This window comes from Ensifer sp. Root954, from assembly GCF_001429005.1.
Classification (GTDB): domain Bacteria; phylum Pseudomonadota; class Alphaproteobacteria; order Rhizobiales; family Rhizobiaceae; genus Ensifer; species Ensifer adhaerens.
The window spans coordinates 1-57,671 of sequence record NZ_LMJM01000022.1 but is presented as its reverse complement, the minus strand read 5'-3'; the positions used below and the strand labels follow the sequence as shown (position 1 = coordinate 57,671).

Here is a 57,671-nt window from a genome sequence, read left to right as displayed (position 1 = left end):
CGGCGTCATCAAGCGCACAGCCGGTGAAATCTTCTGGTGCGGAAAACCCGTTCAGCTTGGCACGCCGCAGGAGGCTATTGAGCGCGGTATCAATGCCGTGCACCAGGAGGTCGTACTTTGCGCGCACCTGTCGGTCGCGGCCAATATGTTTCTCGGCGACGAGATCAATCGCAAGGGGCTGATGCGCAAGCGCGCCATGACCGATGCGGCACAAAGCGTGCTGGATGATCTCGGCTTTAACCTGCCGGCCGGTGCCGTGCTTGGTAGCCTGACGATCGGCCAGCAGCAGCTTGTCGCCACGGCACGCGCGGCCATGCGCGGCACGCAGTTTCTGATCTTCGATGAGCCGACCGCCTATCTCACCCGCCAGGAATCGGCACAGCTCTTCCGGCTGATCCGAAGGCTGCAGGCCGAAGGCGTGACGATCGTCTATATCAGCCATCGCATGGAGGAAGTGTTCGAGCTTGCCGACCGTGTCTCGGTGCTGCGTGACGGCACCCATGTCGGCACCCGCAAGATCGGCGAGACCGATGAGGCGGAACTGATCGCGCTGATGATCAACCGCACGATCGAGCAGATCTATCACAAGGAGCATTTTCCGCCCGGCGAGATGATCGTCGAGACGCGCAACTTGAGCGGCCCCGGCTTTCAGGATGTGTCGCTGACCGTGCGCGCCGGCGAGATCGTCGGCCTCTATGGGCTGATCGGCGCGGGACGCAGCGAGTTCGCGCTCGGCCTTTATGGCCGCCATCGTCCGACCGCCGGTGAGGTCTATTGGCAGGGCCGCAAGGTTGAGATCGCCAGCGAGCGTAAGGCCATGGACCTCGGCATTGCGCTTGCGCCGGAAAGCCGGCGCGACCAGGGCCTCTGCCTCAACCTGCCGATCGGCCTCAACATCAATCTGCCGGTTTTCAACCGGCTGACACGCGGTCTGACGATCAATGGCCAGCAGGAACGGGAAAACGCCGACCGCCAGATTCGCGACCTGAAGATCAAGACGCCGTCACGCCGGGTGCTGGCCTCCGCCATGTCCGGCGGCAACCAGCAGAAGATCGTCATCGGCAAGTGGCTGAGCCACGGCGCCAAGCTTTTCATCTTCGACGAGCCGACGGTCGGCGTCGATGTCGGAACCAAGGCGGAAATCTATCGGCTGTTCGCGCGGCTTCTGGAGAACGGGGCGGGCATCATCCTGATCTCGTCCTATCTGCCCGAGGTCTACGAACTGGCGGACCGGCTGCACGTGTTCCGGCGCGGGCGGCTGGTCGCCAGCCACGACTATCGCGCCGCGAGCCATGAGGAAGTGCTGACGCAGGCAATTGGCGTTTGAACCGATAAAAACAAACTTGAGGATGCAGGGAGGAAGACGATGAGTGCGGAAACGGTGGAGAGCGGCGCCAGCGCGGCACCACGCAAGGGCGTGAGCATTCTGTTCGGCCTTACCCTCCTGGGGTTGCTTCTGTTCCTCTGGCTGCTGTTGGGCTTCGCGACCAACAGTTTCTGGACGCCCAACAACATCAGCAACCTGCTGCGCCAGGGGGCGATGACGGCGATCCTTGCGGTTGGCCAGACCTTCGTTATCATCACCGCCGGCATCGACCTTTCGGTCGGTGCCGTGGTCGGCTTCACCAGCGTTATCGTCGCCTGGCTGCTGGCCGCCGGCGTGCCGCTCTGGATCGCCATCATCCTCACGCTCGCCTTCGGTGTGCTGATCGGCGCGTTCCACGCCTTCGGCATCGTGCGCATGGGCCTGCCGCCCTTCATCATCACGCTGGCGACCCTGACCTCGCTCCGCGGTATCGGCCTCTTGATCACCAATGGCTCGACCATTTCGATCACGAATGAGGCCTTCACCAATTTTTCGCGGGCGGATTTCCTGGGCGTTCCCAGCCTGTTCTGGATGGTGATCGTGGTGGCGATCCCGGCCTATGTCTTCCTGCATTTGAGCCGTTTCGGCCGCTATCTCTTCGCCGTCGGCTCCAACAGTGAGGCCGCCCGTCTCTCCGGCGTCAACGTCCACCGCACGATCTATCTCGCCTACATCCTGTCGTCGACCTGCGCCGCCTTCGTTGGCCTGCTGCTTGCCTCGCGCATCGGCATCGGCAACGCCACCCAGGCCGAGGGTTGGGAACTGCAGGCGATCGCCTCGTCGGTCATCGGCGGCACCAGCCTCTTTGGGGCCGTCGGCTCGGTGCACGGGCCGCTGCTCGGCGCCTTTATCCTCGCAACGATCAACAACGGCGCCAACCTGTTGAACGTCAACTCGTTCTGGCAGCGCATCATCACCGGCGCGCTGATCATCGTCATCGTCTATTTCGACCAATTGCGTCGCCGCAGCGCCCGCTAGGCGCCGCCGTACTCGAGAGAATTGCCATGAAAGCCGTGCTCTGCCCACAACCCGGTCGGCTGGAGGTCGTCGATCGCACGCCAATCGAAACCGTGCCGGACGGTTGGGTCCGCCTTGCCGTCAGCCATGTCGGCATCTGCGGCACGGACTACCATATCTTCGCCGGCAAACATCCGTTCCTCGAATATCCGCGGGTCATGGGCCACGAGATCTCGGCGACGGTGATTTCTGGCGGGCGAGGGACGACGATAGCGCCCGGCACGCCGGTCGTGGTCAACCCCTATCTCTCCTGTGGCGCTTGTATTGCCTGCCGAAAGGGCAAACCGAACTGCTGCACGGCCATCAAGGTTCTCGGCGTCCATACCGACGGTGCGTTCTGCGAGGAGATCGTCGTGCCGGAGGGTAATCTTTATCCGGCGGAGGGTCTGTCGCCGGAGGCGGCCGCCACCGTTGAGTTCCTGGCGATCGGTGCCCATGCGGTCCGCCGGGCATCGACGGATGCCGGGTCACGGGCGCTGGTTATCGGTGCCGGGCCAATCGGACTTGGCACGGCGATCTTCTCTCGCATCGCCGGCCATGACGTGGTGCTCGCCGACACCAGTACCGAGCGGCTGGACTTTGCCGCTCGCAAGCTCGGCTTTGCCAAGGGCATCGTCGTGGATGTTGATGCGGCGGCGCGCATTGCCGCTGCGACGGATGGCGACGGTTTCGATGTCGTCTTCGACGCCACCGGGCACGGTGGTTCGATGCAGGCGGCCTTCGCCCACGTCGCCCATGGCGGTACCCTGGTCTTCGTCAGTGTCGTCAAGGACGAGATCCGCTTCTCCGATCCGGAGTTCCACAAGCGCGAGATGACCTTGATCGGCAGCCGCAACGCGACCCGGCAGGATTTCGACCACGTCGTCGCGTCGATCGCGTCCGGCCTTGTGCCTATCGACGCGCTGATCACCCACCGCACCACGCTCGATGGCGCGGTTGCCGATCTGCCGCGATGGGCGGAGGAAAAGACGGGTCTGGTGAAGGCAGTCATCCAAGTGGCGGCCACCTGAGTGATGGCGGCTTTGCTGCATCGCCACAGGGGAGCGTATCCATATTTTGCTGCGGCGAGGCGCCAGATTTTCCTGAAAACGTCAGGCAGCGTGCCTCAATGCACGAAAACAGCGGAAAACGGCCAGTTTCGAGCAAGCTCGTTTGCAAATCGTCAGGAATCCAGATTCATTCTGGCTTCAGGCCTTGTATCGAGGCGAGACGGGTATATTTGTTGCACTGCACAAGAAAAATGGTAGTCTGGCAGCGATTGCGGACACCAAGACAAACAATCGCAAGCTTGCGTCCGACCGGGAGCGGCGTTGTCGTTGATTGAACCAAGGGGTACGCTTCCCATGTTCTACCAGCTCTATGAACTGAACCACGCAATGATGGCGCCGTGGCGCACGGCAGCCGACGCCATGCGTCTCGCGTTCAGCAATCCGATGAACCCCGTCTCGCACACTTATTTCGGTCGCGCCGCCGCCGCCGGTCTCGAAGTGTTCGAGCGCTCCACCCGCCGTTATGGCAAGCCGGAGTTCGGTCTTCCCGAGACTGTGGTCGATGGTCAATCGGTTTCGATCTACGAACGCATCGTCTGGCGGGCGCCATTCTGCAACCTCATTCATTTCGAGCGTGCGCTTCCCAAGGGCCGCGCACCCGATCCGAAGGTGCTCATCGTCGCGCCGATGTCCGGCCACTATGCGACGCTGTTGCGCGGCACGGTGGAAGCCCTGCTTCCGCATTCCGAGATCTACATCACCGACTGGATCGATGCCCGCATGGTGCCGCTCAGCGAAGGCACCTTCGATCTGGATGACTACATCGACTACGTCATCCAGATGCTGCATTTCCTCGGGCCCGACACGCATGTGATCGGCGTTTGTCAGCCCGCGGTGCCGGTGCTTGCCGCCGTCGCGCTGATGGAAGCTGCCGACGATCCGCTGTCGCCGGCGACGATGACGCTTATGGGCGGTCCGATCGACACCCGCATCAACCCGACCGGCGTCAACCAGCTGGCGGAAGAACGTTCGATCGAATGGTTCCGTGACAATGTCATCATGCCGGTGCCGTGGCCGCAGCCAGGCTTCATGCGCATGGTCTATCCGGGCTTCCTGCAGCTTTCCGGCTTCATGTCGATGAATCTCGACCGGCACCTGATCGCCCACAAGGAGTTCTTCGCCCATCTGGTGAAAAACGACGGCGATGCCGCCGAGAAGCACCGTGACTTCTATGATGAATATCTCGCGGTCATGGACCTGACGGCCGAATTCTACCTGCAGACCGTGCAGGTGGTGTTCATGCAGCACGCGCTGCCGAAGGGCGAGATGATGCATCGCGGCAAGCGCGTCGACACGACCGCGATCAAGAAGGTCGCGCTCTTGACGGTCGAAGGCGAGAACGACGATATCTCGGGCGTTGGCCAGACGAAGGCGGCGCAGACCATCTGCACCAACATCCCGGATCATATGCGTATGCACTACATGCAGCCGGATGTCGGTCACTACGGCGTCTTCAACGGCTCTCGCTTCCGCCGCGAAATCGCGCCGCGCATCGTCGCGTTCCACCGCGAGCATGCGCGCCACGCAAAACCGGTAAAGCAGCTGATCAAGGGCGGAAAGTCGGCCTGATCCCGGCTCTTGGGTCGTTTTGACCGCGTAGAGTCAAGGGTTTGTCGGATTCCGGAGGGAGGCGTCTTGCAGAGCCAAGGGCGCCTTCCCACATCGTTTTCATCGGGTCGCATGGGCGGCCCGGATGATTGCGAGGAATCCTGAAGATGAACCAATCTGCAATGATCCGTCCGGATTGGACGCCCGCGACCATCGCCCTGATGGTGCTTGGCTTTGTGGTCTTCTGGCCGCTCGGCCTGGCCATGCTCGCGTACATTCTCTTTGGCGAAAAGCTCAAGACGTTCAAGAAAGACGCAAACGATACGGTGGATGGCATGTGCTCGGCTTTCAAGCGCGGCGGCCGCCGTTCCAACTGGACGCATCGTACCGGCAACGTCGCTTTCGACGACTGGCGCGAAGCTGAACTGGCTCGCCTCGAAGAGGAGCGCCGCAAGCTCGACGAGATGCGCGAAGAATTCGACACCTATGTGCGCGAGCTTCGCCGCGCCAAGGACCAGGAAGAGTTCGACCGGTTCATGCGCGATCGCAAGAATGGTGGCTCGGGTCCGATTGTCGAAGCCCATTAACCTGACGAAACCGCTTCCGGCGTTTCACATGAAACGCCGGATCACTCTCGGCACGCATCCAACCAGCGAACAGTAGGCGAAAGCCCCGCGAATCGGTTAGAAAGCCTGCATGTTCCCTTCCTTCAAGCGGCGCATTCAACCTGCACCACCCGCAACAACGCGACAGATCGAGGTCGCCGGCAAGTCCCTGCCGCTGACGATCAAGCAAAACGCGCGCGCGACGCGCATGACGCTGCGCATCGAGCCAGGCGGGCGAGCCCTGAAGATGACGGTGCCGCAGGGCCTCCCCGAGCGCGAGGTGAATGCCTTCCTGACACGACACCAGGGCTGGCTGATGACCAAGCTCGCCCGCTTCTCCGGCGAAAGCCAGATCGAGGAGGGCGGTTCCATCCTCATCCGCGGCGTTGCCCACCGCATCGAGCGCACCGGCAAGATCCGTGGGCTCACGGAAGCGATCGTGATCGATGACGAACCGGTGCTGCGCGTCAGCGGTGGCGAGGAACATCTCACCCGGCGCATCGTCGATTTCCTGAAGAAGGAAGCGCGCCAGGATCTCGACCGGTTGGTGGCGATCTATACCGGCCGTATCGGCCGGAGGGCAAAGTCGCTTTCGCTCAAGGACACGCGCAGCCGCTGGGGATCATGCTCAGCCGACGGGGCGCTGAGTTTTTCCTGGCGCATCGTCATGGCGCCGCCAAAGGTCATCGCCTATCTCGCTGCGCATGAAGTGGCACATCTGCAGGAAATGAACCACGGGCCCGACTTCTGGGCGCTGTGTGGGAGGCTGTGTCCGGATACGGACGATGCCAAGCGATGGCTCCGCCGCAACGGCACGATGCTTCACGCGATCGACTTCGATTGAATCTTGGATGGCGATGAGCGGCGCGTTATGCGCGATGGCGCAGCGCTTCACGGATCTTCTCGTCGGTCTTGTATTGGCTGAGCGCATAGACCGACCAGATCGCCGCCGGAACCCAGCCGATCAGGGTCAACTGCAGGATCAGGCAAATGAGGCCAGCAAAGGGGCGGCCGATGGTAAAAAACTGTAGCCAAGGCAGGATAAGCGCGAGCAACAGGCGCATCAGTCTCTCCGTTGTGGTAAAATGCATATGGTGAAAGCGCGCCTGCCGCGCAAGGGGCGCGCACCCGCCAAAGGACGGGTGCAGGGGCGCTGAGTGACCGCTTTTGCGTCGGTTTTTGGCTCGACTCGCGCGGCATTTCATGCAAGGTCGCTTCTCATGAAAACCCAAGTGAAGATATGCGGGCTGAAGACCGCGGAAGCGGCCGAGCGTGCTGTCGCGCTCGGCGCATCCCATGTCGGCTTCATCTTTTTCCCGAAGAGCCCCAGGAACATCGAGCCCGACGATGCCGGTCGCATCGCCGACAGGATTCGCGGCCAGGCGAAGATCGTCGCCGTCACGGTGAATGCCGACAATGACGAGCTTGACGAGATCGTCTCGGCCCTCAATCCGGATATCCTGCAGCTTCACGGCAGCGAGGACGCGGAGCGACTGCTGACGGTCAAGGCGATGTATGGCCTTCCTGTCATGAAGGCCCTTTCGGTGCGCGAAGCATCTGACCTTGAAAAGATCGATGCCTATATCGGCATTGCCGATCGCTTCCTCTTCGATGCCAAGCCGCCAAAAGGGTCCGATTTGCCCGGTGGCAACGGCGTTTCCTTTGACTGGAAGCTGCTCGATGCGCTTGACGGAAGCGTCGATTACATGCTTTCCGGTGGTCTTAACGCCGACAACATTGGCGAGGCCATGGCGCAGACCAGCGCGCGTGCCATCGATATCTCCTCCGGCGTCGAGAGCGCGCCGGGCGTCAAGGATCTGAAGCTCATGGAATCGTTTTTCAATGCCGTTCGCCAGGCGGAGGCGGGCATGCCACGGTCAGGGAGCAGGACGTGAACCAGGCGCCAAAGTTGAATTCCTTCCGGGGTGGCCCGGACGAGGACGGCCGTTTCGGTATCTTCGGTGGCCGCTTCGTGGCCGAAACCCTCATGCCGCTGATCCTCGATCTCCAGAACGAGTGGGACAACGCGAAGAACGATCCGGCCTTCAAGGCGGAGCTGGAGCATCTCGGCGCGCATTATATCGGCCGCCCGAGCCCGCTCTATTTTGCTGAACGGCTGACGGCGGAGCTTGGCGGCGCCAAGATCTACTTCAAGCGCGAAGAGCTGAACCACACCGGCTCGCACAAGATCAACAACTGCATTGGCCAGATCCTGCTTGCCAAGCGCATGGGCAAGACGCGCATCATCGCTGAGACCGGTGCCGGCCAGCATGGCGTGGCTTCGGCAACCGTCGCTGCCCGCTTCGGCCTGCCCTGCGTCGTCTACATGGGCGCGACCGACGTCGAGCGCCAGGCGCCGAACGTCTTCCGCATGAAGCTCTTGGGTGCCGAGGTAAAGCCGGTGACGGCCGGCAGCGGCACGCTCAAGGACGCCATGAACGAGGCGCTGCGTGACTGGGTCACCAATGTCGACAACACCTACTACCTGATCGGCACGGCTGCCGGCCCGCATCCCTATCCGGAGATGGTCCGCGATTTCCAAGCGGTGATCGGCCAGGAAGCCAAGGAGCAGATGCTCGCCGCCGAAGGCCGGCTGCCGGATCTCGTGATTGCCGCCGTTGGCGGTGGCTCCAACGCAATCGGCATCTTCCATCCGTTCCTCGATGACGAGAGCGTCAAGATCGTCGGCGTTGAAGCTGGCGGTAAGGGCATCGAAGGCGACGAGCATTGCGCCTCGATCACAGCCGGTTCGCCCGGCGTGCTGCATGGCAACCGCACCTATCTGCTGCAGGATGGCGACGGCCAGATCAAGGAAGGCCATTCGATTTCGGCCGGTCTCGACTATCCCGGCATCGGCCCGGAGCACGCCTGGCTGAACGATGTCGGCCGCGTCGAATACGTGCCGATCATGGACCACGAAGCGCTTGAGGCGTTCCAGACGTTGACCCGTCTCGAAGGCATCATTCCGGCGCTCGAGCCGTCGCATGCGCTTGCCGAAGTCATCAAGCGCGCGCCAAAAATGGGCAAGGACGAGATCATCCTGATGAACCTCTCCGGCCGCGGCGACAAGGACATCTTCACCGTCGGCAAGTTACTGGGAATGGGGCAGTAAGATCATGACCGCACGCATGGACAAGCGATTTGCCGATGTCGCGGCCGAAGGACGTCCGGTCCTCGTCACCTATTTCATGGGCGGCGATCCGGATTTCGAGACGTCGGTCTCGATCATGAAGGCGCTGCCGAAGGCCGGCGCCGACGTCATCGAACTCGGCATGCCTTTCTCGGACCCGATGGCCGATGGCCCGGCGATCCAGCTGGCCGGTCAACGCTCGCTGAAAAGCGGACAGACGCTCGCAAAGACGCTTGAGATCGCCCGCCGTTTCCGTGAGGACGACCAGCGCACGCCGATCGTGCTGATGGGCTATTACAACCCGATCTATATCTACGGCGTCGACCGCTTCCTGACGGATGCGCTGGCCGCCGGCATTGACGGCCTGATCGTCGTCGACCTGCCGCCGGAGATGGACGACGAACTCTGCATCCCGGCGCTGGAGAAGGGCATCAACTTCATTCGCCTGGCGACGCCGACCACGGACGACCGTCGCCTGCCGAAGGTCCTCGAAAACACCTCCGGTTTCGTCTATTACGTGTCGATGAACGGCATCACCGGTTCGGCTCTGCCCGATCCGTCGTTGATCGCCGGCGCCGTCGGGCGTATCAAGGCACACACCAATCTGCCCGTTTGCGTCGGTTTCGGCGTCAAGACGGCGGAACATGCAAGGGCCATCGGAGCATCTGCCGATGGCGTGGTCGTCGGTACGGCGATCGTCAACCAGATCGCGTCGAGCCTGACCGAAGAGGGCAAGGCGACCGATGCGACGGTTCCGGGTGTCGAAGCGCTGGTGAGAGGGCTCTCGGCAGGCGTGCGGTCCGCACGTCTCGCAGCAGCCGAATAATTGCCTATATTAGCGCGCACAACCCGAAGGAAATCTTCAGGAGTTACTAAGTGAACTGGATCACAAACTACGTTCGGCCGAAGATCAACTCGATGCTGGGCCGCCGGGAAGTTCCGGAAAATCTCTGGATCAAGTGCCCGGAAACCGGCGAGATGGTGTTCCACCGCGATCTCGAGGAGAACAAGTGGGTCATCCCGCAATCCGGCTTCCACATGAAGATGCCGGCCAAGGCGCGGTTGAAGGACCTGTTCGACGGCGGCATCTTTGAAGCGTTTCCGCAGCCGAAGGTCGCTCAGGACCCGCTGAAGTTCCGCGATTCCAAGAAATACGTCGATCGTCTGCGCGACAGCCGCGCCAAGACTGAACTCGAAGACACGATCGTCGCCGGTCTCGGCCGCGTCCAGGGCGTCAAGCTCGTCGCCGTCGTGCACGAGTTCAACTTCATTGGCGGCTCGCTCGGCATGGCTGCCGGCGAGGCGATCATCAAGGCCTTCGAACGGGCGATCGCCGAGAAGTGCCCGCTGGTCATCTTCCCGGCTTCAGGTGGCGCACGCATGCAGGAAGGCATCCTGTCGCTGATGCAGCTGCCGCGCACCACGGTTGCCGTCAACATGCTGAAGGAAGCCGGCCTCCCCTATATCGTCGTACTCACCAACCCGACCACCGGTGGCGTCACCGCATCCTACGCGATGCTCGGCGACATTCACATGGCCGAGCCCGGCGCGGAAATCGGCTTTGCCGGGAAGCGCGTGATCGAGCAGACGCTGCGCGAGAAACTGCCGGAAGGTTTCCAGACGTCGGAATACCTGCTGGAACACGGCATGGTCGACATGGTCGTCAAGCGCCATGATCTGCCGTCGACGCTCGCTCGGGTCCTGAAAATCCTGATGAAGAAGCCGGCGGAAGCCTCGAAGCTCAACGGCGGCACGCAGCCGGCCGCCTTGCCGGTCGCTGCCAGCGCTTGAATAAGCGCTGGGCTGGTCGAACTGCGTAGAACAAAATAATGCATCTCCGCGATTTCTTGTGTGTGGGGATGCTGCAACTCAAGGCGCGTTACAGCGATCGGCAGACGGCCTATAAGGCGCGCGCTGTAGCAGCCGAGCGTGTCGGGGCGGGGGTTAAGAGATGGCAGCGGTGGAAGCCAGCGAAGCGGGCTACGAGATCGAAAAACTTCTCGCCCTTCACCCCAAGGGCTTCGACCTGTCGCTGGACAGGATCACCCGGCTTCTCGCCGCTCTCGGCAATCCCCAGGATCGTCTTCCGCCGGTGATCCATGTCGCCGGTACCAACGGCAAGGGCTCGGCGACCGCGTTTTCGCGGGCGATCCTCGAAGCAGCCGGCCTCAGCGTTCACGTCCACACGTCGCCGCATCTCGTCAACTGGCACGAGCGCTATCGCCTGGGCGTCAAGGGTGGCAAGGGCAGGCTCGTCAGCGATCCCGTTCTCGCCGATGCCATGCGCCGCGTCGCCGAAGCCAATGGCGGCGAGAAGATCACCGTCTTCGAGATCCTGACCGCCGTCACCTTCCTGCTCTTTGCCGAGCACCCGGCCGACGTGGCGATCATCGAGGTTGGTCTCGGCGGCCGCTTCGACGCGACCAACGTTATTGCGCGGCCGGCCGTCTCGGTTGTCATGCCGATCTCGCTCGACCATCAGGCCTATCTCGGTGATCGGGTGGAGCTGATAGCCGCCGAAAAGGCCGGCATCATGAAGCGTGGCTGCCCCGTGGTAATCGGCCAGCAGGAGGAAGAGGCCGCCCGTGACGTGCTCGTCTCGACGGCGGAACGCCTCGGTTGCCCGATGTTTGTCTATGGCCAGGATTTCATGGCGCATGAGGAGTTCGGTCGCCTCGTCTATCAGGACGAAGGCGGGCTCGCCGATCTGCCGCTGCCGAAGCTGCCGGGGCGCCACCAGTATGCCAATGCCGCAGCCGCCATCCGCGCGGTGCGGGCCGCCGGTTTCGATGTTTCCGAAGCGGCGATCGAGAGGGGCCTCGCGGGCGTCGAATGGCCCGGACGCCTGCAGCGCCTGACCAGCGGTAAGCTCACGCATTACGGGCCCAATGGCGCGGAGATCTGGGTCGACGGCGGCCACAATCCCGGCGCCGGTCAGGTCATCGCCGAGGCAATGGCGACCTTCGAGGAGCGCGAATCGCGCCCCCTGTTCCTGATCATCGGCATGATCAACACGAAGGAGCCGATCGGCTACTTCCGCGCCTTCCTCGATCTCGCCGAGCAGGTCTTCACCGTTCCGATCCGCGGTTCCGATGCTGGGCTTGATCCTGTGGCGCTGGCCAGTGATGCCGCATCGGTCGGCTTCGAGGCTTCGGCGGTCTCGTCCGTTGCCGAGGCGCTGACGGTCATCGCCAATCTGGTCGACGAAGATCCGGCGCCGCCGCGCATCCTGATCGGTGGCTCGCTCTATCTGGTGGGCGATGTGCTTGCCGACAACGGCACGCCGCCGAAGTGATCGGCAGCTGGGACCGTCATCCCGCTTCCAGATTTAAGACAAGAAAAAAGCCCGGCATGCCGGGCTTTCAACGTTTTCAGCAGTGAACTTGCTTTAAGCGACCGCCGTGGAGATCCACGAGGACAGGGCCGTCTTCGGGGCGGCGCCAACCTTGATGTCAGCCACTTCGCCGGCCTTGAACATGGCGAGCGTCGGGATCGAGCGAACGCCGTACTGGGCGGCCAGTTCCGGGTTTTCGTCGATGTTGAGCTTGGCAACCTTGACCTTGCCGGCCAGTTCGTTCGAGATTTCCTCGAGGCTCGGGGCGATCATCTTGCACGGGCCGCACCATTCAGCCCAGAAATCGACAACCACCGGCTCGGCGGAGTTCAGCACTTCCTGCTGAAAATTGGACGTATCGACCTTTACAGTAGCCATAGGCTGCTCCTTGCGTTCGGAATGGCAGTATCCAGATGTTGTGTCTCATGTGAGAAGGCACCGCTGGATTTTCAATATCGGGTATCTCACTTTGTCGCGAGGTCTTCAAGGCTCCTGTCGAGCGCTTGATCGGGAACGACGTGGATTGCCGGCCCCTCGGTGAAGATCAGTACACATCGAAACGCATGTGCCGGATAAAGCGGCTGCAGGAGCGCGCGGTAGATGGCAAGCTGCGCCGTGTAGGCGAAGGGAATGTCGTTAGGCGATGCCGGCACCTGCCTGTTGGTCTTGAAGTCCGCAATCGTCACGACGCCATCGCGGACGGCCAGCCGGTCGATCCGGCCTGAAACCGCGTGCTCGCGCTTGCCGAGCGTCAGCGTACCCATGACCGAAACCTCGGCCCGGCTGCTCACCGAGAAAACTGCGCCGAGGTCCGGATGGTCGAGCACGGTTTCGATGCTGGCGATCAGTGCAGCGCGTTGTTCTGAAGGCCAACTGGGAACGGATCGCTCGAGATAGCGTTCGGCCGCGGCCCGGCGATCGTCTCCCGCCATTGAGGGGAGAACCTGCAGCAGGCGGTGCAAGATGGCGCCGCGCAGCATCGAGAGGTTTGCCGGGGCCCTTTCCGAGAAAAGAGCCGAGCCGACGAGCGCATCGCCATCGTCCTCGTCAACCGCGATGCCGACGCCGGAAGGACTGAGCGGCCGCGGCAGCCGCTTTTGCGGCGGCAGCGGCGTCGAAAGCGCCTTTGGCAGGGCGGTGGCGGGACGGCCCGAATCGGCCGAGCGCGCGTCGCCGGAGGGCAGATCGCGTTCGAGCTGCTTCTCGCGCCAGGCATGGCCGGACCATTCCTCGCCGCCGGCGTGAAAACTGGTCGGGTGGCCGCGGCCGCTCTCGTCTCCGGCAAGGCTCGCCTGAACCATAGCGTGCCATGTATCGGCCGCGGCCCGCTGGCCGCGATAACCGCAGACGATCAGGCGGTCGGCGGCGCGGGTCATGCCGACATAGAGCAGGCGACGATATTCTTCCTCAGCCAGCGTCTTCAGCCTCTCGCCGTCGGCGGTGATGAGCGAGTTCGATTCCGCGCCCGGCGCGCGCCACACCGGAAGCGGCAGGACGGTGCCGTCTCTCTGGGCAAGCTCCAGGAAGCGAAGAGAGGGCACATGCTGGTTGCTGAACGCCGCCCCGCCGCCATCGGCGAGGAAGACGACTGGCGCTTCCAGGCCCTTGGCCGCGTGCACGGTCATGATCCGAACTTCATCGCGTTCCTTGTCCTGCTCGCGCTTGACCGTCGGCGCTTCCATTTCCAGCGTCGAGACGAAGGCCTGCAGGCCGGGCAGGCCGCTTCTTTCCTGGTCGAGCGCGAAGGTCAGGAACTCGTCGAGTATGTCGCTGACCTCGGTGCCGAGGCGCGCGAGAAAGGCGGCGCGGCCGCCATGCACGCCGAGGACGCGGGCATAGAAGTCATGCGGAGCCAGCTGGCTTGCGAGCGCCATGTAGGATTTCAGCGTTCGCGCCGTCTGGTGAAACAGGATGCCGTCATCGGCTTCATGCTGCAGCCTCTCCCAGAGGCTTTCGCCTTCGCCGCGCCGCGCCGCGAGTTCGAACAGCGCGTCCTCGCCGAGGTTGAACAGCGGGCTTTTCATCAGCGCGGCCAGCGACAGGTCGTCCTGCGGCAACAGCACGAACCGCCCGAGGGCGAGCAGGTCCTGGACGGCAATATGCTTGGTGAGCACCAACCGGTCGGCGCCGGCGACCGGAATGTTGTTGCGGCGCTTGAGTGCTCTCGTCAGAGCATTGACGAAGGCGTCGCGTTTGCGGACCAGTACGATCACGTCGCCCGGGCGCATCGGCCGGCGAACGCCCTTCTCGACGATCGTCTCCTTGCCGATCCAGCTTTCCAGCGTGGCTGCGATCCGGCGGGCGAGGATATTGACCGGCGCACTCTCCGGCGTTGCGTCGAAGGCGGCAGTCCATTCCTCGTCTGTATCCACCGGTTCGGCGGCAATCACGTCCCAGATGTCGACGGCGCCGGGATGGCCGATGCGGTTCGAAGCATGCACCACGGGCTCGTTGCGGGCGCTGAGGCCTCGCGCATGCGCCGGATTGGCAAAGACGGCGTCAACGGCCGAAAGCACGTCGACGGTCGAGCGGAAGGAGAGCTGCAGGCGGATGGGCTCGAAAGCCTTGCCGCCGTCGCGCACCCGCCGTTCGGTCTCCTGGCTCTCGCGCGAAAACCGCTCCGGACGGGCGCCCTGGAAGGAGTAGATCGACTGTTTCTCGTCACCGACGGCAAACATCGTGCGGGCAGTACCGCGTGCGCTCTCGCCCGAGAAGAAGTCGGAAGCGAGCGCCTGGATGATCGTCCATTGGGCCGGGCTGGTGTCCTGCGCCTCGTCGACGAGGATATGATCGATGCCCTGGTCGAGCTTGTAGTGTACCCAGGCGCTGACGTCGCCGCGGGCAAAGAGCGCCGCCGTGCGGTTGATCAGATCCTCGAAATCGAGCTGGCTGCGGCGTCGCTTCAGTTCCTCGTAGTCGGCATTCAGCCGCTCGGCGAGCGTCAGCGCCGCCAGCGTCGCCTCGAACATCCTGAGGATGCTGATGTGATCGATGCAGGCGACGACATGGCGATAGGCCTCGTCCACGAGGTCAATGAGATCGGGGGCAGCCTGCTGCATCGCCTTGTTGAGGAAGGCGGATTGCGCCCGCGGCTTGCCCGTGCCGGTGAAGAACAGATGCCTGAGCCCGTCATAGCGCGCGCTGAGATCCGTCATCTTCGAAACGGTCCTCAGCCCCTCCGCAAAGTCGAGCACCTTCGTGCCGCCAACGCTGGTGGCGAGCGAGAAGTACCGTTCGAGCGCCGCGCCGTTCAAGCCCGCCAAGGGCCAGATCGTCGCCATGGCGCCGTCGACGCTTTCCTCCGGCGAAAGCTTCAGCGCCCGGCGCAGCTCGGCCTCGGTGCCGCCGAGCCCGTCGGCATGTTCGAGGAAGACCTGGATCGCGGTTCGGTTTTCGACGATTGCGGCCAGCAGCTTTTCCAGGCCGGTATCGTCGGCGATGTCGAGCACGGTGGCAAAGGCGTGGGCAAGAGCCGGATCGTCCTTGGCCGCGGTCGCGGTCAGCAGCAGTCGGCGCGCATCGGCAAGCAGAACCGCAGCCGCGCGATCATCGAGAACCGAGAAATGGCCGGCGACATTGGCCTCCAGCGGAAACTGGTGCAGCAGCGCCTCGCAAAAGGCATGGATCGTCTGGATCTTCAGGCCGCCCGGGGTCTCCAGCGCGCGGGCGAACAGGCGCCGCGCTTCCTGCAGCTTCAAGCGCCCGGGCCGCTCGCCCTCAATCGCCTCGATCCGCTTTTCGAGCGTCGCGTCGTCGAGCGTTACCCATTCGGCCAGCCGTTCGAAGACGCGATTCGACATTTCGGAGGCCGCCGCCTTGGTATAGGTTAGGCAGAGGATCGCCGAGGGGCGGCAGCCGGCAAGCAGCAGCCGGATCACCCGCTGGGTCAGCACGTGGGTCTTGCCGGAGCCGGCATTGGCCGACACCCAGGCGGAGCGGTCCGGGTCCGAAGCCAGCGACTGCCGGCGCGAGGTCCAGTCGAGCCAGCTTTGAGGCGTCGCCTGTTCGGGGCCGAGGTCGTCATCCCTCATCGCCATCCTCCTCTTCGCTGTCGGCCGTCGACCATTCGGCTACGCGTGCCAGATGGTCGTATTCGCCGCCATAATCGCGCTCTTTCTGAACAATCACGCGCGAGGCAAAGCCATGCTTGCCCGAGAGAAGCGCGCTTAGCAGCTTCCTGAGTTCGGCGAGCGACTCGTCCGCAAGCTGATCGGCCGACTTCGTCTCCTTCGACTTGCTGCCTTCGTTGTTGACCGCTTCCGGTTTGAAGCGCGCGCCCGGTTTGAGCCGGACATAGAGCAGCGACTGTGGGTGGCTGGGCGGCACGTCCTTAAAGGCGCCGGCCTTGAGGGCCGCGGCTTCCAGCGCGAGCTGCGGGTCGAGCAGGACGCGCGCTTCCTTGGTCGATGGGCTGGAGCCGGTCTTGTAGTCGACGATCTCGACGCTGCCGTCGGTCAGCGTATCGAGCCGGTCGGCAATGCCGGTCAGCCGCATGTCGGCGACGCCGAGCTCCATCGATGCCGCCACTTCGGTGCGCGACCGGCGGATGAAGCGGGCGCGGTCCCGTTCCCATTTGATGAAGGCCAAGCCGACGGCGGCAAAGCGCGGCCGCCAGATCGTGTCGATATGGGTGGGCAGTCGCGCCTCGTCGAAAGCCTCGTTCAGCAGCCGGTGCATGACCTCTTCCGCCGCAGGCAACATCAGATCGACGCCGGCGCGTACGAAACGCTCGACGATCTGGTGGTAGAGCGTGCCGCGCTCGGCCGGGCCGGGGTCGCTGTTGAACGGCAGCAGCGGATCCAGCCGAAGGATGCGTCGCGCATAGATCGCGTAGGGGTCGCGCCGTAGCCGCGACACTTCGCTGAAAGAGTACTTGCGCGGCTGCAGGTCCGCCGGTGGCTTGGGGGCGGGGCGCTCGGCCAGCGGCTGGCGGCCGCCGTCGTCAAGCATGCGGGCCCAGGCGAGATAGTCGGCGCCATTGGCGTGCAGCGCTCGCGTCAGCCGTTCGCCGCCGAGCGCCAGCAGCCGCTGCAGCCAGCGCGAGGCGACGGTGGGTGCTGCGCCCTGGCGCATCGAGCGGGTGAAGATCAGCCGCCTTGTGCCGCAGGCCATCTGGAAGTCGTGCGCAAGCTGGCCGATGCGTCGTTCAGGCGGCTCAAGACCGATCCCCGTCTTCATGGTGCGCGACAGGAACGGATCGTTGGCCGTCTGGCCCGGCCAATTGCCTTCGTTCAGGCCGCCGAGAATCACCAGGTCCATGCTCTGCAGGCGCGATTCCAGCGCGCCGAAGATGAACACCCGCGGATGGCGCATGGAGCGAGGCTTGACCGCGGCGCTGGCCGACAGGGCTTCGACGACATCGCACCATTGCGGCCCGTCCGCGGTCATCTGGCCGTCGGTTTCGATGATGCCGCGAAGGAGAGTTGCGAGCGTATCGGCGGCCTCTCCGGACCAAAGCCCACCGAGGTCGCCACGCTCGTCGGCTGAGGCTGCTTCCAGGGCCTCGCCGGTGCGCATCGCCCAGTCGGCAAAGGTAAATTCGTCCGAGAACACGCGGCTGCCGTCCCGGCTGCGCGTCAGCGCGGAGGCGAGCGGCGCCACCGCGAGACCGATCTTCGCCGCCACGTCGCGGGCCGCCTCAAGCGCGTCATCCCCGATGCCGATGCGCCATTCCGGTGGATGGCGATCGGTCTTGTGCCGGACGATCGCCGCGTCGAGCACGGATCCGAGGGCCAGCAGATCGACCGTCGCGGTGCTGCCACGCAGTGCCATGCGTTCCAGCGCGTCGGCCCCTTCGCGCATCCTGTCGCGGGAAAGCCCGAAGCGCGCCAGCGGATGCTTGAGCAGCGCGACGAACGGCACGGGATCGCCGGGGCGCAGACATGCTTCTAGCAGCAGCCGCAGCAGGCTGCCCTGCGGCGTCGCGATGAGAGGCGTACCGGCGGAATCGTCGGCCTCGATGCCGAAGCGGGCAAGCTCGGCGCCGACCCGCCGTGCGAGATTGCGGTCCGGCGTGATCAGCGCTGCCTGGCTCTCGTCGCTGCCTTCGAGCGCGAGCCGCAAGGCGACCGCGATCGCGGCCGCTTCCTCGCGTTCGTTGGCGGTTTCGATGAGGGCTGCATCCTGGAAGGCTTGCTGCAGCAACGCCGGATCCAGCTCGCTGCGCATCGCGGTCCATGCATTGGTCGCCTTGGCCGGCAGAAGAGCGTGCGACAGGATCTCGGCACGGACGTCGAGGTCGACCTCGGCGACAGCCAGGGCGGTCACGTCGGGCCGCAGTACGCCCATGCGTTTCAGCAGCCTGTAAAAGCCGTATTGCGGGTGGCTGCGGCTTGCCGGGTCCGGCCTGCCGTCAAGGGCGGCGTCGGCGACGATCATGTCCCATTCGGCCTCGCTCATCGTCTGGTCGAGGCCAGGCAGCACGATCGTACCGTTGGGCAGCTTCTGCACGGCGGCAATCAGCGTGGCCGTTGCGGGAATGGAGCCGGTCGAACCGGCAATGATGATCGGGCCCTCGATCTTGCCGGCGGCGATGCGCTGCGTCTCGGCCTGCAGGATCGCGTTGCGGTGGCGCGCGGGCGAGGATTGTTTCAGTTCCTCCAGCCGTTCCGGCCAGTAGCTGCGGGCAATCTTCAGGAATTCGAGCGTCAGCTGCCACCAGAGGGCGTGCTCGCCGGCATCGAGCTTGTCGAGCTTGTCCCAGTCGAGCTCTTCCGTCTCCATCGCGTCGATGAGGTCGGCAAGATTGCGCGCGAGCCAGATCGCATCGGCAGGGCTTGCCGGCGCAATCAGCGGGCTCTCCGCATGGATGTCGAGCACCACCTTCGGCAGCCGGTTGCGCCAGGCGAGGATAAGCCGGCCAAGCTCGATCAGGCGTGCGGTCCCGGGCAGGGGCGGGGCGAGATCGAGGATCGCCGGCACCCCGGCATCGAAGAAGCCGCTGTCGTCATCGGTCTCGCCGAGCGCCTTGATCGTGGGCAGGATGGTGGAGCGGCCGCCGAGCAGGTCGACGAACTCGGACCGGAGCACACGGGCCGAGCGCCGCGTCGGCAGGAAGATCGTCACGCCGGCAAGCGGCAGGGGATCGGCCGGGTCGTAGCGGAAGTCCGGCGTCAGGCTACCGTCGCAAAGCTTTTCGGCGAGCGTCTTCAGGAAGGGGAGGCCGGGCGGGATCGTGAAGACGTTGGACCGGCGGCCACGCACGCTCATCCCTCCGGCTGGTGGCGGCGGATCGCCGCCTCCGCTTCGCCGATCGCCTCGGGCGTTCCGACCGTCATCCAGTGACCGTCGAGCAGCAGGCCGTAAAGACGGCCTTCTTCGGCGGCGCGATCGAAGTAGATGTTGAGATTGAAGGCGTCGTCGGGCGCGTCGGCAAAAAGCCGGGAGTGAAGCGCGATCGCGCCGGCATAGACCACCGGGTTCGGCAGGCCTTCGGCGTAGCGCGTGAGCTTGCCGTCGTCACCCAGCGAGAAATCCCGCTTGCCGTTGTGGCCGGTCGTATCCTCGTCGCGCACGCAAAGGAGCAGCATGTCCATGCGCTCCGCGTCGAAGGCGGCGGCCAGGCGCGTCAGGTTGCTGGGCTTGCCCTTGGGCTCGCCGACCCAGAAGAGATCGGCATTCATCACCAGAACCGGCCCCTCCGGCAGCAGTTTCAGCCCCTTGGCGAGACCGCCGCCGGAATTCATCAGCGCCTCGCGCTCGTCCGAAATCACGATCTCCGGGGCGCTGCGTTGGCTGAGATGGCCTTCCATCAGGTCGGCGAAATGATGCACGTTGACCGCGGCCGTGCTGACGCCGGCCTCCACCAGGAGGTCCAGCACGTAGTCGATCATCGGCTTGCCGGCGATCTCGACGAGCGGCTTTGGCATGGTGTTGGTGATCGGACGAAGACGGGTGCCGAGGCCCGCGGCGAGCACCATCGCATTGCTGATCGACATTGATTCTCTGTCAGTTCGCTGATTCGGAAACGAGGATTCCGGTCTTCATACACCAGTCGTGCAAGGGTTTCAGCGATTCATGTGAAAGCGCCGCCTGAAGATAGGCGAAAGTGCGCGGCATGTGCTTCATGTAGCCGGGCTTGCCGTCGCGCTGCATCAGTCGCACCCAGATGCCGACGAGCTTGCAGTTGCGCTGCGCCGACATCAGGTGCCAGTCGCGAAGGAACATTGCCTCGTCGAAGCTACCACCCCCGCGCCGTTCGGCGAAATAAGCGTCCATCATCCGGCTTGCGAGCGAAGGCGGGATGGTGACGCGGGCATCCTGAACCAAGGACGCGACGTCATAGGCAGTCGGACCGATCATTGCGTCCTGGAAATCGATGAGGCCGATCCGGTTCAGACCTTCGCGTTCCCCGCGCCAGATGATGTTCGGCGAGTGAAAATCGCGCAGCAGCAGGTTCGTTTCGGATGTCTGCAGGAGGTCGATCAGGCCGTCCCAGATCTCTCCATATTCGCGCTTCTCGTCGTCGCTTGCCGGCGCGCCGCGTTTCCAGGGCAGATACCAGTCGGTCAAAAGCCGCGTCTCGATCTTCATCGCCGTCCGGTCGAAATCCGGAATGCGGTGTATCACAGTCGGCTCGACCTTGATCTCGGCCTCGGCCGGTTCCGCGTGCAGGCGGGCAAGCAGCCGCGCGCTCTCGATGTAGCGTTCGTCGATCGGCTGTCCGTCCGCATCGAGAACGCCGTCCGAGCCCAGATCTTCGATCAAGAGGATGCCCTGGTCGATGTCGCGGGCGTAGATTTCGGGCGCGGCGAAGCCGCGGGCAATGAGCATCTGGTCGACGGCGACGAAGGGAACGACATCTTCGGCGATATGCGCCAGCTGCTGATAGTACTTTCCGTCCTGAAGGATCGGGCCCGGCTTGTGCCGCGGCGAATCCATCAGAATCCGGCTAACGGAGCCGTCCGCCGGGTAAATGCGCTCATAGGCCCGGATCGAGGCGTCGCCGCTCAGGTGCCGGCGCCGCGCCTTGGAATGCCCGTTCGTATCGAGAAACTCGCGGATCGAAAGCGTTCGGGCGATGCGCTGCAGCGTGTCATCAGGCGCCGAAATTTCGACGCGTCGCCCGTCCTTCTCGTGGGTGATCGCAAGCGTGATGCGACGTGAGGGGAGGGCGTCGTCCGCCCGTTCCGGCCATTCGACCAGGCAGATGCCCTGCGACAGGGCTTCATCGAAGCCCAGTTCGTCAAGCTCGCTGGAATCGGCCAGCCGGTAAAGGTCGAAATGCGCGACGGGTATGCGCAAGTCGTAGCTCTGGACCAGCGTGAAGGTCGGGCTCGGCACTTCCAGGCCGTCGTCATCGGCGACTGCTCTCAGAAAGGCGCGCGCCAGTGTGGATTTGCCGGCGCCGAGATCGCCCGAAAGAGCGACGCAGTCGCCAGGCTTCAGGGCGAGCGCCAGGTCCTCACCAAGCTCGATCGTTGCCGCCTCGTTTGCAAGATGGCGCTCGATCGCCGGCATCATTCGGCCGCGACGGTGGCCGGCACGTCGGCCGAAGGGATGCGGCAGGTCACTTCCGTGCCTTCGCCTTCCTTGCTGCGGATCGAGACCGTGCCGTGATGCAGGCTGACGAAGCTCTCGACGATCGAAAGCCCGAGGCCGGCGCCGCCGCGCTGACCGTGGCTTTCAAAGCGGTTGAAGACCGTGTCGAGCACGTCCTGCGGAATGCCGGGGCCGCTGTCGGAGACCGAGAAGATGAAGTCGCTGCCCTCGCGGCGGCACGCCAGTTCGATGACGCTGCCATCGGGGGCGAAGTTCGCGGCATTGGTGAGCAGCTTGACGAAGATCTGCTTCAGGCGCTGCTGATCGGCGACCATCCGGCCGAGATTATCAGGTGCGGCGATCCGGAGCGTCACGCCGCTTTCGGTCAGACGGTCGGCCATCTGATACGCGATGTCGTCGAGGAAATCGGTGAGGCTGATGTCGGCAAGGTCGAGCTGGACGATGCCGGCGTCGACGGTCGCAAGATCGAGGATGTCGTTGACGATCGTCAGAAGCAGCGACGACGACGTGGCGATATGGTCGACATACTCTGCCTGGCGCTCGTTGAGGTCGCCGAACGCAGGCGTCTTCAAGAGATCGGCGAAACCGATGATGTTGGTGAGCGGCGAGCGCAGCTCATAGGAGACGTGGTGGACGAAGTCGTTCTTCAACGCATCGGCCTTGCGCAGCGCCTCATTCTTTTCGGTGAGCGCGCGCTCGACCCGGACGCTGTCGGTAATGTTGACGAAGGTCAGCATCGTCTGGGCGTTCGGCAGCGGGATGACCGCGTAGTCGAGAATCAGCCCGGTCCTGAGTTCGAGAATGCCGCGGCTGGAGGGCCGCTCGTCGTCGAAGCTGGTGATGATGTGGGTGAAACGCTTCCAGCCGTCGGGCTGGTCGTAGGAGATCAGGCAGGCCTGCTCGATCGCCTTGATATGCGTACCGGGTTTGGCTTCAGCCTCGCTGATGCCCCAGATCGCGCGAAACGCCGGGTTCGACAGGCGGATGCGGCCGTCCGGGCCGAACACCGCTACACCTTCGGCCAGGTGATCGATGGTTTCGCCCTGGACCTGGACGAGGGTGTTATAGCGCGTTTCGAGGTCGACCTTCTCGGTCAGGTTCTCGAACACCCAGGTAACGCCGCCCTGCGGGCGGGCGGTGGCAAAGACGCGCAATGTCTGTCCGTTCGGCAGGTGCCAAAGGTCGCTCTGCGTATCGAGCGCCTGGTAGACCGATAGTGCGTTCGCCTTCCACTGTTTCCAGTTGAGCTGTTCCGGCAGCTGGCCGCCGGCGCGCAGCCGATCGAGCACTTCGCCATTGTCCGGCTTGCGCTCCAGGAAGCCGATATCGAGGTTCCACAGGCGCTGGAAGGCCTGGTTGTAGAACTGCAGACGCTGGTTGCCGTCGAAGATCGCGACGGGCGTCGCCAGATGGTCGAGCGTTTCCGCATGGCTCTTGAGCGTGCGGTTGAGCTCTTCGCGCACGGCCTCGATCCCCGAAATATCGACTGCGATACCGGCCGAACCGGCGGCGCTGCGGGCGTCGACGACGTCGAAGAAGGTGCGGTTGCCGCGCACGACGGTCGAGACCTTGTCGTGGAAAGGCGTATCGAACGTCGAGACCGACCGGATCTTTTCACGCGCAACGGTCGCAAGCAACTCGCGCTTTTCCGCGACGGCGGTGGCGACATCGGGTGCCTCGACGGCGTCGGCATAGGCTTCGTTGACCCAGACGAGCGCGCCGTCGGTGCCGCGCTGCCAGACGGGCAGGTCGATTGCGTCGAGGAGCGTATGGAAGGAGCGAAGCGCGATATTGAGCCGGTCGTGTTCGAGCTTCAGTTCGGCGAGCTCCGCCCGCATGTTGTTGAGCGCGATGAAGCGCACAAAGGCGCGGCCGCCGGAAACGCGTCCCTGGGCTTCCAGCACTTCGTTGCGCTGCGTTTCGATGACGAGATCGAAGCTGCGGGCCTGGGTGCGAAGCGCCTCGATCGATTTTTCGAGCTCGCCTGCAGACTGCGCCTTGACCCAGCGGCCGAAGGCCAGGAAGTCGCGGTCGTCGGAAGGCGCGCCGGTTTCCGCCGGCAGCTGGCCGAGCAGTTCGGCGCGTTCGAGAAGCCCGTCCCAGATGACGATCCGGCGGTTCTTGTCGGCGACCAGCGCCTGGTAGCGCGAGAGGCGCTGGTTGGCGTCGGAAAGGTCGGACCTAAGCTCGCGGTTTTCAGCCTCGATGTTGCCGCGCTGGCGGATCAGCCAGATCGCCGAGATCATCGCAGCGGAAATGACGCCGATCAGCACGGAAAAGGTGACGACCTCCGACGAGCCGAAGATGCCGGCCTTTTGCGGGACAACCTGGGCGAGAGCGTCCGTGGCGGTGAAAAGGGCGGTGCCGGCCAAAAGGCGGCGCAGGAATTTCGGACCCTTGCGGCGGATGGCCGGAAAATCTGTCTGGTCTTTGTTCATGGCGCTGCCATCCCCGTCTGTCCGAAGGGTGCTGCCGGCCTTGCTGCGCCTTGCACAGTTCCACCGGGGCCCTGTTCAAGGGTCCGCGTCAGTTCCGATTGCATCCCCGGTCTGTCTCCGTCTGTTTGCCGCTAATTCGACAAGACATCCCATCCGCGATGCCCAAGGTCCGCACCGGCATCACGAATCAATGGGTTAGAGCATACTTCCTAGTCGAATCGTCGGGAAGGGAGAGGCCCAAAAAAGCGGCCGCGCTCTCTTGTCAAGAACGCGGCCACAAGATGTTGTGGATTGCCCGGGTAAGGATTAGTACCGGTAGTGCTCAGCCTTGAACGGACCCTGCGTCTTCACGCCGATGTAGTCGGCCTGCTCTTCGGAAAGTTCCGAAAGCTTGGCGCCGAGCTTCTTGAGGTGCAGGCGAGCGACCTTCTCGTCGAGCGCCTTGGGCAGGACGTAGACTTCGTTCTTGTACTTCTCACCCTTGGTGAAGAGCTCGATCTGGGCCAGGACCTGGTTGGAGAACGAGGCCGACATCACGAAGGACGGGTGACCGGTGGCGTTGCCGAGGTTGAGCAGGCGGCCTTCCGAAAGCAGGATCATGCGGTTGCCCTTCGGGAACTCGATCATGTCGACCTGCGGCTTGATGTTCGTCCACTTCAGGTTACGCAGAGCCGAGACCTGGATCTCGTTGTCGAAGTGGCCGATGTTGCCGACGATCGCCATGTCCTTCATCTCGCGCATGTGGTCCATGCGGATGACGTCCTTGTTGCCGGTCGTCGTGATGAAGATGTCGGCCGAGGAGACGACGTCTTCGAGCTGGACGACTTCGAAGCCGTCCATGGCGGCCTGGAGCGCGCAGATCGGGTCGATTTCAGTGACCTTGACGCGGGCGCCGGCGCCGGAAAGCGAGGCGGCCGAACCCTTGCCGACGTCGCCGTAACCGCAGACGACGGCGACCTTGCCGGCCATCATCACGTCGGTGCCGCGGCGGATGCCGTCGACCAGCGATTCCTTGCAGCCGTACTTGTTGTCGAACTTCGACTTGGTGACGCTGTCGTTGACGTTGATCGCCGGGAAGGGCAGCAGGCCCTTGGCCTGGAGCTGGTAGAGGCGGTTGACGCCGGTGGTGGTTTCCTCGGTCACGCCCTTGATCGCGTCGCGCTGCTTGGTGAACCAGCCCGGCGAAGCGGCAAGGCGCTTCTTGATCTGCGCGACGAGGATTTCTTCTTCCTCGGAGCCCGGGTTGGAGAGCACGTCCTCGCCGGCTTCGGCGCGGGCGCCGAGCAGGATGTACATGGTGGCGTCGCCACCATCGTCGAGGATCATGTTCGAGACGCCACCGTCGGCCCACTGGAAGATCTTGTCCGTGTAGGTCCAGTATTCTTCGAGCGTCTCACCCTTGACGGCGAAGACCGGAACGCCGCTGGCGGCGATCGCGGCTGCGGCGTGGTCCTGGGTCGAGAAGATGTTGCACGAAGCCCAGCGTACGTCGGCGCCGAGCGCGACCAGCGTCTCGATGAGGACGGCGGTCTGGATGGTCATGTGCAGCGAGCCGGTGATGCGCGCGCCCTTCAGCGGCTTCGAAGCGCCGAACTCTTCGCGGCAGGCCATCAGGCCCGGCATTTCCGTTTCGGCGATCGCAATTTCCTTGCGCCCGAAATCGGCAAGTCCGATGTCGGCGACGATGTAGTCCTGAGTGGTGGTCATGGAGTTCTCCGGGCTGATCTCTTCAAGCCGCGCGGCCTTGGCCATCTCCGCGGCGCGATTATGCCTCCCACGCCTATACGACGCGGTGAGAGTGCGACCGATCTATCAGGATTCAGGGTGGAGAGCAACCTCGATATAAAGAAGTCTTTATATCTTTATATTGCCGTCAGATTTCTTCGCCGAACTTGTCGGCGACCAGAGCGTCGAGCGCGTTCAGGGCTTCTTCGGCCTGCGCGCCGCTGGCGGTCACGCAAACGCTGCAGCCGGTGCTGGCGGCCAGCATCATCAGCCCCATGATCGAGGTTCCGCCAACGGTCATGCCGTCCTTCGAAACGGTGATCTCGGCGTCATAGGCCTCAACCGTCTGCACGAACTTTGCTGACGCCCGCGCATGCAGGCCTCGCTTGTTGATGATCAGCAGTTCGCGCGTCAGCGACATGTCGGGGCGGTGATCCATTACTTTCCACTCAGGACGCGGCTGGCGACGTTGATGTATTTCCGCCCGGCCTCGGAGGCCTCGACAAGTGCCTTGTCCATGTCGCTCTCGCCGCGCACGCCCGCAAGCTTGATCAGCATCGGCAGGTTGACGCCGGCGATCACTTCGACGGTGCCGCTGCGCATCACCGAGATGGCGAGGTTGGAGGGGGTCCCGCCGAACATGTCGGTGAGAATGATGACGCCGTTGCCTTCGTCGACATTGGTGACCGCGTCGAGGATATCCTGCCGACGCTGGTCCATGTCGTCCTCGGGGCCGATGCAGACGGTCTCTATAGCTTTTTGCGGACCGACAACATGCTCAAGCGCATGTCGAAATTCCTCAGCCAGCTTGCCATGGGTGACAAGCACAAGTCCGATCATGGGTATCTTCGCTCCAACTGCACACGCAATTCACTGATGGCCAGATATCGCAATGCAGCAATTTCGTCCACCTGTTGGGGAGGGCATCTTGGCAAGGAAAAGGGGAAGTGCAAGCCAAAAATGCCGAAATTCCGGTCGCGCTGACGGTAAATCGGGCTAGAAACCTATTTTTTCAGCGATGAGCGCCTGCAAAATATTGAGAACCTGGGCGCCCTCTTCAACGGGAACGCGAACAATCGGCAATACGCGCCCGAGTGGCAGGGGCAATGTCTCGTCTTCGGGCGGTAGCCGCGGGTCGAATGGGGCGGCGACGGGCAGAATGGCCCAGTCCATCACGGCGGCAGGCACGGTTTCGATCGTGCCGATGCCGGCGCCGCGGATTTCGATGAGGCCGTGAATGGAGGGCGGGCAGCGCGCCACGATCCGGTCGTGTTCGAGCGCAAGATTCACCCGGTCGTCGGCGACGAGCGCCGCGAAATGTCCGGTCTGCCGGGCGGCCGTGATGCAGGCGAGCGCCAGTCTGGATTTGCCGCTGCCGGACGGGCCGGTAAGCAGGAAGCCGCGCGTCCCGAGCACGATTGCGGTGCCGTGGACATTGGCGCGGGCCGTTGTCACGCGTGCGGCTCGGCGGGCAGGGACAGGACGAAGCGCGCACCGGTGATATGGCCATCCGGTGCGGCGATGTTCTCGGCCTTGAGCGTGCCGCCATGGGCTTCGGCGATCTGCCTGGAGATCGACAGCCCGAGGCCGGAGTTCTGTCCAAAATCCTCGCCTTCCGGCCGGTCGGTATAGAAGCGCTCGAAAATGCGGTCGATGTCTTCGGCCTGGATGCCCGGGCCGTTGTCCTCGACATAGACGAGGCAGCGCGAGCGCGAGCGGGTGAGGCGCACGACGATCCGCCCGCCGTCCTCGGGAACGAAGGAACGGGCGTTTTCGATCAGGTTGGTAATGATCTGGCCGATGCGCAGGTCGTAGCCGCTGACGGCAAAGCGCGCCTTGGGGCTGTCCTTGCGGTCGATGACGAAATCGAGCAGCACCGCCTTCTTCTTGCTTCGGACCTGGCGCGAGATATCGACGAGGTCGCCGAGGAGTTTTTCGAGATCGATCGTCTTGGCGTCGCTGCGGGCAAGTTCCGCGTCGAGACGCGAGGCGTCCGAGATATCGCTGATCAGGCGATCGAGGCGGCGGACGTCATGCTGGATGACGTCCATCAGCCGCTTCTTCGATTCGTCGGTCCGCGCCAAAGGCAGCGTCTCGACGGCGCTACGCAGTGAGGTGAGGGGGTTTTTCAGCTCGTGGCTGACGTCGGCGGCAAAGTTTTCGATCGCGGCGATCCGGTCATAGAGCGCAGTCGTCATCTCACGCAGCGCGACCGATAGGTTGCCGATCTCGTCCTGGCGCGAGGAGAAGTCGGGAATTTCCTCGCGCTCCTTGGCGCCGCCGCGGCGCACGCGCACCGCTGCTGCCGCAAGCCTGCGCAGCGGATTGGCGATCGTCGACGACAGAAGCAGCGACAGGATGATGTTGACGAGCGCCGCGACGCCGAAGACGCGGATGATGGCGAGGCGCTCGGCCTGGACGATCTTGTCGATGTCGCCGGCCTGGGTCGAAAGCAGGAGCACGCCGAGAACGGCGCGGAAGCGCTGGACGGGCACCGCCACGGAAACGATAAGCTCGCCCTTCTCGGTAACGCGCTCGACATAGCCGCGCACGCCCGTCAGAGCATTGGTCACCTCAGGGTAGATCGAGCCGTTGCCACCCGGCGGTTCTTTATAGAGCGGCAGATTGCCCGGCTGCAAAAGCTTGTTCAGCCAGCTGTTGAGCTTTTCGCCGATGCCCGTCGCCTCCGGCTCGATCGGCGGCAGGTCGAAGCGCAGCACCTGGCCGCCGCTATAGAGATGGCGCGAATCGAGCAGCAGGTCGGCGTCCGCGTCGAACAGCCGGGCGCGGGTGCGCGTCGGCGAGATCAGCCGGCGCAGAACCGGCGCGACACGCTCCTGGATGATCGGGAAGTCGAGATCCTCGTCGCTCGGCAGCGGCGTGATGCTCTGGCCGGCCTGCAGTTCCAGCAGCTTTTCGGGATCGATGGTGATCGAATTGGTATCGACCGAGGCGGAAGCCGAGATCGCGCCGGCGATGATTTCGCCCTGGGTCAAAAGGCTTTCGACGCGCGCGTCGATCAGCCCCTCGCGGAACTGGTTGAGGTACATGATGCCGCCGACCAGAACGACGAGCGCCACCAGGTTGAAGAAGACGATACGGCGGGTGAGGCTCGAGAAGACGGCATTGCCGAAGAGACGACGAATGAGCGTGAAGGGATGCGCCCAGCGGCGCTGGCCCTTCAGTGCCTGGGCACGCCCGTCAGTGTCTTCAATGTCGCCGTGCAAGACTTCTACCAAATGTCCCGCTCCCGCGCGGACTGTCCTTCATAATCGTTCGATAGCGGCGGCGCTGCCGGCCGGTTGCGCCGCCTTCCATGGTTTTGATCCGAAGACGGCGGAGATCGTGTCGAGCCTCAGATGAGGCCATCACCATCGCGCCGCTTCAAATGCGCCACTCTGGGCGCGATGGCAAGCCCCGAGGCTCAGGCACTCTCCCGGAAACGATAGCCGACACCGTAAAGCGTCTCGATCATGTCGAAGTCGTTGTCGACCATCTTGAACTTCTTGCGCAGCCGCTTGATGTGGCTGTCGATGGTGCGGTCGTCGACATAGACCTGTTCGTCATAGGCCGCGTCCATCAGTGCGTCGCGGCTCTTCACCACGCCCGGGCGCTGCGCCAGCGAATGAAGAATGAGGAATTCCGTCACCGTCAGGGTCACCGGCTCGCTCTTCCAGGTGCAGGTGTGGCGCTCCTGGTCCATCACCAACTGCCCGCGCTCGAGCGAGCGCGACGGCGCGTCGGTTGCCTTGACGGCATTGTTCGGATTGGCGGCCGCGGCTTCGCGGTTGGCGGCGCGGCGCAGGATCGCCTTGACGCGTTCGACCAGAAGGCGCTGCGAAAACGGCTTGGTGATGAAGTCGTCGGCGCCCATCTTCAGGCCGAAGAGTTCGTCGATCTCTTCATCCTTGGAGGTGAGGAAGATCACCGGCAGGTCCGACTTCTGCCTTAGGCGGCGCAGCAATTCCATGCCGTCCATACGCGGCATCTTGATGTCGAAGATCGCAAGCTGCGGCGGCCGGGCGAGCAGGCCTTCGAGCGCGGAAGCGCCGTCGGTATAGGTCTCGACTTTGTAGCCTTCTGCCTCTAGGGCGATGGATACGGACGTCAGAATATTCCGGTCATCATCGACAAGCGCGATGGTCTGCATCGTGTTCAACTCCGTCTTTTGAGGTGCCGGTCCCGTCCCCGAAAACTCCGGCATTCGCGAGTCACGGGTGCGTTAGTGAGTATAAAGGTGGAACAAATTGTGGCGAAGCCCAAAAAGCACCTGTCGTGACGATAGGATAGGTCCTGTCAGATCGGTGTTCGGGAGGCCGATTTCAACCGATTAAAAAAACGATAATTTTCTTTAAATCGATTAATATACTGAAATCATTATTCTTTTTTTGACGTCGCCTTGTTTTTGAGCGAGCATGCAAGTAAGGTCCGGCGAAATTCAACGCCAATGGCCAAACACGAAGGAAGCTTGACCATGGAGCAACTCGGCACTCGCAATCTCGCGAACGGCTTGGAAAAACTCGGCTTTATCGACCTGGAAACGGTTCGGTACAACCTCGAAGCCGCAGAGCTTTATGAGGAAGCTCTTCGCCGCGGCGAGGCTGAGCTGACGGCACACGGTGCGCTCGTCGCCCGTACCGGCCAGCACACCGGTCGCTCGCCGAAGGACAAGTTCGTCGTTCGCGATGCGAACACCGACGACCAGATCTGGTGGGACAACAACAAGCCGATGTCTCCGGAGCATTTTGCCCTGCTGCGCAAGGATATGCTTGAGCACGCCAAGGGCATGTCGCTCTATGTGCAGGACCTGGTTGGCGGCGCCGATGTCGACAACGCCCTGCCGACACGCGTCGTTACCGAGTACGCCTGGCATTCGCTGTTCATCCGCAATCTGCTGATTCGCCCAGCCCGCGAAGCGCTCGGATCCTTCCTGCCGAAGCTGACGATCATCGATCTGCCGAGCTTCAAAGCAGATCCGGAGCGCTACGGCTGCCGCACCGAGACGGTCATCGCCTGCGACTTCACCAACGGCCTCATCCTCATCGGCGGCACTTCCTATGCCGGCGAAATGAAGAAGTCGGTCTTCACCGTTCTCAACTACCTGCTGCCGAAGAAGGGCGTCATGCCGATGCACTGCTCGGCAAACGTGGGCGCGGCCGGCGACACCGCGATCTTCTTCGGACTCTCCGGCACCGGCAAGACGACGCTTTCGGCCGACCCGACCCGCACGCTGATCGGCGACGACGAGCACGGCTGGGGCGAGCAGGGCGTCTTCAACTTCGAAGGCGGCTGCTACGCCAAGGCGATCCGCCTGTCGGAAGCCGCCGAGCCGGAAATCTACGCCACGACCCGCCGCTTCGGCACCGTCATGGAAAACGTCGTGCTTGACGAGCGCCGCGTTCCGGATTTCGACGATGGTTCGCTGACGGAAAACACCCGTTGCGCCTATCCGCTCGACTTCATCCCGAATGCCAGCGCCACCGGCACCGCACCGCAGCCGCGCACCATCATCATGCTGACCGCCGATGCCTTCGGCGTGATGCCGCCGATTGCCAAGCTGACGCCGGAACAGGCGATGTACCACTTCCTTTCCGGCTACACCGCCAAGGTCGCCGGCACGGAAAAGGGCGTTACCGAGCCGGAAGCCACCTTCTCGACCTGCTTCGGCGCACCGTTCATGCCGCGTCACCCGTCGGAATACGGCAACCTGCTGAAGGACCTGATCGCCAAGAACGGCGTCACCTGCTGGCTGGTGAACACCGGCTGGACCGGCGGCGCCTACGGCACCGGCAGCCGCATGCCGATCAAGGTGACGCGCGCTCTGCTCGCGGCCGCGCTTGACGGCTCGCTGAACGCTGCGGAACTGCGCACCGATGCCAACTTCGGCTTTGCCGTTCCGGTGTCGGTCCCGGGCGTCGACGACGGCATCCTCGACCCACGCTCGACCTGGGCCGATGGTGCAGCCTATGACGCACAGGCCCGCCGCCTGGTCGACATGTTCATCACGAATTTCGCCAAGTTCGAGAGCCATGTGGACGGCAGCGTTCGCGACGCGGCTCCCGGTACGAAGATCGCCGCCGAATAAACATTGTCGGCTATGATTCACGTGAAACCCGGTCCTTGCGGCCGGGTTTTTCGCTTTCGCGCCCGCTCTGTGTCCCTTTAAATCCTCTTCGATCTAAGGCGAGCCAAAGTGCCACGGCGACCTTTGCGCCTCTGATGAGACGCGCGGCGCCGCAGTGTTTTCAACGGGTTCGCTCTGTGCCATAGATCGGGCCGAGGTGAACCATGGCCAGCGACCCGCTCTACATAAACGACAATATCGTCCTTGCCGGCTGGGAGCTGACGGAGCAATTCGTGCTGGCCGGTGGCCCGGGCGGGCAGAACGTCAACAAGGTGTCGACCGCCGTTCAGCTGTTCTTCAACGTCCAGGCGTCTCCGGCGCTTTCCGATCGCATCAAGGCCAACGCCCTGAAGATCGCCGGCAAGCGCGCCTCGAAAGAGGGCGTGCTGATGATCGAGGCGAGCCGCTTTCGCAGCCAGGAGCGCAACCGCGAGGATGCGCGCGAGCGGCTGAAGGAGTTGATCCTGAAGGCTGCCGAACCCCCGCCGCCGCCGCGCAAGAAGACCAAGCCGACGCGCGGTTCCGTCGAGCGGCGTCTCAAGGAGAAGTCGGGTCGCGGGGAGATCAAGAAGCTCCGGGGCCGGCCTGGAGGCGATTGATTCTTTTTGCGGCTCCCTTGCCTTTTGGCGGGCAGCGCCCTCTCTTATCGAGCAGTGTTTTCGCAAAAGGAGATATTCATGGGTCTTTTCAGCTTTATCAAGAACGCCGGCAAGAAGCTTGGCATCGGCGGCGACGACGATGCTCCGGATGCCGAAAGCGTTCAGAAGGAACTTGCATCCCACGATCTCGGCACCAAGGACGTGCAGGTCGAAGTGGCCGGTGACAAGGTCGTGCTGAAGGGTGTCGTGAAGGACCAGAGCGTCTTCGAAAAGGCCGTCGTCGCCGTCGGCAACACGCTCGGCGTGTCCGCAGTCGAGGCCTCCGAACTCAAGGTCGCCGATGCCGGCGCAGCACCTGCTCCGGCAAAGGAGCCCGTCTTCTATACGGTCAAGAAGGGCGATAACCTCTGGAAGATTGCCGAGGCGCAGTACGGCAAGGGCAAGGGCGCCAAGCACACGGTGATCTTCGAAGCCAACAAGCCGATGCTGACCCATCCGGACAAGATCTATCCCGGCCAGGTTCTGCGCATTCCGGATCTGGATGCGGCCTGAGCGTGTCCTTCAGGCGGTCTCTCGTCGTTGCCGCGCTGGCAAGCCTCTGGCTTGCCAGCGGTTCTTTGGCGCAGCCTTTCCGTGAACCCGCCAAGGGCAGTACGGAGCGTGCCGCCATCCTCGACGCGATCCGCCCCGCGGTCGAAGCCGAGATGCGCGGTCCCGTCGAATTCGTCGTCACCACCATGCGTGCCGCACCCAACTGGGCCTTCATGCAGGTCGAGCCGCAACGGCCGGGTGGCGGATCCATCGACCTGCCGCAAACCGGGTTGCGCGACGAAGCCGACATGATGGATGGTCTGACGGTGTTCGCACTCGTCAGCTTCCAGAATGGCCGGTGGAACCTGGTCGATCACGTCGTCGGGCCGACGGATATCGCCTATGCCGGCTGGCCGCTTCGCTACGGCGTGCCGGCGGCACTTCTCGGCCTGGAACAATAAGGACTGCTTCTCATGCAGGTGCTCCCGAAAGGGATCAGACATATTCCCGGTTATCTCGATCGTGCCCGGCAGGAGCAACTGGTCGAGGCCATTCGTTCAGTCGTTGCCGAAGCGCCGCTGTTCGTGCCGGAAATGCCGAAGACTGGCAAACCCATGTCGGTGCGCATGACCAATTGCGGCGCGCTCGGCTGGGTCACGGATCGCGATCGCGGCTATCGTTACCAGTCTCAGCATCCGGTGACCGGCCGCCCCTGGCCGGTCATGCCGGAGATCCTGCTCGATATCTGGGATGCGGTTTCCGCAAGCAGCAAGACGCCCGAGGCCTGCCTGGTAAACTTCTATTCCGAAGAGGCCCGTATGGGGCTGCATCAGGATCGCGACGAGCGCGATCTTGAAACCGCCGTCGTCTCGATCTCGCTTGGTGACAGCTGCCTCTTCCGCGTGGGTGGCAATACGCGCGGCGGCCAGACCATGTCCTTCCGGCTGGAAAGCGGCGATGTCGTGGTGCTGGGTGGGGAAGGGCGTCTCGCCTTCCATGGCGTCGACCGGATCTATCCGAGCACGTCGACGCTGCTGAAGAATGGCGGGCGGGTCAATCTGACACTCCGCCGCGTCAATCCCTGAGGATGCACCGAAAGCTTAGAGCTTCCTCAGCGCCACCTTTTCGGTCAGATGGTTCGGGCCCTTTTGCAGGATCAGGTCGGCGCGCGGGCGCGTCGGCAGGATGTTCTGGTGCAGGTTCTTCAGGTTGATGTTGTGCCACAATCCCTCGGCAATGGCCCGGGCTGCATCCTCGCTGATCGTGGCGTAGCGGTGGAAGTAGGATTCCGGGTTCTTGAACGCGGTTTCGCGCAGCCGCATGAAGCGGTTGACGTACCAGCTGTGGATCAGGCTCTCCTCGGCATCGATATAGATCGAGAAGTCAAAGAAATCCGAGACCATCGGCACGATCTTGCCGTCGGCCGGCAGGTTGCGCGACTGCAGAACGTTGATGCCTTCGAAGATCAGGATATCTGGCCGGTCGATGACCGTGAACTGGTCGGGCAGCACGTCATAGGTCAGGTGCGAATAGCTGGGCGCCTTGACGTTCGGCTGGCCGGCCTTGATCGCCGACAGGAAGCGCAGGAGCGCGCCGACGTCGTAGCTCTCCGGAAAGCCCTTGCGGTCCATCATGTTTTCGCGCTGGAGCACGGCGTTCGGATAGAGAAAACCGTCTGTTGTCACCAGGTCGACCTTCGGGCTCGACGGCCAACGCGCCAGAAGCTGCGCCAGGATACGGGCCGTCGTCGACTTGCCGACGGCGACCGATCCGGCAATGCCGATGACGAAGGGGGTCTTCGTCTCGGACATGCTGAGGAAGCGCTTGCGCTGCTCGAAGAGCATCTGCGACGATTCCACATGGGTCGAAAGCAGGCGTGACAGCGATAGGTAGATCTGCCGGACCTCGCCGAGATCGACGGGGTCGTTCAACGATCGCAGCCGCTGTACCTCGTCGGCCGTCAGCGTCATCGGCGTATCGGCGCGAAAGCGCGACCATTCCTCGGCGGTGAAGAAATGATAGGGCGAGTAGTCCCGCTTCTGGAGGTTGTCGGGCAGGTCGGCTGCTTCGATGTCTTTCGCCGCGATCGTCATGGGGTCTGCCGATTTGCCTTTTCCTGCAGGCCGGATTGGTTGGTCCGTCGCTGAAGTTCGTTGAGCACATCCTGCAACGGAACGTCGGCGATCTTCAATACGACCATTAGATGATAGAGGAGATCGGCGCTTTCGGCGATGAGATTTGCGCGGTCGTTGCTGATGGCCGCGATCACGGTTTCAACCGCTTCCTCGCCGAGTTTCTTCGCCGCCTTCGGCTGGCCGCTTGCCACCAGTTTTGCCGTCCAAGATTCGTCCGGCGCCGCCATCGCGCGTGTCGCGACGATGGCTTCGAGGTCGGAAAGTGTGAAGTCGCCCATGGGAGATCCTGAAGCTCAGTCGAGGCGCATGGCGATGCCATGCTCCGCCATATAGCGCTTGGTTTCGCCAATGCTATAGGTGCCGAAGTGGAAGATGGAGGCGGCAAGGACCGCTGTCGCGTGACCGTCCTTGATGCCGGCGACCATGTGGTCGAGTGTGCCGACGCCACCCGACGCGATGACGGGCGCGCGGACCGCGTCGGCGACGGCGCGGGTAAGCGCGATGTCATAACCGCTCTTGGTCCCGTCACGGTCCATCGAGGTCAAAAGGATCTCGCCGGCGCCGAGATCGACCACCCGACGGGCAAAATCGATCGCGTCGATGCCGGTCGGCTGGCGTCCGCCATGGGTGAAGATCTCCCAGCGATCCGCGTCGCCATCCGTCGAGACTTTCTTGGCGTCGATCGCGACGACGATGCACTGGTTGCCGAACTTGTCGGCGGCTTCGGCGACGAATTCCGGGTTCTTTACCGCAGCCGTGTTGATTGACACCTTGTCGGCGCCGGCCAGAAGCAGCTTGCGGATGTCGGAAACCTGGCGCACGCCGCCGCCGACGGTCAGCGGCATGAAGCACTGTTCGGCCGTACGGGCGATGACGTCGAAGATCGTCTCGCGATTGTCCGAGGACGCGGTGATGTCGAGGAAGCAGAGCTCGTCGGCGCCGGCAGCGTCATAGGCGCGGGCCGCTTCCACGGGGTCACCGGCGTCGATCAGGTCGACGAAGTTGACGCCCTTGACGACACGGCCGTCCTTGACGTCGAGGCACGGGATAACGCGGGCTTTAAGCGTCATGGTTCAAGCCTTTCTCGCAGCGCGGATCAGCTCCAGCGCCTCCTGCGGGTCGATGCGGCCGTCATAGAGCGCGCGGCCGGAGATGGCGCCTTCGAGCTTGCGTGCGTCCGGCTCGACCATGCGGCGGATATCGTCCATCGAGGCGAGACCGCCCGATGCGATGACAGGAATGGAAACCGCGTCCGCCAGTTCCAGCGTCGAAGCCCAGTTGATACCGGTCAGGATGCCGTCGCGGTCGATGTCGGTATAGATGATCGCCGAAACGCCGGCGCCCTCGAACTTCTTGGCAAGCTCGATCACGCCGAGTTCGGAAGCCTCGGCCCAGCCTTCGACGGCAACCTTGCCGCCCTTGGCGTCGATGCCGACGGCGACCTTGCCGGGGAATTTGCGGCAGGCCTCGATCACGAGCGCCGGATCACGGACAGCGACAGTGCCGAGGATGACGCGGGCAAGCCCGCGCGACAGCCAGTTTTCGATATGGTCGAGCGTGCGGATGCCGCCGCCGAGCTGCACCGGGTTTTTGGTCGCCTTGAGAATGGCGTCAACGGCGGTACCGTTGACCGTCTCACCGGCAAAGGCGCCGTTGAGGTCGACCACGTGCAGCCATTCGAAGCCCTGGTCTTCAAAGGCGCGGGCCTGGGCCGCCGGGTCGGGGTTGTAAACCGTCGCCTGGTCCATGTCGCCAAGCTTCAGGCGCACGCATTGCCCGTCTTTCAGGTCGATCGCGGGAAAAAGGATCATGGGTCTGTCCAATCAGTCGTGCGAAAGCTCAGGGCTTCCAGCGCAGGAAATTCGAGATGAGGGCAAGGCCAAGCGCCTGGCTCTTTTCCGGGTGGAACTGCGAGCCCGCCTTGTTGCCGTTGGCGACGAAGGCCGTGACCGGCCCGCCATAGTCGGCCTCGGCGACCACGTCGGCGGCGCCCTCAGCGGCCAGGTGGTACGAATGCACAAAATAGGCATGCAGGCCGGCTTCGCCAACACGGATGCCGTCAAACAGCGGGTGCTCGCGCTTGAGCTTCAGCGTATTCCAGCCGATCTGCGGGATCTTCAGCGTGGTGTCGGCGGGCGTCATCTCGACGACATCGCCGGGGATCCAGCCAAAACCGTGGGTGATGGTCTTTTCAAGTCCGCGCGACGACATCAGCTGCATGCCGACGCAGATGCCGAGGAAGGGTCGCCCGGCCTGTTCGACCGCCTCGGTCAACGCTTGCTCCATGCCGTCGACGGCAGCAAGGCCGCGGCGGCAATCGGCATAGGCGCCAACGCCCGGAAGCACGATGCGGTCGGCGCTCGCCACCCGTTCCGGCTTGTCGGTAAGGTCGATCTCGGCTGCAATGCCGGCTTCGTGGGCGGCCCGTTCAAAGGCCTTGGTGGCCGAGCGCAGATTGCCCGAGCCGTAATCGATGATGGCGACGCGCATCAGCGTTCTCCGTAGGAATCAAAAAGGCCGAGGCCGGGGCCGCCACTTGAGGGCTTGCGCACGGTCCAGTCGGCCGGGGAGGGGGCGGCGGGCTTGGTCTCGTTCGAAGCCAGGCTCGTGAAATAGATCTCTTCGGCCGCTTCGAGATTGGGCGCCGGCACGATGGAACGCAGCGTCCAGTCACGGGCCGTCAGGCTGCGCGCCACCAGAACCGGCCCTTCGAGCGCCACCACCAGCCGAAGCGCGAGCTGGGCCAGGAGAGATGGCAAGAAGCCGCTCTCGTGGTTCGACAGGAATATTAACGAGATCTGCAGAACAGCAACTGCGATTCCGATTGCCCATTGACGCTTGGCGAGAAGCCAGAGCGCCGGGAAAAGGAAGGCCCACCAGGAAAAGCCGTCGGCGACGAAGCGCGCCCGCTCGTCGTTGGCGCGCGCACCCGGCGGGGTGAGGATCATGTAAGAAGCCATGAGTCAAAGCCAGTGACTGGCCGCTTAGGCAAGGGTCCCCTTGGTCGAGGGAACGCGGCCGGCCTGGCGCGGGTCGATTTCGGTTGCGGTGCGGAGCACGCGGGCGACGGACTTGAAGCAGGTCTCGGCGATATGATGGTTGTTGGCGCCGTAGATGTTCTGGATATGCAGCGTGATCCCGGCATGCTGGGCGAGCGCCTGGAAGAATTCGCGCACGAGTTCCGTGTCGAAGGTGCCGATTTTCGGCGACGTGAAGGTCACGTTCCAGACGAGGAACGGCCGGCCGGAAACGTCCACTGCCGCGCGGGTCATCGTTTCGTCCATCGCAAGATCGAGCGAGGCATAGCGGGTGATGCCGCGCCGGTCGCCAAGCGCCTTGGCAATCGCCTGGCCGATGGCAATGCCGGTGTCCTCGACCGTATGGTGGTCGTCGACATGCAGGTCGCCGTCCGTCTTGATCTCCATGTCGATCAGCGAATGTCGGGCGAGCTGGTCCAGCATATGGTCGAAGAAACCGACGCCGGTCGAAATCTTGGCGATTCCGGTGCCGTCGATGTTGACCGATACGGATACCGCGGTTTCGTTGGTCTTTCGCGAAACCTCTGCGGTGCGGCTGGACGTGGCTTCTGCCATCGGGCTCTCCTGTATACGCTGACGCGGCTCCTTATCAGGCAAAAGCTGAAATATCCAGAACTTGAGCGGTCGATTCGAATCATCCGGTGACAGTCGCCGAATGAAGATTGCGCCGGCGGCCTGTTGCCATTTGCAAACCTGTCTGCCGTACTTACATAGGCCTCAAGCAACCAGGCTCGAGTCACGAGCCGCAATGCCCCGCGTATCAGGGGCCTACGGGTAATTTCATGAGCGAACACAATCCCTACGGAACGATGCATGCGACGACCATCATCACGGTACGCAAGGATGGCAAGGTGGTGATGGCCGGCGACGGCCAGGTGAGCCTCGGCCAGACCGTGATGAAGAGCAACGCGCGCAAGGTGCGGCGGCTTGCCAAGGGCGACGTGATCGCCGGCTTTGCCGGCGCCACCGCCGATGCCTTCACACTGCTGGAACGGCTCGAAGCAAAGCTCGAACAGTATCCCGACCAGCTGATGCGGGCAGCCGTCGAGCTCGCCAAGGACTGGCGCACCAACAAGTATCTGCGCAATCTCGAAGCGATGATGCTGGTGGCCGACAAGTCGATCACGCTGGCGATCACCGGCAACGGCGACGTTCTCGAACCCGAGCACGGCACGATTGCCATCGGATCGGGCGGCAACTACGCCTTTGCCGCGGCCCGCGCGCTGATGGACAGCGACAAGTCGGCCGAGGATATTGCCCGCAGGGCGCTGCAGATCGCCGGCGACATCTGCGTCTACACCAACCACAATATCGTCGTGGAGACACTGGATGCCCAATGAGCCCGCGCATGTCAGTTTCGTGCCGGTGGCCGATAGCCACCTGCCGCTGCTGCATGCCTGGCTGAGCGAGCCGCATGTGCGGCAATGGTGGGGCGACCCGGACAAGGAAGTGGAGCTGATCCGCGAAGGCTGCGCGTCAGGAGACGTGGAAGGCTTCATCTTCCACGTGGCCGGCGAGCCGGCGGGCTACATCCAGTCCTGGGTGCCGGCCCAGTACCCGGACGACGAGCCCTGGGCGAAGGACATGCCGGCCGATGTGCCCGGTATCGACATCTTCATCGGCCCGGCGGAACTGACGGGCAGGGGCGTCGCATCGCTCGCGGTCCGGGCCTTTGCCGGGCGGCTCTTTGCCGCCGGCGCACCCCGCGTCGTGATCGACCCTGACGCCGGCAACCGAAGGGCCGTCAGCGCCTACACCAAGGCCGGCTTCGTGCCTTACGCAGAATGGATTGATACGTCCGGCCGCACACTCCTGATGGAGCTGACGCGGACCGAGTTTGAGAGGACTACATGAGTACGTTTTCACCCAGAGAAATCGTGTCGGAACTCGACCGTTTCATCATCGGCCAGAACGACGCCAAGCGCGCCGTGGCGATCGCGCTCCGCAACCGCTGGCGCCGCCAGCAGCTCGGGGACGAGCTGCGCGACGAGGTGATGCCGAAGAACATCCTGATGATCGGACCGACCGGCGTCGGCAAGACCGAGATTTCCAGGCGGCTCGCCAAGCTCGCCGGCGCGCCCTTCGTCAAGGTCGAGGCGACCAAGTTCACCGAGGTCGGCTATGTCGGCCGCGACGTCGAGCAGATCATCCGTGACCTCGTCGAAGTCGGCATCGGTCTCGTGCGCGAAAAGCGCCGCGCCGAAGTCAAGGCAAAGGCGCACCAGAATGCCGAGGAGCGCGTGCTCGATGCACTGGTTGGCGCCACCGCGTCACCGGCAACGCGCGACAGCTTCCGCAAGAAGCTGCGGGCCAACGAGCTCGACGACAAGGAAATCGAGATCGACATCGCCGAGACCGGCGCGCCGGGCGGCGGCTTCGAGATCCCGGGCATGCCGGGCGCCAATATCGGCGTGCTCAATCTTTCGGAGATGTTCGGCAAGGCGCTCGGCGGCCGCACCAAGAAGGTCAAGACGACCGTCAAGGCCTCCTATGGCATGCTGATCGACGACGAGTCCGACAAGCTGCTCGACAACGAGCAGATCCAGCGCGAGGCCGTGAAAGCAGTCGAAGACGACGGCATCGTCTTCCTCGACGAGATCGACAAGATCGCCTCGCGGGAAGGCGGCATGGGTGCTGGCGTCTCGCGTGAAGGCGTACAGCGGGACCTCTTGCCGCTCGTCGAAGGCACGACCGTTGCGACGAAGTATGGGCCAGTCAAGACCGACCACATCCTCTTCATCGCGTCCGGCGCCTTCCACGTGGCCAAGCCCTCGGACCTGCTGCCGGAGTTGCAGGGCCGCCTGCCGATCCGCGTCGAGCTGCGCGCGCTGACGAAGGAAGACTTCCGCCGCATCCTGACGGAAACCGAGGCGAGCCTCATCCGCCAGTACAAGGCGCTTCTGGACACAGAAGAGGTCAAGCTCGACTTCACGGATGACGCAATTGATGCGCTTGCAGACGTGGCGGTGCAGTTGAACGCCACGGTCGAGAACATCGGCGCCCGCCGGCTGCAGACCGTGATGGAGCGTGTGCTGGACGAGATCTCGTTCAATGCGCCGGACCGCGCCGGCCACGAGGTGACGATCGACGCTGAATATGTGCGCAAGCATGTCGGCGATCTCGCCGCCAACACCGACCTGTCGCGCTATATCCTGTGACATTTCGGTCGTAGGGCCATGCAAACGCCCGCAAGCCTGAATACGCAGGCCGCCTGTCTCTCGACAGGCGGCCGCATTTTTTCTAACACGGACGCGGTTATCGATCGTGGTCCGGGCATTTTTCCGACATGATCTTGGCGTAGGAGCGGCCCGCCGACCGAGGCAGCCTCCACCAGTCACAGGAAGAAGAGATCGTGCGTTTCACCGCCTGCATGCTCGCTATCGCCACGTTTTGCCTGAGCGCAAGCCAGTCATTCGCCGCGACCGACGTTCCGCCGGGCAACCGCAACGTCGAGCAACCGGCGATCCCCGGCGCATCCGTGCGCCGCACCAAGGCCGGCCGCACGTCCTTCGATGCCAAGTTCGAGAAGGTCCGCGATCTGCTAGCCACCGACAAGCAGCTGATCAGCAAGATCAAGTCCGTGTCGCGCGCCTATGGCATCGCACCGATCCACATGGTCGGCGCGATCGTCGGCGAACACACCTACAATGTCGACGCCTACGATCGGCTGCAGTCCTATTACGTCAAGGCGGCTGCCTATGCCGGCAACAGCTTCCAGTTCGGATACGATGGCGAGACGGTCGCGGAATTCGTGGCTCGGCCGCAATTTTCCGAATGCGGCGCCAAGAAGGGCGCCTATGCGCTGTGGATCTGCCGCGAGCGGGTCTGGGACAACGACTTCCGCGGCAAGTCGGTAGGCGGCAAGTCCTACCCGAACAACCGTTTCAGCGCCGTTTTCTTCCAGCCCTTCTTCGCCGGCCAGACCTTCGGTCTTGGTCAGATCAACCCGCTGACCGCCCTGATGCTGACCGATATCGTGGCAAAGACCTCGGGCTATGAGCGCCTCGACGAGAACAATGCCGCCGGCGTCTATGAGGCGATCATGGATCCGGACGTCTCGCTTGCCTATATGGCGGCCTCGATCCGTCACTCGATCGACACCTACAAGTCGATCGCAGGGGTCGATATTTCGACCAACCCCGGTGTAACCGCGACGCTCTATAATGTCGGCAATCCGGATGGCCGCGCGGCAGCGCTCGCCGCCAAGATTCAGAGCGGTCAGGCGCAATGGCCGGAGGAAAACTATTACGGCTGGCTCGTCAACGACAAGCTGTCGGAACTCGAAAGCCTGCTGTGATTCACGTGAAGCACTTTCCTTGATTGCGCCGTAAAAACCTGAAATCCTGGGGCAATCGAGAAAGGCAATCACCATGGACATGCGTCCGGAGCCGTTCGAACCGCCGGCTCCCGTTCCCCGTGTCGGCATTCCTTCCTACCTGAAGATCATCAGGACCGTGCTGCGCAATCCGCTCGAACTGTGGGGCGAGCCATCCTATACGCTGCCCTGGATCGAGACGAAGTTCGTTACCCAGCGCACCCTGATCGTCAACGATCCCGGCCTCATCCGCCATATCCTCGTCGATAACGTCGCCAATTACGAAATGTCGAAGGTGCGCCGGCTGATCCTGCGGCCCATCCTGCGCGACGGGCTGCTGACGGCGGAAGGCGAGGTCTGGAAGCGTTCGCGCAAGGCCATGGCGCCGGTGTTCACGCCGCGCCACGCCAAGGGCTTTGCCGGCCAGATGCTGCGCAGTTCGGAGCAGTTCGTCGAGCGCTATGCCGGAGCCCAGGAAGCTCCCTTTACCACCAATGTCGCCAACGACATGACGGAACTGACCTTCGACATCCTGGCCGAAACGCTGTTTTCCGGTGAGGTCGCCGTCGAGCGCGAAGGCTTCGTCCAGAGCGTCGAGGAATTGCTGCACCGCATGGGCCGCGTCGATCCGATGGACATTCTGCTGGCGCCCGAATGGATCCCGCGCCCGACGCGCATCGGCGGCAAGAGGGTGATGAACCGCTTCCGCTCGATCGTGTCGGAGACCATGGCGCTTCGCCGCCGCAAGATGGCGGAGGACCCTAAGGGCACGCCGCAGGATTTCCTGACCTTGCTTCTGGAGATCGAGGGCAGCCAGGGCCTTTCGACCGCGGAGATCGAGGACAACATCCTGACCTTCATCGGTGCCGGGCATGAGACCACCGCCCGGGCACTCGCCTGGACGCTCTACTGCGTTGCCAACACGCCGGCCTATCGCGAAATCATGGAAGCCGAGATCGATACCGCGATGGCAAGCGGTGCCGAGCCGGTCGAATGGCTCGGTCTGATGCCGCATGTGCTCGCCGCCTTCGAGGAGGCGATGCGGCTCTATCCGCCGGCGCCGTCGATCAATCGCGCGGCGATCGAGGAAGACGCGTGGACCTCACCGACTGGCGAGCGGGTGCGCATCCCCAAAGGGATCGCCGTACTGATCATGCCCTGGACGCTGCATCGCCATGTGCTCTACTGGGATAAGCCGCGCGCGTTCATGCCCGAGCGTTTCCTGCCGGAAAACCGAGAGAAGCTGAACCGCTACCAGTATCTGCCCTTCGGTGCCGGCCCGCGCGTCTGCATCGGCGCGACTTTCGCGCTGCAGGAAGCGGTGATCGCGTTGGCAGTGATGATGCACCGCTACCGCTTCGATACGACCGCGGAAACCAATCCCTGGCCGGTGCAGCGGCTCACTACTCAACCGCGGGGCGGGTTGCCGATGAGGGTTTCGGCTCGCTGAAGGTCTTGCCGGGGATCGGTGACTGAACGGAACGCACCGGAGAATCCGCCGGCTTCGGCTGCTGTAGCATTTTCGACGGCTTCTTGATCGTCTTGATCTGTGCGCAGGTGGCGTCGCCGACATTGTCGCAGGGCTTGTAAACCACGATCTCGCTTCCGGCGCCATCGTCCCAGACCGCCTGGATCGTCAGCGTTTGCGCCGTTTTGGCGGGCAGCGAGATGTAGACATATTCGGCCGTCTCGTCGCCGGGCAGGTTGAAGGGCAGCTGCGGATTGCACTTGGCCAGCGGGAAGCGTTGGTCGAGTGCGTCGGAATTGATCGAGTAGCGGATTTCCGATAGCCGGCAATGCATCGTCTGCAGTGCCGTGAAATAGATTAGCTGCCGGTCATCATAGTCGCGAAACTGGATCCAGCCGGTCTGCTTGTTGGCATCGAGCATCGCCTTGTAGATCGCGACTTCGGGCAGCTGCGGCTTGTATTCCTCTTCCTCCGCGTCCTGTGCTCGCGCCGCCCCAGTCGGAAGCGCAAGGGAGATAGCCGAAAGCAGCCAAACAAAGGCGAGAGGACGGTGGCGTTGGTGCATGCGCTATGTCTCCGTCCTGCATTTGTGTCGCTCGATAGATCACCGATGTCCGCGACACGATGGTTTTCCCTTGAAATATGTCATATCACCGCATCGATCCCCATTGAACCCGGGGCCTCTGCGCCCCGCCCGAATTCCGGACTGCGCGAATTGACCTCCCATTTTCTTCTCGGCATCGACACCGGCGGCACCTACACCGACGCCGCCCTCTTCTCGGAGACGAAGGGGGTGGTCGCCAAGGCCAAGGCGCTGACGACCCGCCATGACCTCGCGGTCGGCATTTCCGGTGCAGTCGAAGCGGTGCTCGATCAGGCCAGCGTGCCGGTCTCGGCGATCAGCATGGTCTCCCTGTCGACGACGCTTGCCACCAATGCGCTGGTTGAAGGGCAGGGCGGCCGCGCCGGCCTCGTCATGATCGGCTTCGGCCCCGAGGATCTGAAGCGCGACGGTTTGCAGGAAGCGCTCGGCTCGGATCCGGTAGTCTTCCTGCCGGGCGGCCACAATGTGCATGGCGGTGAGACCCCGCTGGACATGAGCGAGCTCGACGCCGTCCTGCCGGTGCTGGCTGATCAGGTCTCCTCCTTCGCCATTGCCGGCTATTTCGCCGTTCGTAATCCGGATCATGAAAAGCGCGTGCGCGACCGCATCCGCGAGGTCTCGCACCTGCCAGTCACCTGCAGCCACGAACTGTCCTCGAAACTCGGGGGGCCGCGCCGTGCCTTGACGACGCTGCTCAACGCCCGCCTCGTCTCGATGATCGACCGGCTGATCGGGTCCTGCGAAGGGTTCCTCAAGGCGCGCGGCATCGACGTGCCAATGATGGTGGTGCGCGGTGACGGTGCGCTGATTTCGGCCGAGGAGGCGCGGCTGCGCCCGATCGAGACGATCCTCTCCGGTCCGGCAGCAAGCCTCGTCGGCGCAAGGCATCTGACCGGTCTCGACAACGCCGTGGTTTCGGATATCGGCGGCACCACCACGGACGTGGCCGTGCTCGATGGCGGCCGCCCGCGTCTCGATGCCGAAGGCGCCGTCGTTGGTGGCTTCCGCACCATGGTCGAGGCTGTTGCGATGCGGACCTACGGCCTTGGCGGTGATTCGGAAGTGCGCATCAACGATCACGGCCTCAAGGCGAAGATCGATCTCGGTCCGCGCCGGCTGATGCCGCTGAGCCTCGCCGCAGCGCTCCACGGCGACGCCGTCATCTCGGTGCTGGAAAAACAGATGCGCGCCCAGCATATCGCGCGCAACAATGGGCGCTTTGCCGTGCGCACCGGCCTGCCGGATCATCTGGCAAGCGGCCTGCAGCCACAGGAGCAGGCGCTCTACGAGCGCATCGGTAGTGTCCCCGTCTCGCTTGAAACGCTGCTCGTCTCGACGCCACAGAAGGCGACGCTCGATCGTTTGGTGGCCCGGGGGCTCGTCCATATCTGCGGTCTGACGCCGTCCGACGCCATGCATGTGCTCGGCCGGCAGTCGCAATGGAACCTCGAAGCGGCCGAGCTTGGCATTCAGCTTGCGGCCCGGACCCGCGACGGCTCCGGCCAGCCGATTGCTTCTTCTCCACAGGCGCTGGCGCAGATGATCGTCGATCGGCTGACGCGGCAATCCTCCGAGGTCATCCTGCAGGCCTGCCTCGGCGAGGACGGCGCCGGCGCGATCGATCCCGCGGTGTCGCAGGCCGTCGATCGTGCGCTGACCCGGACGCCCGGCATCGTCCGGTTCTCGCTTGGTCTTGATCGTCCGCTCGTCGGTCTTGGCGCTTCGGCGCCGGTTTATTACCCGGCTATTGCCGAGATGCTCGGAACCGAAGCCGCGATTCCCGAGGAGGCCGGCGTCGCCAATGCCGTCGGCGCCGTGGTCGGCCAGGTAAGCGCCACCGTCACCGTTTTCGTAACGATGCCGGAGGAGGGCATTTTTGTCGTCAACGGGGCCGGGGCCAGCGAACGTTTTCTCGATCAGGAAAAGGCTTTTGGTGCCGCGCGCCGACGGGCCGAGACCGCAGCTCTGGAGGCGGCGCGCACCAACGGTGCCGATGATCCCGCGTCGTTGCTGCGCGAGGAAATCGATGCGCCGGAGGTCGAGGGCAGCCCCAAGCTGATCGAGGCCAGGTTCGTTGCGTCCGCCAGCGGCCGGCCGCGCATCGCGCACGGCTGATCTTTTCCATTTCGGAAACAATTCTTCGCATCCTTGCAGAATTGACAGGGAATGAATTGGTGAGAAACTGCGGCCGTTTCACGCGCGTATTGCGCATGGGCTGGTCCGAGACCCGCTTCAGGCGCAAGATCAACATGTTGGGGCGTTTTCATCGCATCCGTTCGGATCGGTGGCGCTCCTTACGTCTATTTCAAGGAGTTGGCAGATGGACCGCATTGAGACGTATGGATTGAAGATTGATGCGGACCTCCATCGCTTCCTGGTGGAAGAGGCGATGCCGGGCACCGGCGTCGATGCAGAGCACTTCTTTGCTGAGCTTTCCGCCCTCGTGCACGATCTGGCGCCGAAGAACCGGGCGCTGCTCGCCAAGCGCGACGACCTGCAGGCCAAGCTCGACGCCTGGTACAAGCAGAACGGCGCCCCCAGCGATATGGAGACCTATCAGGCCTTCCTGCGCGATATCGGCTACCTGCTGCCCGAGGGTGGCGAGTTCAGCGTTTCGACCGCCAATGTCGATCCGGAGATCGCGACGATCGCCGGCCCGCAGCTCGTCGTTCCGGTCATGAATGCGCGCTATGCGCTGAACGCCGCAAATGCACGCTGGGGCTCGCTCTACGATGCGCTCTACGGCACGGACGCGATTTCGGACGCTGATGGCGCCGAGAAGGGCCGCGGCTACAATCCGAAGCGCGGCGCCAAGGTCATCGCCTGGGCGCGAAACTTCCTCGACGCCAGTGCGCCGCTGGCGAATGGAAGCTGGGCCGACGTTACGTCCCTGAAGGTTGCTGGCAGTGCGCTGGCGATTGGTCTCAAGGATGGTTCGAGCACTGCACTGCGCAACGCCGCTCAATTCGCCGGCCATTCCGGGGCTGAAGGTGCGCGCTTCGAGATCGTTCTCCGGCACAACAATCTGCATGCGATCATCGTCCTCGACGCCTCCACGCCGATCGGCAAGGAAGATCCGGCGGGCATCGCCGACGTCATTCTCGAATCGGCGATCACCACGATCATGGACTGCGAAGATTCGGTCGCCGCCGTCGATGCCGAAGACAAGGTCGTCGTCTACCGCAACTGGCTCGGCCTGATGAAGGGCGACCTCGAAGAAGAGGTTGCCAAGGGCGGCAAGACCTTTACCCGTCGTCTCAATGCCGACCGCGTTTACACGGCAACTGCCGGCGGCACGCTTTCCCTTCCCGGCCGCTCGCTGATGCTGGTCCGCAACGTCGGCCACCTCATGACGAATCCGGCTATCCTTGACCGCGACGGCAAGGAAGTGCCCGAGGGCATCATGGACGCGATGGTGACGGCGCTGATTGCCCTCCACGATGTCGGCAACGGCGGTCGCCGCATGAACTCCCGCGAGGGTTCCATGTATGTCGTCAAGCCGAAGATGCATGGCCCCGAGGAAGTCGCCTTCGCCAGCGAGATTTTCGCCCGTGTCGAAAAGGCGCTCGGCATGCCCGCCAACACCATGAAGATGGGCATCATGGACGAGGAGCGCCGCACGACGGTCAACCTCAAGGAATGCATCCGCGCGGCCCGCGAGCGCGTCGTCTTCATCAACACCGGCTTCCTCGATCGCACTGGCGACGAGATGCACACCTCCATGGAAGCCGGCCCGATGATCCGCAAGGGCGACATGAAGCAGGCAGCCTGGATCGGCGCCTATGAAAACTGGAACGTTGACATCGGGCTTGAATGTGGCCTGTCCGGTCACGCCCAGATCGGCAAGGGCATGTGGGCGATGCCCGATCTGATGGCGGCGATGCTCGAACAGAAGATCGCCCACCCGAAGGCCGGCGCCAACACCGCCTGGGTGCCGTCGCCGACGGCGGCCACTCTGCACGCGACCCACTACCACCGCGTCAATGTCGCCGAAGTCCAGGCGAGCCTGAAGAGCCGCGCCCGCGCCAAGCTCTCCGATATCCTGGCCGTGCCGGTCGCCGTCCGTCCGAACTGGACGTCCGAGGAAATCCAGCGCGAACTCGACAACAACGCGCAAGGCATCCTCGGCTACGTCGTGCGCTGGGTCGATCAGGGCGTCGGCTGCTCGAAGGTTCCCGACATCAACAATGTCGGACTGATGGAAGACCGTGCGACGCTGCGCATCTCCGCCCAGCACATGGCCAACTGGCTGCATCATGGCGTCGTCACCGAGGCCCAGGTCGTCGAGACGATGAAGCGCATGGCGGCCGTCGTCGACAGTCAGAACGCCGATGATCCGCTCTACGTCGCGATGGCCGGCAATTTCGACCGTTCGATTGCCTTCCAGGCCGCCGTCGAACTCGTCCTCAAGGGCCGCGAGCAGCCGAACGGCTACACCGAGCCGGTCCTGCACCGCCGCCGCCTGGAGCTGAAGGCGCGCAACGCCGCCTGATTCGCCACCGAAGTCGGGGTATTGGGAAAGAGCCGTGCGTTCACATGAACGCACGGCTCTTTCGTTTCAGCGGTGGTCCGGGCTTCCAGACACGATCGCAGCCCGTGCCGCTCTAAAACTCCGCCCAGCCGTCCGTTGCGAGTGCGGCATTGCCGTGGGTGGCATAGGGGGCTGGTCGGCGTACCGGCTGAGGACGTCCCTGGTCACGCGTGGTTGCGGCGACTGCCGGGGCAGGCGCCATCGGCCTGCCCTTTGGCTGGGCCTCGCCGGCGAGCGTGAAACGGTCGATCAGGTTGCGCAGGTTCGTGCCTTCCTGCGCCAGCGTCGCGGAGGCCGCATTGGCTTCCTCGACCATCGCTGCGTTCCGCTGCGTTACCTGGTCCATCTGGTTGACGGCGGTGTTGACTTCGCTCAATCCCACCGACTGTTCGCGGGCGGAGGTGGCGATCGCCGCCATGTGTTCGTTGATCGTGATCACATGCGCCTCGATCGTCTGCAGCGCCTCGCCGGTGTCGCGCACCAGGTGCACGCCGTTCTCGACCTCCCGGCTCGATGTACGGATGAGATCCTTGATTTCTTTCGCAGCCTTCGCCGAGCGCTGGGCGAGCTCGCGCACCTCCTGGGCCACGACGGCGAAGCCCTTTCCCGCTTCGCCGGCCCGCGCTGCTTCGACGCCGGCATTCAGCGCCAAGAGGTTTGTCTGGAAGGCGATCTCGTCGATGACGCCGATAATGCTGGAAATCTGGCTGGAGGATTCCTCGATCCGACGCATGGCTTCCACCGCGTTGGCGACGACGACGGCGGATTGGGCCGCGCTGGTCTTCGCCTCGCCGGCGATGTCGCGTGCCTCCTCCGTCCGTCTTGAGGAATTGCTGACATTGGCGGTGATCTGATCGAGCGCCGCGGCCGTTTCCTCGAGAGACGCGGCCTGCTGTTCGGTGCGCTTGGACAGGTCGTCGGCGCTCTGGCTGATTTCGCGCGTGCCCATGCCGATGTTTTGGGCGCTGTCGGCAACGGCGAGAAGCGCATCGTTCAACTGCGCGGCCGCCTTGTTGAGGTCGTGCCGCAATTGTTCGAACTCGGCGGCGAACGGCTCATGTAGCTGAACGGCGAGATCGCCGTTGGCCAGCCGCTGCAGGCCGCCGGCAAGTCCGGCGGTCGCCTGCGTCAGCTTTTCCTGCGCCGCCTGCTCCGCCGCCTTCTGGACGCGGACACGTTCGGCCTCGCCGTTGCGGCGGTTCTCCTCGGCCTCCGCCTGCAGCCGAAGATTCGAGCGCGCCGCCTCGCGGAAGGATTGAATGGCGCGGGCCATTTCGGCGATCTCGTCCTTGCCGCGCACCGGCTCGTCGGCATCTTCAACGTGGCCGTCGATCAGCCGGCGCATGGCGGCGATCTGGCGGGCGAGTGGTCCGACGACGCCGCGCAGCACCACAAGGAGGGTGCCGGCAGCAAGCGCCACGACGAGAACGATGATCCCAATGTTGAGTGTCTGTACGGTTTCGAACTCGTGATGCTTGGCCTCGAAGGCCGTACCCGAAAGTTCGACCTGCAGGTCCGAAATCTCGGAGATCGTGGCCGTCAGCGGATCAATCGTCGCGTAGAGCTTGTCGCGCACGAAGGCATCAAGAGCCTTCTGGTCCTTGGCCGAGAGGATTTGCGTGAGTGCCGTGATCGAATCCATCGCAACGACCATCTGGCTTCGTGCATTGTCGACGAGGTTCCGTTCCTCGTCGGTCATCGAGGTCGCCGCATAGGCATCCCAGTTTGACTTGATCGTTTCCCGTGCGGCATTGACCGAGGCAAGGCCGCTCTCCATCGATTCGTTACCATTGCGCACCTTGTGGGCAGCATCGACGATCGAGACCGCAAAGGCGTCGGAAGTCGCCTTCAGGTTCTTCAGCGGCACAATGCGATCGGCGTAGACCGCGTCCATCATGTCGCTGGTTTCCGACAGCGTGCTCTGGCTGTGAATAGCGATGCCGATAGCGATCGATGATAGAAGCGCGATTGCGCCGATAAGCTTGGTCTTGATCAGCATGCCAGTCCCTCCCGAGCGGAATTTCGTGGGCACACTGTTTCGATTATTTAGATAACGCTTACTTAATAAGCGACTGAATTTAAGTCGAAATTGAACTTTCCGAGCGGACGGCGACAAATTCCGCGACCCTGATTTGAGCGCGAATCAGGACGGCAACTTTGCGTCGATGGTGTGCCTGCCTGCGGCTTTCGCTCGGAAGTTGGATGACGTTGGGCGCGAACGAAAAAAGCCGCCGACGGGGTCGGCGGCTTTGTCAGTGCCGATCTGATTCGATTACTGCTGGACGACGACGCGGGCGCTCTTGCCGGGGCGAACGCGCGAATAGAGGTCGATGATGTCCTGGTTGATCAGGCGGATGCAGCCGGACGAAGCGGCGGTACCGATAGAGGACCATTCCGGCGTGCCGTGCAGACGGAACAGTGTATCCTTGCCCTGGTCATTGAAGAGGTAGAGCGCGCGGGCGCCAAGCGGGTTCTTGAGGCCGGGACCCATGCCATCTTCGACGTACTTGGCGACTTCCGGCTTGCGTTCCGCCATTTCCTTCGGCGGATGCCACATCGGCCATTCCTGCTTCCAGGCAATATAGGCTTCGCCTTCCCATGCAAAACCGGCCTTGCCGACGCCGATGCCGTAACGAACGGCCTTGCCGCCCGGCAGCACGTAGTAGAGGAAGCGATTCGGCGTGTTGACGACGATCGTTCCGGGGCGCTCGCTGGTGGCGTAATCGACGATCTGGCGATGGAAACGGGTATCGACCTTGCTGATCGGAATGGCCGGCAGCGCGTAACCGTGATCCTCAACTGCGCCATAATCGCCGTTAAAGATCTGATTCGTAGCAACCTGTACCGTTGCGAGCGCGGGTTCGTTCGCAGCCGTTTCGGGCTTGGACGAGGTCGTCGAGCAGCCGGCAACGGCGAGTGTCGCCGCGAGGCTGCACAAGAGGAAGGCATTGCGGAAGCGCATGGGAGTCTCTTAAAAAGAAGCGAAGTAAAAACTGGGTCGCCGCGACCAACAGTGACTACGGTTATTTTCGATTAGTTTGAGCTATGCAAGAGATTGCGCGGCCACAATTTGGCTGAAAAGTGCAAATTCGATGACCCTTGTTTTTTTGCAACAAAATGACCGGCTCAAAGGGACACCGGACGCATGACGATCCTCTCCATCCATGGCGACAACCCCTTGATCGACGGCCGCCAATCGAATCGCGCGATGATGGTGCGCCGCGGCGTGCAGCGGCTGTTCGCCGAGCTGCGCCATTCGGTCCTGCCGGAATTGACCTTGGCGAGTGGACGGCGTGCCGATCTGATCTCCTTGTCGGCGAAGGGCGAAATCTGGATCGTCGAGATCAAAACCTCGATTGAGGACTTTCGCGTCGACCGCAAATGGCCGGACTACCGACAGCACTGCGACCGGCTGTTCTTCGCCACCCATGCCGGCGTGCCACTGGACATCTTTCCGGAGGACTGCGGACTGCTGCTGTCTGACGGTTATGAAGGCCACATCGTTCGCGAGGCGCCCGAACACAGGCTGCCGCCGGCGACACGCAAGTCGGTGCTGCAACTCTTTGCCCGTACGGCAGCACAACGGCTGATGCTTGCCGAATGGGCGGCCGAGCGCAACGGCGAACTCGGTGATTCGATCGGCGACATCCTCTCCGGCGGTCGCGACTGATCCCGCGGGGAAAAGCGACCGGAGCAGCGGTTGTGCGCCGGTCGTGGAAGTTGATTGCTTACTTCGGCGCGCGCTTGGCGAGAATGCGCTGTAGCGTGCGGCGATGCATGTTGAGTCGGCGCGCCGTTTCCGAGACGTTGCGCTCGCACATTTCATAGACGCGCTGAATATGTTCCCACCGCACGCGATCGGCCGACATCGGGTTTTCCGGCGGCTCGACGCGTTCGCCCTGGCGCTGCACGAGCGCGGCAAAGATGTCGTCGGCATCGGCAGGCTTGGCGAGATAGTCGACCGCGCCGAGCTTCACCGCGTTCACGGCGGTGGCGATGTTGCCGTAGCCGGTCAGCATGATCATGCGCGTGTCGTCGCGCCGTCCGCGGATCGCTTCGATCACGTCGAGGCCGCTGCCGTCGCCGAGCCTGAGGTCGATGACCGCATATTTCGGCGGGTTGCCCTTGGCCTTGGCGATGCCTTCCGCGACCGATTCGGCGATGTCGACCGAAAAGCCACGGGCTTCCATGGCGCGGGCCAACCGCCTGAGAAAGGGTGCGTCGTCATCGACCAGCAACAGGGTGCGGTCCGGTCCGATCAGTTCGGCGTCCTGTGCGGTGGTGCTGGGCGAAGCTGTCGATTTGTCGGTCATTCTCGCAATCCTTGGGCAAAAACGGAACGCTTTCGCCGAGATTATAGGTTTCTGCCTCGTTCAATAAACTGCGAAATGTCATTTCGCCAGTTTCGTATCCATGAGGGCGCGCGGCCATTCGACGCTGACCCGGGCGCCCGGCCTCTCCGGCCCGCCATTCTCGAAGCGCAGGCGCGCGCCCGAGCGTTCGAGCAGCGTCTTTGCGATAAAGAGCCCGAGCCCGAGGCCGCCGGCGCTGTCATCCTTCTGCCTGCGTGTCACATAGGGTTCGCCGATCCGCTGCAGGATATCGGGCGCGAAACCGTCACCATCGTCGGCGATCGTGACGCGAACCCGATCCGCCGTGTGCTCGACGGTTACGGTCACCTGTTTCTTGGCGTAGTCGACGGCGTTTTCCAAGAGGTTGCCGAGCCCATAGAGAATGCCGGCATTGCGGTTGCCGACCGGCTCCGTGGCACGGTCGCCCTTTTCGATGAGCTCGATGTGGATGCCGAACTCGCGATGCGGCGCCATCACCTCTTCGATCAGCGACGACAGCGGCAAGAGTCGCATGTGCTCCTCGCTCTCGGAGGACAGCGTCGTCAGCCGCTTCAGGATATCGCGGCAGCGTTCGCTCTGGCTGCGCAGCAGATGCACGTCCTCCCCGAAGCGCGGATCGTCGCCGAGTTCGCGTTCCATCTCCTTGGCGACGACGCTGATCGTCGCAAGCGGCGTGCCGAGTTCATGGGCTGCCGCTGCCGCAAGCCCATCGAGCTGCGACAGGTGCTTTTCCCGCTGAAGCACGAGTTCGGTCGCCGTCAGCGCTTCCGACAGCTCACTCGCTTCCAGCGACACGCGGTAGGTATAGAAGGCGGCAAAGGCGGTCATCGAGACGATCGCAAACCAGATGCCGGCGGTCAGCACCCGTGGCATCAGCAGGACCGTGCCCGGATACCAGGGCAGCGGAAAGGGTGAGAAGGCGAGTGCGGTGATGGCGATTACCGCAAAACCGGCAAGAATGATGCTGTGTGACTTCGGCTGTGACGCAGAGGAAATGATGACCGGGACGCAGAGCAGCGGCGCGAAGGGATTGGTGAGCCCGCCCGTGATGAACAGCAATCCGGTGATCTGCGCGAGATCGAGGCCGAGAAGCGCAAAGGCCGCCGGCGGCTGCAACCGGTGCGTCGGCGGATAGCGCAACGTCACATAGGCGTTGACCAGCGCGAGGCTCGCGATCAGCACCAGGCAGGAAATCAGCGGCAGAGGAAACTGCAGCCAGAAGGCCGTGATGAGGACGGCGATCGACTGGCCGCCGACGGCCAGCCAGCGCAGCCGGACGAGCGTCTGCAGGCGCAGGCTGCGGTTGCTGGTCTGGTCGTTGTTATGTTCGAGCGCAACAGTGGTCATTCGTGCCTGCATTCCAATGATCGATGCTTTCGTCTCATGTACCACGGGGCTTCGCCCGTGTCGTCGGCGCCGCATTGGCCGGATCCTCGGGCCAGGGATGCTTCGGATAGCGCCCGCGCATGTCGGCGCGCACATCGCGCCAGGAACCCGCCCAGAAACCGGGCAGGTCGCGCGTCGTCTGGATCGGCCGATGGCCGGGCGAGATCAGCTCGAGCAGCAGCGGCAGCCGCCCATCGCCGATCGCCGGATGGGTCTTCAGGCCAAAAAGCTCCTGTACCCGGATCGACAGCAGCGGCTCGTCGCCGTCGTAGTGGATCGGGTGCCGTTGCCCGGTCGGCGCCTCGAAATGCGTCGGCGCCAGCCGCCCGAGTTCCCGTTGCCGCTCGTGCGGAATGAGGGAGACCAGACCGTCGGAGAGATTGGATGCCTTGATGTCGGCAATCGCGGTGATGCCGTGCTGGAAGGGAGCGAACCAGTCGTCGAGACGGTCGAGCAGCGCTTCGTCGGAAACATCCGGCCAGGGTTCACCGATCGAGCGGTTGAGGAAGCCGAGGCGGTCGCGCGTCTGCATCGCCTCCTTGGAGAAGGGCAGGATGGCAAGGCCGAGCTGGCGTACGCCGTCGGCGAGTGCCCGCGCCGCCGATTCACCGGTCGGTCGTGTGAGTGGCGCCTCCTCGAAGATGATGGCGCCGAGCCGCGTGACCCGACGCGCCCGCACCTGCCGGCTGGCCTTGTCGAAAAAGCTCTGGTCCTCGCGGGTTATCGCCTCGGGCATATGCGCCTCGACCTCGGCGCGCGTCAGCTCTGCCGCCGCCAGCACGCGCTGGCCGCCGGCGCGGCCGGTCAGGTCGGCGATGACGAGCATGGAAGCCGCCGCCAGCCGCTCCGTCTCGGGGATCTCGGCACCCCGTCCGTTCGCCATGACGAACCGGCCGCGGCCACCGCGCTGCAGCGCGATGCGGTCGGGAAAGGCGTGCATCAGCAGGGCACCCGGCTGGATCGGTTCGCTCGATTTCGGCGCGCCCTTCAGCTCGGCCGCCATGCGCCGCGCCAGATTGCGCGAGGCGTCGGCGCGGTCGCCACGCTCCTGACGGAAGCGGCGCACCCGCTCCTCGAGATCGACGCTGTTACCGCCCAAGCCCTGTTCGGTCAGCATCACCGCCAAGAGACACGCGGTTTCCGCCTGTCCCTCTTCGGCCGCGGCGACCGCCATTGCCGCCAGCCGCGGCGGCAAGGCCAGGTCGCGGATCTTGCGGCCCGTCGGGGTCAGCGCGCCGGCCTCGTCCAGCGCGCCAAGGCTGGTCAGCAGTTTCCTCGCTTCGGCGAGTGTCGTCTCTGGCGGCGCGTCGATGAAGGCAAGGGTCGCCGGATCGCTGACACCCCAATGGGCGCAGTCGAGCAGCAGGCCCGAGAGATCGCTGGCCAGAATCTGCGGCGGCGTGAAGGCGGCAAGCGCTGCGGTCTGGCCGCTATGCCAGAGACGGATGGCAATGCCGGGTTCGGTTCGCCCCGCACGGCCGGCGCGCTGATCGGCAGACGCGCGCGACACGCGCACCGTCTCCAGCCGCGTGATCCCGGTCGCTGCCTCGAACACCGGAACGCGCTGCTGGCCGCTGTCGATGACGATGCGTACGCCGTCGATGGTGATCGAGGTTTCGGCGATCGAGGTGGCAAGCACGATCTTGCGGGTGCCTGATGGCGCCGGCCGGATCGCTGCATCCTGTTCCTTCTGGGTCAGGTTGCCATAAAGCGGAACGATCGCAGTATTGTTGTCGAAGCGGTCCTGGAGCCGCGTGGCGACTCGGGTGATTTCGGCCTGGCCGGGCAGAAAGGCGAGGATGGAGCCATCTTCCGTACGATGCGCTTCGGCAATGGCCCGCAGCATCGTGTCCTCGACGCTGTCGCCGCCGCGATCCTGGTAGCGGATATCGATCGGATAGCTGCGCCCCTGGCTCTCGATGACCGGCGCATCGCCAAGCAGGCCCGAGACCCGCTCGATATCGAGCGTTGCCGACATAACGATGATCTTCAGGTCGTCACGCAGCGCCGCCTGTACGTCGAGCGCCAGCGCCAGGCCGAAATCCGCGTCGAGCGAGCGCTCGTGGAATTCGTCGAACAGCACGGCTGCGACGCCCTTGAGTTCCGGGTCGTCGAGGATCATGCGGGCAAACACACCCTCGGTCACCACTTCGATGCGTGTCTTGCCGGAGACGCGGTTGTCGAGACGCATGCGATAGCCGACGGTTTCGCCGACCTTTTCTCCCAGGAGCTCGGCCATGCGGCCAGCTGCGGCGCGCGCTGCCAGTCGGCGCGGCTCGAGCAGAATGATCTTTCCGCCCTTTGCCCAGTTCTGATCGAGCAGGAAGAGTGGAACGAGCGTCGTCTTGCCGGCGCCGGGTGGGGCCGAAAGCACCACGGAGGGGCCTGCGGTGAGCGCTTGTGCCAGTGCGGGCAGCACCTCGCGAACCGGAAGCGCAGGAAGCTGTGTCGTCACGTCTGGTTCTCCGCCCCCTATAGAGATGATGGCGCTGCGTGCGGTCGGTGCATCCGTCGGCTCATGCATCACCATGTTGTCGGTCCGCCACCGCATGGATCGTCATGTCGGGCAGGGCGGACAATTCGCAAGTACGGCAATAGCCCGGCCAAGGGCAAGTGTGGCGCGTCCGTGAGCGTGCTTCGTATGGCGCTTCGTTGCTGGAGATATCTACATCTGACAGCTGAGAGACCCATGCTGTCTACATGTAGATGAGGTCGCTCTGAGGGGCGTTTTGGGCCACGTGAAATGGCCATCAGGTTTTTGACCGCCTGGTCAAAGATTCGCGCCGCGGATTCGCTGGTTTTCCGGTGCATTAAATCGACCTAGTTTATCAACAGCTGGAATTATTGTGTAAATTCAGTGAGTTGTCGATTTTTG

Annotated in this window: 50 protein-coding genes (1 of these 50 running past the window's edge); 24 read left to right on the top strand and 26 right to left on the bottom strand. The window is 63.5% G+C overall.

The window, feature by feature from the left end; translation table 11 throughout:
- The 6 genes from ASE71_RS12365 to ASE71_RS12340 form a co-directional block, all read left to right on the top strand.
- Window positions 1-1,327, top strand: the 3' portion of a protein-coding gene (locus ASE71_RS12365) for a sugar ABC transporter ATP-binding protein (RefSeq protein WP_060521536.1). Its footprint begins 227 nt before the window's first position; only the last 1,327 of its 1,554 coding nucleotides appear in the window; the start codon falls outside the window, past its left edge; it ends in the stop codon at window positions 1,325-1,327.
- Between the two features lie 39 nt (window positions 1,328-1,366).
- Complete coding sequence (locus ASE71_RS12360; protein ID WP_034801644.1) at window positions 1,367-2,344, top strand: ABC transporter permease; 978 nt, start codon at window positions 1,367-1,369, stop codon at window positions 2,342-2,344.
- A 26-nt stretch (window positions 2,345-2,370) separates the two neighbouring features.
- Entirely contained in the window at window positions 2,371-3,393 is a 1,023-nt protein-coding gene (locus ASE71_RS12355; RefSeq protein ID WP_060521537.1) for a zinc-binding alcohol dehydrogenase family protein, read from the top strand.
- A 333-nt stretch (window positions 3,394-3,726) separates the two neighbouring features.
- On the top strand, window positions 3,727-5,001 hold the full coding sequence (gene phaZ, locus ASE71_RS12350; protein ID WP_060521538.1) for a polyhydroxyalkanoate depolymerase: 1,275 nt from the start codon (window positions 3,727-3,729) through the stop codon (window positions 4,999-5,001).
- Window positions 5,002-5,147: 146 nt separating this feature from the next.
- Window positions 5,148-5,567, top strand: a complete 420-nt coding sequence (locus ASE71_RS12345) for a DUF2852 domain-containing protein (RefSeq protein ID WP_034801651.1) — start codon at window positions 5,148-5,150, stop codon at window positions 5,565-5,567.
- Window positions 5,568-5,676: 109 nt separating this feature from the next.
- Window positions 5,677-6,429, top strand: a complete 753-nt coding sequence (locus ASE71_RS12340; RefSeq protein WP_034801660.1) for a M48 family metallopeptidase — start codon at window positions 5,677-5,679, stop codon at window positions 6,427-6,429.
- A gap of 25 nt (window positions 6,430-6,454) precedes the next feature.
- Here the strand turns inward: ASE71_RS12340 and ASE71_RS12335 are convergent, their stop codons facing one another.
- The gene (locus tag ASE71_RS12335; RefSeq protein WP_034801662.1) at window positions 6,455-6,649 is read right to left on the bottom strand and encodes a YqaE/Pmp3 family membrane protein; all 195 of its coding nucleotides are present in this window, start codon (window positions 6,647-6,649) and stop codon (window positions 6,455-6,457) included.
- Window positions 6,650-6,805: 156 nt separating this feature from the next.
- Between ASE71_RS12335 and ASE71_RS12330 the strand changes: the two genes are divergently transcribed.
- The 5 genes from ASE71_RS12330 to ASE71_RS12310 all read left to right on the top strand — a co-directional run bounded on the left by ASE71_RS12330 (window position 6,806) and on the right by ASE71_RS12310 (window position 12,010).
- Window positions 6,806-7,480, top strand: coding sequence for a phosphoribosylanthranilate isomerase (locus ASE71_RS12330; protein WP_034801664.1), 675 nt, complete (start codon window positions 6,806-6,808; stop codon window positions 7,478-7,480).
- Window positions 7,477-8,697 (top strand): tryptophan synthase subunit beta, encoded by a 1,221-nt coding sequence (gene trpB / locus ASE71_RS12325; protein ID WP_034801666.1) that lies wholly within the window; start codon window positions 7,477-7,479, stop codon window positions 8,695-8,697. Before ASE71_RS12330 ends, trpB begins: the two co-directional genes overlap by 4 nt.
- Before the next feature lie 4 nt (window positions 8,698-8,701).
- Window positions 8,702-9,541, top strand: a complete 840-nt coding sequence (gene trpA, locus ASE71_RS12320) for a tryptophan synthase subunit alpha (protein ID WP_034801668.1) — start codon at window positions 8,702-8,704, stop codon at window positions 9,539-9,541.
- Window positions 9,542-9,591: 50 nt separating this feature from the next.
- Window positions 9,592-10,506, top strand: coding sequence for an acetyl-CoA carboxylase, carboxyltransferase subunit beta (gene accD, locus ASE71_RS12315; protein WP_034801670.1), 915 nt, complete (start codon window positions 9,592-9,594; stop codon window positions 10,504-10,506).
- Window positions 10,507-10,666: 160 nt separating this feature from the next.
- Window positions 10,667-12,010, top strand: coding sequence for a bifunctional folylpolyglutamate synthase/dihydrofolate synthase (locus tag ASE71_RS12310; protein WP_060521539.1), 1,344 nt, complete (start codon window positions 10,667-10,669; stop codon window positions 12,008-12,010).
- A gap of 93 nt (window positions 12,011-12,103) precedes the next feature.
- Here the strand turns inward: ASE71_RS12310 and trxA are convergent, their stop codons facing one another.
- The 12 genes from trxA to chvI form a co-directional block, all read right to left on the bottom strand.
- On the bottom strand, window positions 12,104-12,427 hold the full coding sequence (gene trxA, locus ASE71_RS12305) for a thioredoxin (protein WP_034801674.1): 324 nt from the start codon (window positions 12,425-12,427) through the stop codon (window positions 12,104-12,106).
- 86 nt (window positions 12,428-12,513) lie between these two features.
- On the bottom strand, window positions 12,514-16,080 hold the full coding sequence (gene addA, locus ASE71_RS12300; RefSeq protein WP_060521588.1) for a double-strand break repair helicase AddA: 3,567 nt from the start codon (window positions 16,078-16,080) through the stop codon (window positions 12,514-12,516).
- Complete coding sequence (gene addB, locus ASE71_RS12295) at window positions 16,070-19,252, bottom strand: double-strand break repair protein AddB (protein ID WP_244496951.1); 3,183 nt, start codon at window positions 19,250-19,252, stop codon at window positions 16,070-16,072. The genes addA and addB overlap by 11 nt, the downstream gene beginning before the upstream one ends.
- A 2-nt stretch (window positions 19,253-19,254) precedes the next feature.
- Window positions 19,255-19,986 carry a nucleotidyltransferase family protein gene (locus ASE71_RS12290; protein WP_060521541.1) on the bottom strand — a complete coding sequence of 244 codons (732 nt, stop codon included), beginning with the start codon at window positions 19,984-19,986 and terminating at the stop codon, window positions 19,255-19,257.
- Between the two features lie 10 nt (window positions 19,987-19,996).
- Window positions 19,997-21,508: a tRNA (adenosine(37)-N6)-threonylcarbamoyltransferase complex ATPase subunit type 1 TsaE gene (tsaE, locus tag ASE71_RS12285; RefSeq protein ID WP_082566537.1), complete on the bottom strand. Its 1,512-nt coding sequence runs from the start codon at window positions 21,506-21,508 to the stop codon at window positions 19,997-19,999.
- Window positions 21,508-23,988, bottom strand: coding sequence for a PAS domain-containing sensor histidine kinase (locus ASE71_RS12280; protein ID WP_060521543.1), 2,481 nt, complete (start codon window positions 23,986-23,988; stop codon window positions 21,508-21,510). Before ASE71_RS12280 ends, tsaE begins: the two co-directional genes overlap by 1 nt.
- Window positions 23,989-24,294: 306 nt before the next feature.
- Window positions 24,295-25,695 carry an adenosylhomocysteinase gene (gene ahcY / locus ASE71_RS12275; protein WP_034801698.1) on the bottom strand — a complete coding sequence of 467 codons (1,401 nt, stop codon included), beginning with the start codon at window positions 25,693-25,695 and terminating at the stop codon, window positions 24,295-24,297.
- Between the two features lie 166 nt (window positions 25,696-25,861).
- Window positions 25,862-26,152, bottom strand: coding sequence for an HPr family phosphocarrier protein (locus tag ASE71_RS12270; protein WP_043624332.1), 291 nt, complete (start codon window positions 26,150-26,152; stop codon window positions 25,862-25,864).
- Window positions 26,152-26,553: a PTS sugar transporter subunit IIA gene (locus ASE71_RS12265; protein ID WP_034801684.1), complete on the bottom strand. Its 402-nt coding sequence runs from the start codon at window positions 26,551-26,553 to the stop codon at window positions 26,152-26,154. The genes ASE71_RS12270 and ASE71_RS12265 overlap by 1 nt, the downstream gene beginning before the upstream one ends.
- Window positions 26,554-26,709: 156 nt before the next feature.
- Complete coding sequence (locus tag ASE71_RS12260) at window positions 26,710-27,168, bottom strand: HPr kinase/phosphorylase (RefSeq protein ID WP_060521544.1); 459 nt, start codon at window positions 27,166-27,168, stop codon at window positions 26,710-26,712.
- Window positions 27,165-28,898 (bottom strand): sensor histidine kinase, encoded by a 1,734-nt coding sequence (locus ASE71_RS12255; protein WP_244496953.1) that lies wholly within the window; start codon window positions 28,896-28,898, stop codon window positions 27,165-27,167. Before ASE71_RS12255 ends, ASE71_RS12260 begins: the two co-directional genes overlap by 4 nt.
- A gap of 239 nt (window positions 28,899-29,137) precedes the next feature.
- Window positions 29,138-29,863, bottom strand: a complete 726-nt coding sequence (chvI, locus tag ASE71_RS12250) for a two-component system response regulator ChvI (RefSeq protein WP_060521546.1) — start codon at window positions 29,861-29,863, stop codon at window positions 29,138-29,140.
- Window positions 29,864-30,187: 324 nt separating this feature from the next.
- Here chvI and ASE71_RS12245 point away from each other — a divergent pair, with 324 nt between their 5' ends.
- From ASE71_RS12245 to ASE71_RS12225, 5 genes are all read left to right on the top strand, one after another.
- Window positions 30,188-31,798 (top strand): phosphoenolpyruvate carboxykinase, encoded by a 1,611-nt coding sequence (locus ASE71_RS12245; protein WP_060521547.1) that lies wholly within the window; start codon window positions 30,188-30,190, stop codon window positions 31,796-31,798.
- Window positions 31,799-32,001: 203 nt separating this feature from the next.
- Entirely contained in the window at window positions 32,002-32,436 is a 435-nt protein-coding gene (gene arfB / locus ASE71_RS12240; RefSeq protein ID WP_034801693.1) for an alternative ribosome rescue aminoacyl-tRNA hydrolase ArfB, read from the top strand.
- A gap of 78 nt (window positions 32,437-32,514) precedes the next feature.
- Window positions 32,515-32,988, top strand: coding sequence for a peptidoglycan-binding protein LysM (gene lysM, locus ASE71_RS12235; protein ID WP_034802175.1), 474 nt, complete (start codon window positions 32,515-32,517; stop codon window positions 32,986-32,988).
- A gap of 2 nt (window positions 32,989-32,990) precedes the next feature.
- A complete protein-coding gene (locus ASE71_RS12230) occupies window positions 32,991-33,428 on the top strand; it encodes a hypothetical protein (protein ID WP_060521548.1) in 438 nt (145 codons plus the stop codon).
- 12 nt (window positions 33,429-33,440) lie between these two features.
- Window positions 33,441-34,052, top strand: coding sequence for an alpha-ketoglutarate-dependent dioxygenase AlkB (locus ASE71_RS12225; RefSeq protein ID WP_060521549.1), 612 nt, complete (start codon window positions 33,441-33,443; stop codon window positions 34,050-34,052).
- Window positions 34,053-34,067: 15 nt separating this feature from the next.
- Here ASE71_RS12225 and coaA read toward each other — a convergent pair whose 3' ends face one another.
- The 7 genes from coaA to hisB are packed head-to-tail and all read right to left on the bottom strand — an operon-like array spanning window position 34,068 to window position 38,695.
- Window positions 34,068-35,060: a type I pantothenate kinase gene (gene coaA, locus ASE71_RS12220; RefSeq protein WP_060521550.1), complete on the bottom strand. Its 993-nt coding sequence runs from the start codon at window positions 35,058-35,060 to the stop codon at window positions 34,068-34,070.
- Entirely contained in the window at window positions 35,057-35,380 is a 324-nt protein-coding gene (locus ASE71_RS12215; RefSeq protein WP_034802164.1) for a phosphoribosyl-ATP diphosphatase, read from the bottom strand. Before ASE71_RS12215 ends, coaA begins: the two co-directional genes overlap by 4 nt.
- 15 nt (window positions 35,381-35,395) lie before the next feature.
- A complete protein-coding gene (hisF, locus tag ASE71_RS12210; RefSeq protein WP_060521551.1) occupies window positions 35,396-36,172 on the bottom strand; it encodes an imidazole glycerol phosphate synthase subunit HisF in 777 nt (258 codons plus the stop codon).
- A gap of 3 nt (window positions 36,173-36,175) precedes the next feature.
- Complete coding sequence (gene hisA, locus ASE71_RS12205; protein ID WP_060521552.1) at window positions 36,176-36,913, bottom strand: 1-(5-phosphoribosyl)-5-[(5-phosphoribosylamino)methylideneamino]imidazole-4-carboxamide isomerase; 738 nt, start codon at window positions 36,911-36,913, stop codon at window positions 36,176-36,178.
- Window positions 36,914-36,941: 28 nt separating this feature from the next.
- Window positions 36,942-37,592, bottom strand: a complete 651-nt coding sequence (hisH, locus tag ASE71_RS12200) for an imidazole glycerol phosphate synthase subunit HisH (protein ID WP_060521553.1) — start codon at window positions 37,590-37,592, stop codon at window positions 36,942-36,944.
- Window positions 37,592-38,062 carry a DUF2628 domain-containing protein gene (locus ASE71_RS12195; RefSeq protein ID WP_060521554.1) on the bottom strand — a complete coding sequence of 157 codons (471 nt, stop codon included), beginning with the start codon at window positions 38,060-38,062 and terminating at the stop codon, window positions 37,592-37,594. Before ASE71_RS12195 ends, hisH begins: the two co-directional genes overlap by 1 nt.
- A 24-nt stretch (window positions 38,063-38,086) precedes the next feature.
- Complete coding sequence (gene hisB, locus ASE71_RS12190; RefSeq protein ID WP_034802151.1) at window positions 38,087-38,695, bottom strand: imidazoleglycerol-phosphate dehydratase HisB; 609 nt, start codon at window positions 38,693-38,695, stop codon at window positions 38,087-38,089.
- Window positions 38,696-38,922: 227 nt separating this feature from the next.
- Between hisB and hslV the strand changes: the two genes are divergently transcribed.
- From hslV to ASE71_RS12165, 5 genes are all read left to right on the top strand, one after another.
- Window positions 38,923-39,480 carry an ATP-dependent protease subunit HslV gene (hslV, locus tag ASE71_RS12185; protein ID WP_051659613.1) on the top strand — a complete coding sequence of 186 codons (558 nt, stop codon included), beginning with the start codon at window positions 38,923-38,925 and terminating at the stop codon, window positions 39,478-39,480.
- The gene (locus ASE71_RS12180; protein WP_060521555.1) at window positions 39,470-39,994 is read left to right on the top strand and encodes a GNAT family N-acetyltransferase; all 525 of its coding nucleotides are present in this window, start codon (window positions 39,470-39,472) and stop codon (window positions 39,992-39,994) included. Before hslV ends, ASE71_RS12180 begins: the two co-directional genes overlap by 11 nt.
- Window positions 39,991-41,298 carry an ATP-dependent protease ATPase subunit HslU gene (gene hslU / locus ASE71_RS12175; RefSeq protein ID WP_034802146.1) on the top strand — a complete coding sequence of 436 codons (1,308 nt, stop codon included), beginning with the start codon at window positions 39,991-39,993 and terminating at the stop codon, window positions 41,296-41,298. Before ASE71_RS12180 ends, hslU begins: the two co-directional genes overlap by 4 nt.
- Before the next feature lie 194 nt (window positions 41,299-41,492).
- Entirely contained in the window at window positions 41,493-42,437 is a 945-nt protein-coding gene (locus ASE71_RS12170) for a DUF1402 family protein (protein WP_113544634.1), read from the top strand.
- Between the two features lie 73 nt (window positions 42,438-42,510).
- Window positions 42,511-43,905: a cytochrome P450 gene (locus ASE71_RS12165; protein ID WP_060521556.1), complete on the top strand. Its 1,395-nt coding sequence runs from the start codon at window positions 42,511-42,513 to the stop codon at window positions 43,903-43,905.
- Here ASE71_RS12165 and ASE71_RS12160 read toward each other — a convergent pair.
- Window positions 43,859-44,488 (bottom strand): hypothetical protein, encoded by a 630-nt coding sequence (locus ASE71_RS12160; RefSeq protein WP_060521557.1) that lies wholly within the window; start codon window positions 44,486-44,488, stop codon window positions 43,859-43,861. The genes ASE71_RS12165 and ASE71_RS12160 overlap by 47 nt on opposite strands.
- Before the next feature lie 150 nt (window positions 44,489-44,638).
- Between ASE71_RS12160 and ASE71_RS12155 the strand changes: the two genes are divergently transcribed.
- Together ASE71_RS12155 and ASE71_RS12150 are read left to right on the top strand one after the other, a co-directional pair.
- Window positions 44,639-46,642 carry a hydantoinase/oxoprolinase N-terminal domain-containing protein gene (locus tag ASE71_RS12155; RefSeq protein ID WP_060521558.1) on the top strand — a complete coding sequence of 668 codons (2,004 nt, stop codon included), beginning with the start codon at window positions 44,639-44,641 and terminating at the stop codon, window positions 46,640-46,642.
- A 205-nt stretch (window positions 46,643-46,847) separates the two neighbouring features.
- Window positions 46,848-49,019: a malate synthase G gene (locus tag ASE71_RS12150; protein WP_060521559.1), complete on the top strand. Its 2,172-nt coding sequence runs from the start codon at window positions 46,848-46,850 to the stop codon at window positions 49,017-49,019.
- 112 nt (window positions 49,020-49,131) lie between these two features.
- On the opposite strand, the gene ASE71_RS12145 is transcribed toward ASE71_RS12150, so the two are convergent.
- Together ASE71_RS12145 and ASE71_RS12140 are read right to left on the bottom strand one after the other, a co-directional pair.
- Window positions 49,132-51,174 (bottom strand): HAMP domain-containing methyl-accepting chemotaxis protein, encoded by a 2,043-nt coding sequence (locus ASE71_RS12145; protein WP_320410599.1) that lies wholly within the window; start codon window positions 51,172-51,174, stop codon window positions 49,132-49,134.
- 156 nt (window positions 51,175-51,330) lie between these two features.
- Entirely contained in the window at window positions 51,331-52,020 is a 690-nt protein-coding gene (locus ASE71_RS12140) for a L,D-transpeptidase (protein WP_060521561.1), read from the bottom strand.
- Between the two features lie 183 nt (window positions 52,021-52,203).
- Between ASE71_RS12140 and ASE71_RS12135 the strand changes: the two genes are divergently transcribed.
- Entirely contained in the window at window positions 52,204-52,728 is a 525-nt protein-coding gene (locus tag ASE71_RS12135; RefSeq protein ID WP_060521562.1) for an MmcB family DNA repair protein, read from the top strand.
- Window positions 52,729-52,786: 58 nt separating this feature from the next.
- On the opposite strand, the gene ASE71_RS12130 is transcribed toward ASE71_RS12135, so the two are convergent.
- The 3 genes from ASE71_RS12130 to hrpB form a co-directional block, all read right to left on the bottom strand.
- Window positions 52,787-53,371 carry an ActR/PrrA/RegA family redox response regulator transcription factor gene (locus tag ASE71_RS12130; RefSeq protein WP_034802128.1) on the bottom strand — a complete coding sequence of 195 codons (585 nt, stop codon included), beginning with the start codon at window positions 53,369-53,371 and terminating at the stop codon, window positions 52,787-52,789.
- 78 nt (window positions 53,372-53,449) lie between these two features.
- A complete protein-coding gene (locus ASE71_RS12125; protein WP_034802125.1) occupies window positions 53,450-54,757 on the bottom strand; it encodes an ActS/PrrB/RegB family redox-sensitive histidine kinase in 1,308 nt (435 codons plus the stop codon).
- Window positions 54,758-54,791: 34 nt separating this feature from the next.
- A complete protein-coding gene (gene hrpB, locus ASE71_RS12120; RefSeq protein WP_060521590.1) occupies window positions 54,792-57,251 on the bottom strand; it encodes an ATP-dependent helicase HrpB in 2,460 nt (819 codons plus the stop codon).
- Window positions 57,252-57,671 lie beyond the last annotated feature (420 nt).

Bases quoted from the DNA above. Each gene is read 5' to 3' on its own strand.
- ASE71_RS12150 (WP_060521559.1), top strand. From the start codon at position 46,848: ATGGACCGCATTGAGACGTATGGATTGAAGATTGATGCGGACCTCCAT.
- ASE71_RS12140 (WP_060521561.1), bottom strand. From the start codon at position 52,020: ATGCGCTTCCGCAATGCCTTCCTCTTGTGCAGCCTCGCGGCGACACTC.
- ASE71_RS12345 (WP_034801651.1), top strand. From the start codon at position 5,148: ATGAACCAATCTGCAATGATCCGTCCGGATTGGACGCCCGCGACCATC.
- hslU (WP_034802146.1), top strand. From the start codon at position 39,991: ATGAGTACGTTTTCACCCAGAGAAATCGTGTCGGAACTCGACCGTTTC.
- hslV (WP_051659613.1), top strand. From the start codon at position 38,923: ATGAGCGAACACAATCCCTACGGAACGATGCATGCGACGACCATCATC.
- trxA (WP_034801674.1), bottom strand. From the start codon at position 12,427: ATGGCTACTGTAAAGGTCGATACGTCCAATTTTCAGCAGGAAGTGCTG.
- ASE71_RS12355 (WP_060521537.1), top strand. From the start codon at position 2,371: ATGAAAGCCGTGCTCTGCCCACAACCCGGTCGGCTGGAGGTCGTCGAT.
- hisF (WP_060521551.1), bottom strand. From the start codon at position 36,172: ATGACGCTTAAAGCCCGCGTTATCCCGTGCCTCGACGTCAAGGACGGC.
- ASE71_RS12215 (WP_034802164.1), bottom strand. From the start codon at position 35,380: ATGGGCGACTTCACACTTTCCGACCTCGAAGCCATCGTCGCGACACGC.
- coaA (WP_060521550.1), bottom strand. From the start codon at position 35,060: ATGACGATCGCGGCGAAAGACATCGAAGCAGCCGACCTGCCCGACAAC.
- ASE71_RS12310 (WP_060521539.1), top strand. From the start codon at position 10,667: ATGGCAGCGGTGGAAGCCAGCGAAGCGGGCTACGAGATCGAAAAACTT.
- ASE71_RS12265 (WP_034801684.1), bottom strand. From the start codon at position 26,553: ATGATCGGACTTGTGCTTGTCACCCATGGCAAGCTGGCTGAGGAATTT.
- ASE71_RS12335 (WP_034801662.1), bottom strand. From the start codon at position 6,649: ATGCGCCTGTTGCTCGCGCTTATCCTGCCTTGGCTACAGTTTTTTACC.
- trpA (WP_034801668.1), top strand. From the start codon at position 8,702: ATGACCGCACGCATGGACAAGCGATTTGCCGATGTCGCGGCCGAAGGA.
- chvI (WP_060521546.1), bottom strand. From the start codon at position 29,863: ATGCAGACCATCGCGCTTGTCGATGATGACCGGAATATTCTGACGTCC.
- ASE71_RS12130 (WP_034802128.1), bottom strand. From the start codon at position 53,371: ATGACCGACAAATCGACAGCTTCGCCCAGCACCACCGCACAGGACGCC.
- ASE71_RS12340 (WP_034801660.1), top strand. From the start codon at position 5,677: ATGTTCCCTTCCTTCAAGCGGCGCATTCAACCTGCACCACCCGCAACA.
- arfB (WP_034801693.1), top strand. From the start codon at position 32,002: ATGGCCAGCGACCCGCTCTACATAAACGACAATATCGTCCTTGCCGGC.
- ASE71_RS12330 (WP_034801664.1), top strand. From the start codon at position 6,806: ATGAAAACCCAAGTGAAGATATGCGGGCTGAAGACCGCGGAAGCGGCC.
- ASE71_RS12165 (WP_060521556.1), top strand. From the start codon at position 42,511: ATGGACATGCGTCCGGAGCCGTTCGAACCGCCGGCTCCCGTTCCCCGT.
- ahcY (WP_034801698.1), bottom strand. From the start codon at position 25,695: ATGACCACCACTCAGGACTACATCGTCGCCGACATCGGACTTGCCGAT.
- lysM (WP_034802175.1), top strand. From the start codon at position 32,515: ATGGGTCTTTTCAGCTTTATCAAGAACGCCGGCAAGAAGCTTGGCATC.
- ASE71_RS12180 (WP_060521555.1), top strand. From the start codon at position 39,470: ATGCCCAATGAGCCCGCGCATGTCAGTTTCGTGCCGGTGGCCGATAGC.
- ASE71_RS12290 (WP_060521541.1), bottom strand. From the start codon at position 19,986: ATGTCGATCAGCAATGCGATGGTGCTCGCCGCGGGCCTCGGCACCCGT.
- ASE71_RS12135 (WP_060521562.1), top strand. From the start codon at position 52,204: ATGACGATCCTCTCCATCCATGGCGACAACCCCTTGATCGACGGCCGC.
- ASE71_RS12245 (WP_060521547.1), top strand. From the start codon at position 30,188: ATGGAGCAACTCGGCACTCGCAATCTCGCGAACGGCTTGGAAAAACTC.
- addA (WP_060521588.1), bottom strand. From the start codon at position 16,080: ATGAGGGATGACGACCTCGGCCCCGAACAGGCGACGCCTCAAAGCTGG.
- ASE71_RS12225 (WP_060521549.1), top strand. From the start codon at position 33,441: ATGCAGGTGCTCCCGAAAGGGATCAGACATATTCCCGGTTATCTCGAT.
- hisH (WP_060521553.1), bottom strand. From the start codon at position 37,592: ATGCGCGTCGCCATCATCGATTACGGCTCGGGCAATCTGCGCTCGGCC.
- ASE71_RS12280 (WP_060521543.1), bottom strand. From the start codon at position 23,988: ATGAACAAAGACCAGACAGATTTTCCGGCCATCCGCCGCAAGGGTCCG.
- hisB (WP_034802151.1), bottom strand. From the start codon at position 38,695: ATGGCAGAAGCCACGTCCAGCCGCACCGCAGAGGTTTCGCGAAAGACC.
- ASE71_RS12125 (WP_034802125.1), bottom strand. From the start codon at position 54,757: ATGACCACTGTTGCGCTCGAACATAACAACGACCAGACCAGCAACCGC.
- ASE71_RS12195 (WP_060521554.1), bottom strand. From the start codon at position 38,062: ATGGCTTCTTACATGATCCTCACCCCGCCGGGTGCGCGCGCCAACGAC.
- ASE71_RS12160 (WP_060521557.1), bottom strand. From the start codon at position 44,488: ATGCACCAACGCCACCGTCCTCTCGCCTTTGTTTGGCTGCTTTCGGCT.
- phaZ (WP_060521538.1), top strand. From the start codon at position 3,727: ATGTTCTACCAGCTCTATGAACTGAACCACGCAATGATGGCGCCGTGG.
- tsaE (WP_082566537.1), bottom strand. From the start codon at position 21,508: ATGCCGGCGATCGAGCGCCATCTTGCAAACGAGGCGGCAACGATCGAG.
- ASE71_RS12360 (WP_034801644.1), top strand. From the start codon at position 1,367: ATGAGTGCGGAAACGGTGGAGAGCGGCGCCAGCGCGGCACCACGCAAG.
- hisA (WP_060521552.1), bottom strand. From the start codon at position 36,913: ATGATCCTTTTTCCCGCGATCGACCTGAAAGACGGGCAATGCGTGCGC.
- ASE71_RS12270 (WP_043624332.1), bottom strand. From the start codon at position 26,152: ATGGATCACCGCCCCGACATGTCGCTGACGCGCGAACTGCTGATCATC.